Origin of the sequence: Salmonella enterica subsp. diarizonae (genome assembly GCF_008692785.1) — a bacterium.
Taxonomy (GTDB): Bacteria; Pseudomonadota; Gammaproteobacteria; order Enterobacterales; family Enterobacteriaceae; genus Salmonella; species Salmonella diarizonae.
In genome coordinates this window covers 633,962-690,942 of sequence record NZ_VXJV01000001.1, presented here as the reverse complement: position 1 = coordinate 690,942, position 56,981 = coordinate 633,962, and the positions used below count along the sequence as shown (strand labels likewise).

57 protein-coding genes, 1 other RNA gene and 1 pseudogene (2 of these 59 running past the window's edge) are annotated in these 56,981 nt (G+C 51.0%); 31 read left to right on the top strand and 28 right to left on the bottom strand.

The features are described from left to right. The 5 genes from pnp to mtr form a co-directional block, all read left to right on the top strand. Window positions 1-119 carry the final stretch of a polyribonucleotide nucleotidyltransferase gene (gene pnp / locus F4V72_RS03350; RefSeq protein WP_023246641.1) on the top strand. It extends 2,017 nt beyond the left edge of the window, so 119 of the gene's 2,136 nt are visible here — the last part of the coding sequence; the start codon falls outside the window, past its left edge; its stop codon occupies window positions 117-119. Window positions 120-228: 109 nt separating this feature from the next. Next, window positions 229-1,113, top strand: coding sequence for a lipoprotein NlpI (nlpI, locus tag F4V72_RS03345; RefSeq protein ID WP_023246640.1), 885 nt, complete (start codon window positions 229-231; stop codon window positions 1,111-1,113). Between the two features lie 105 nt (window positions 1,114-1,218). After that, entirely contained in the window at window positions 1,219-1,299 is an 81-nt protein-coding gene (yrbN, locus tag F4V72_RS03340) for a protein YrbN (RefSeq protein WP_010723222.1), read from the top strand. Further along, entirely contained in the window at window positions 1,292-3,181 is a 1,890-nt protein-coding gene (deaD, locus tag F4V72_RS03335; protein WP_053508275.1) for an ATP-dependent RNA helicase DeaD, read from the top strand. The genes yrbN and deaD overlap by 8 nt, the downstream gene beginning before the upstream one ends. A 153-nt stretch (window positions 3,182-3,334) precedes the next feature. After that, complete coding sequence (mtr, locus tag F4V72_RS03330; RefSeq protein WP_136057985.1) at window positions 3,335-4,579, top strand: tryptophan permease; 1,245 nt, start codon at window positions 3,335-3,337, stop codon at window positions 4,577-4,579. Window positions 4,580-4,666: 87 nt separating this feature from the next. On the opposite strand, the gene F4V72_RS03325 is transcribed toward mtr, so the two are convergent. The 3 genes from F4V72_RS03325 to ubiU all read right to left on the bottom strand — a co-directional run bounded on the left by F4V72_RS03325 (window position 4,667) and on the right by ubiU (window position 7,710). Beyond that, window positions 4,667-5,674 carry a luciferase-like monooxygenase gene (locus tag F4V72_RS03325; RefSeq protein ID WP_080070499.1) on the bottom strand — a complete coding sequence of 336 codons (1,008 nt, stop codon included), beginning with the start codon at window positions 5,672-5,674 and terminating at the stop codon, window positions 4,667-4,669. 153 nt (window positions 5,675-5,827) lie between these two features. Then, complete coding sequence (locus F4V72_RS03320; RefSeq protein WP_023246636.1) at window positions 5,828-6,706, bottom strand: U32 family peptidase; 879 nt, start codon at window positions 6,704-6,706, stop codon at window positions 5,828-5,830. Window positions 6,707-6,714: 8 nt separating this feature from the next. Continuing rightward, complete coding sequence (gene ubiU / locus F4V72_RS03315) at window positions 6,715-7,710, bottom strand: ubiquinone anaerobic biosynthesis protein UbiU (RefSeq protein WP_053508271.1); 996 nt, start codon at window positions 7,708-7,710, stop codon at window positions 6,715-6,717. 216 nt (window positions 7,711-7,926) lie between these two features. On the opposite strand from ubiU, the gene ubiT reads away from it, so the two are divergent. Together ubiT and F4V72_RS03305 are read left to right on the top strand one after the other, a co-directional pair. After that, window positions 7,927-8,451, top strand: a complete 525-nt coding sequence (gene ubiT, locus F4V72_RS03310) for a ubiquinone anaerobic biosynthesis accessory factor UbiT (RefSeq protein WP_000884721.1) — start codon at window positions 7,927-7,929, stop codon at window positions 8,449-8,451. Further along, window positions 8,445-8,948, top strand: a complete 504-nt coding sequence (locus F4V72_RS03305; RefSeq protein WP_000908562.1) for a GNAT family N-acetyltransferase — start codon at window positions 8,445-8,447, stop codon at window positions 8,946-8,948. The genes ubiT and F4V72_RS03305 overlap by 7 nt, the downstream gene beginning before the upstream one ends. On the opposite strand, the gene F4V72_RS03300 is transcribed toward F4V72_RS03305, so the two are convergent. Beyond that, the gene (locus F4V72_RS03300) at window positions 8,935-9,252 is read right to left on the bottom strand and encodes a GIY-YIG nuclease family protein (RefSeq protein ID WP_072158667.1); all 318 of its coding nucleotides are present in this window, start codon (window positions 9,250-9,252) and stop codon (window positions 8,935-8,937) included. The genes F4V72_RS03305 and F4V72_RS03300 overlap by 14 nt on opposite strands. A gap of 37 nt (window positions 9,253-9,289) precedes the next feature. On the opposite strand from F4V72_RS03300, the gene F4V72_RS03295 reads away from it, so the two are divergent. After that, window positions 9,290-9,733, top strand: a complete 444-nt coding sequence (locus F4V72_RS03295; protein ID WP_114048455.1) for a YhbP family protein — start codon at window positions 9,290-9,292, stop codon at window positions 9,731-9,733. Here the strand turns inward: F4V72_RS03295 and yhbO are convergent. Beyond that, on the bottom strand, window positions 9,713-10,231 hold the full coding sequence (gene yhbO / locus F4V72_RS03290) for a protein/nucleic acid deglycase (protein WP_000037597.1): 519 nt from the start codon (window positions 10,229-10,231) through the stop codon (window positions 9,713-9,715). The genes F4V72_RS03295 and yhbO overlap by 21 nt on opposite strands. A gap of 130 nt (window positions 10,232-10,361) precedes the next feature. Between yhbO and F4V72_RS03285 the strand changes: the two genes are divergently transcribed. Beyond that, window positions 10,362-10,997 carry an NAD(P)H-binding protein gene (locus F4V72_RS03285; RefSeq protein ID WP_001664614.1) on the top strand — a complete coding sequence of 212 codons (636 nt, stop codon included), beginning with the start codon at window positions 10,362-10,364 and terminating at the stop codon, window positions 10,995-10,997. Between the two features lie 66 nt (window positions 10,998-11,063). On the opposite strand, the gene dolP is transcribed toward F4V72_RS03285, so the two are convergent. From dolP to F4V72_RS03265, 4 genes are read right to left on the bottom strand one after another with little or no spacing between them, the layout of a single operon-like run. Next, window positions 11,064-11,639 (bottom strand): division/outer membrane stress-associated lipid-binding lipoprotein, encoded by a 576-nt coding sequence (gene dolP / locus F4V72_RS03280; protein ID WP_000643280.1) that lies wholly within the window; start codon window positions 11,637-11,639, stop codon window positions 11,064-11,066. A gap of 9 nt (window positions 11,640-11,648) precedes the next feature. Next, window positions 11,649-12,239: a DnaA initiator-associating protein DiaA gene (diaA, locus tag F4V72_RS03275; protein WP_023246631.1), complete on the bottom strand. Its 591-nt coding sequence runs from the start codon at window positions 12,237-12,239 to the stop codon at window positions 11,649-11,651. A gap of 21 nt (window positions 12,240-12,260) precedes the next feature. Further along, a complete protein-coding gene (locus F4V72_RS03270) occupies window positions 12,261-12,656 on the bottom strand; it encodes a YraN family protein (RefSeq protein ID WP_023246630.1) in 396 nt (131 codons plus the stop codon). Beyond that, window positions 12,614-14,665 (bottom strand): penicillin-binding protein activator, encoded by a 2,052-nt coding sequence (locus tag F4V72_RS03265; RefSeq protein WP_136057986.1) that lies wholly within the window; start codon window positions 14,663-14,665, stop codon window positions 12,614-12,616. The genes F4V72_RS03270 and F4V72_RS03265 overlap by 43 nt, the downstream gene beginning before the upstream one ends. Window positions 14,666-14,728: 63 nt before the next feature. Between F4V72_RS03265 and rsmI the strand changes: the two genes are divergently transcribed. Then, window positions 14,729-15,592 carry a 16S rRNA (cytidine(1402)-2'-O)-methyltransferase gene (rsmI, locus tag F4V72_RS03260; RefSeq protein WP_136057987.1) on the top strand — a complete coding sequence of 288 codons (864 nt, stop codon included), beginning with the start codon at window positions 14,729-14,731 and terminating at the stop codon, window positions 15,590-15,592. A 392-nt stretch (window positions 15,593-15,984) separates the two neighbouring features. Here the strand turns inward: rsmI and kbaY are convergent, their stop codons facing one another. The 4 genes from kbaY to kbaZ form a co-directional block, all read right to left on the bottom strand. After that, the gene (kbaY, locus tag F4V72_RS03255) at window positions 15,985-16,857 is read right to left on the bottom strand and encodes a tagatose-bisphosphate aldolase subunit KbaY (protein WP_023246627.1); all 873 of its coding nucleotides are present in this window, start codon (window positions 16,855-16,857) and stop codon (window positions 15,985-15,987) included. 12 nt (window positions 16,858-16,869) lie between these two features. Further along, complete coding sequence (locus tag F4V72_RS03250; RefSeq protein WP_023246626.1) at window positions 16,870-18,024, bottom strand: SIS domain-containing protein; 1,155 nt, start codon at window positions 18,022-18,024, stop codon at window positions 16,870-16,872. A 299-nt stretch (window positions 18,025-18,323) separates the two neighbouring features. After that, window positions 18,324-19,457, bottom strand: a complete 1,134-nt coding sequence (nagA, locus tag F4V72_RS03245; RefSeq protein WP_053508264.1) for an N-acetylglucosamine-6-phosphate deacetylase — start codon at window positions 19,455-19,457, stop codon at window positions 18,324-18,326. A gap of 85 nt (window positions 19,458-19,542) precedes the next feature. Next, window positions 19,543-20,820, bottom strand: a complete 1,278-nt coding sequence (kbaZ, locus tag F4V72_RS03240; RefSeq protein ID WP_044136104.1) for a tagatose-bisphosphate aldolase subunit KbaZ — start codon at window positions 20,818-20,820, stop codon at window positions 19,543-19,545. 263 nt (window positions 20,821-21,083) lie between these two features. On the opposite strand from kbaZ, the gene F4V72_RS03235 reads away from it, so the two are divergent. Further along, the gene (locus F4V72_RS03235) at window positions 21,084-21,893 is read left to right on the top strand and encodes a DeoR family transcriptional regulator (RefSeq protein WP_023246623.1); all 810 of its coding nucleotides are present in this window, start codon (window positions 21,084-21,086) and stop codon (window positions 21,891-21,893) included. 110 nt (window positions 21,894-22,003) lie between these two features. Here the strand turns inward: F4V72_RS03235 and garD are convergent, their stop codons facing one another. Further along, window positions 22,004-23,575 carry a galactarate dehydratase gene (gene garD, locus F4V72_RS03230; protein WP_079813174.1) on the bottom strand — a complete coding sequence of 524 codons (1,572 nt, stop codon included), beginning with the start codon at window positions 23,573-23,575 and terminating at the stop codon, window positions 22,004-22,006. Between the two features lie 532 nt (window positions 23,576-24,107). On the opposite strand from garD, the gene garL reads away from it, so the two are divergent. From garL to F4V72_RS03200, 6 genes and pseudogenes are all read left to right on the top strand, one after another. Next, window positions 24,108-24,878 (top strand): 2-dehydro-3-deoxyglucarate aldolase, encoded by a 771-nt coding sequence (gene garL, locus F4V72_RS03225; protein ID WP_053529422.1) that lies wholly within the window; start codon window positions 24,108-24,110, stop codon window positions 24,876-24,878. 7 nt (window positions 24,879-24,885) lie between these two features. Continuing rightward, window positions 24,886-25,794 (top strand): 2-hydroxy-3-oxopropionate reductase, encoded by a 909-nt coding sequence (garR, locus tag F4V72_RS03220; RefSeq protein WP_227005396.1) that lies wholly within the window; start codon window positions 24,886-24,888, stop codon window positions 25,792-25,794. Between the two features lies 1 nt (window position 25,795). Beyond that, a pseudogene (locus F4V72_RS03215) lies at window positions 25,796-25,928 on the top strand (glycerate 2-kinase); the annotation flags it as partial. A 32-nt stretch (window positions 25,929-25,960) separates the two neighbouring features. After that, an RNA gene (gene rnpB, locus F4V72_RS03210) (RNase P RNA component class A) lies at window positions 25,961-26,335 on the top strand. Between the two features lie 385 nt (window positions 26,336-26,720). Next, entirely contained in the window at window positions 26,721-27,485 is a 765-nt protein-coding gene (locus F4V72_RS03205; protein ID WP_170245740.1) for a winged helix-turn-helix domain-containing protein, read from the top strand. Next, the gene (locus F4V72_RS03200; RefSeq protein ID WP_023246618.1) at window positions 27,478-27,960 is read left to right on the top strand and encodes a hypothetical protein; all 483 of its coding nucleotides are present in this window, start codon (window positions 27,478-27,480) and stop codon (window positions 27,958-27,960) included. Before F4V72_RS03205 ends, F4V72_RS03200 begins: the two co-directional genes overlap by 8 nt. A 56-nt stretch (window positions 27,961-28,016) precedes the next feature. Here F4V72_RS03200 and F4V72_RS03195 read toward each other — a convergent pair whose 3' ends face one another. Next, a complete protein-coding gene (locus tag F4V72_RS03195) occupies window positions 28,017-28,547 on the bottom strand; it encodes a hypothetical protein (protein ID WP_079813173.1) in 531 nt (176 codons plus the stop codon). Between the two features lie 1,015 nt (window positions 28,548-29,562). Between F4V72_RS03195 and F4V72_RS03190 the strand changes: the two genes are divergently transcribed. The 12 genes from F4V72_RS03190 to F4V72_RS03135 all read left to right on the top strand — a co-directional run bounded on the left by F4V72_RS03190 (window position 29,563) and on the right by F4V72_RS03135 (window position 46,978). Beyond that, the gene (locus F4V72_RS03190) at window positions 29,563-30,108 is read left to right on the top strand and encodes a fimbrial protein (protein ID WP_023246616.1); all 546 of its coding nucleotides are present in this window, start codon (window positions 29,563-29,565) and stop codon (window positions 30,106-30,108) included. 66 nt (window positions 30,109-30,174) lie between these two features. Next, window positions 30,175-30,876: a fimbrial biogenesis chaperone gene (locus F4V72_RS03185; RefSeq protein ID WP_023246615.1), complete on the top strand. Its 702-nt coding sequence runs from the start codon at window positions 30,175-30,177 to the stop codon at window positions 30,874-30,876. A gap of 75 nt (window positions 30,877-30,951) precedes the next feature. Further along, entirely contained in the window at window positions 30,952-33,513 is a 2,562-nt protein-coding gene (locus F4V72_RS03180) for a fimbria/pilus outer membrane usher protein (RefSeq protein WP_232081662.1), read from the top strand. Window positions 33,514-33,589: 76 nt separating this feature from the next. Beyond that, entirely contained in the window at window positions 33,590-34,795 is a 1,206-nt protein-coding gene (locus F4V72_RS03175; RefSeq protein ID WP_170245739.1) for a fimbrial protein, read from the top strand. Between the two features lie 784 nt (window positions 34,796-35,579). Further along, complete coding sequence (tdcA, locus tag F4V72_RS03170; protein WP_023246612.1) at window positions 35,580-36,518, top strand: transcriptional regulator TdcA; 939 nt, start codon at window positions 35,580-35,582, stop codon at window positions 36,516-36,518. Window positions 36,519-36,615: 97 nt separating this feature from the next. After that, on the top strand, window positions 36,616-37,605 hold the full coding sequence (gene tdcB / locus F4V72_RS03165) for a bifunctional threonine ammonia-lyase/L-serine ammonia-lyase TdcB (RefSeq protein ID WP_000548368.1): 990 nt from the start codon (window positions 36,616-36,618) through the stop codon (window positions 37,603-37,605). 20 nt (window positions 37,606-37,625) lie between these two features. After that, on the top strand, window positions 37,626-38,957 hold the full coding sequence (gene tdcC / locus F4V72_RS03160; protein ID WP_023246611.1) for a threonine/serine transporter TdcC: 1,332 nt from the start codon (window positions 37,626-37,628) through the stop codon (window positions 38,955-38,957). 66 nt (window positions 38,958-39,023) lie between these two features. Then, window positions 39,024-40,232, top strand: coding sequence for a propionate kinase (gene tdcD / locus F4V72_RS03155; protein ID WP_053529415.1), 1,209 nt, complete (start codon window positions 39,024-39,026; stop codon window positions 40,230-40,232). 33 nt (window positions 40,233-40,265) lie between these two features. After that, window positions 40,266-42,560: a formate C-acetyltransferase gene (gene pflB / locus F4V72_RS03150; RefSeq protein ID WP_053529414.1), complete on the top strand. Its 2,295-nt coding sequence runs from the start codon at window positions 40,266-40,268 to the stop codon at window positions 42,558-42,560. Between the two features lie 69 nt (window positions 42,561-42,629). Next, window positions 42,630-43,994: an L-serine ammonia-lyase gene (gene tdcG / locus F4V72_RS03145; protein ID WP_079836363.1), complete on the top strand. Its 1,365-nt coding sequence runs from the start codon at window positions 42,630-42,632 to the stop codon at window positions 43,992-43,994. 316 nt (window positions 43,995-44,310) lie between these two features. Next, a complete protein-coding gene (locus tag F4V72_RS03140) occupies window positions 44,311-45,642 on the top strand; it encodes an amino acid permease (protein ID WP_023246607.1) in 1,332 nt (443 codons plus the stop codon). Between the two features lie 25 nt (window positions 45,643-45,667). After that, window positions 45,668-46,978 carry a serine dehydratase subunit alpha family protein gene (locus F4V72_RS03135; RefSeq protein WP_070801686.1) on the top strand — a complete coding sequence of 437 codons (1,311 nt, stop codon included), beginning with the start codon at window positions 45,668-45,670 and terminating at the stop codon, window positions 46,976-46,978. A gap of 112 nt (window positions 46,979-47,090) precedes the next feature. On the opposite strand, the gene F4V72_RS03130 is transcribed toward F4V72_RS03135, so the two are convergent. Both F4V72_RS03130 and F4V72_RS03125 read right to left on the bottom strand, forming a co-directional pair. Beyond that, window positions 47,091-47,255 carry a hypothetical protein gene (locus F4V72_RS03130; RefSeq protein ID WP_023246606.1) on the bottom strand — a complete coding sequence of 55 codons (165 nt, stop codon included), beginning with the start codon at window positions 47,253-47,255 and terminating at the stop codon, window positions 47,091-47,093. Window positions 47,256-47,278: 23 nt separating this feature from the next. Continuing rightward, complete coding sequence (locus tag F4V72_RS03125) at window positions 47,279-47,980, bottom strand: pirin family protein (RefSeq protein ID WP_023246605.1); 702 nt, start codon at window positions 47,978-47,980, stop codon at window positions 47,279-47,281. 104 nt (window positions 47,981-48,084) lie between these two features. Between F4V72_RS03125 and yhaJ the strand changes: the two genes are divergently transcribed. Continuing rightward, window positions 48,085-48,981, top strand: a complete 897-nt coding sequence (yhaJ, locus tag F4V72_RS03120; RefSeq protein ID WP_079813170.1) for a DNA-binding transcriptional regulator YhaJ — start codon at window positions 48,085-48,087, stop codon at window positions 48,979-48,981. Window positions 48,982-49,019: 38 nt separating this feature from the next. Here the strand turns inward: yhaJ and F4V72_RS03115 are convergent, their stop codons facing one another. The 11 genes from F4V72_RS03115 to F4V72_RS03065 all read right to left on the bottom strand — a co-directional run bounded on the left by F4V72_RS03115 (window position 49,020) and on the right by F4V72_RS03065 (window position 56,425). Further along, window positions 49,020-49,385 carry a DUF805 domain-containing protein gene (locus F4V72_RS03115; protein WP_023246603.1) on the bottom strand — a complete coding sequence of 122 codons (366 nt, stop codon included), beginning with the start codon at window positions 49,383-49,385 and terminating at the stop codon, window positions 49,020-49,022. Window positions 49,386-49,508: 123 nt separating this feature from the next. Then, window positions 49,509-50,495 carry a glutathione S-transferase family protein gene (locus F4V72_RS03110; protein ID WP_023246602.1) on the bottom strand — a complete coding sequence of 329 codons (987 nt, stop codon included), beginning with the start codon at window positions 50,493-50,495 and terminating at the stop codon, window positions 49,509-49,511. A 67-nt stretch (window positions 50,496-50,562) separates the two neighbouring features. After that, complete coding sequence (locus F4V72_RS03105) at window positions 50,563-50,955, bottom strand: DoxX family protein (RefSeq protein ID WP_023246601.1); 393 nt, start codon at window positions 50,953-50,955, stop codon at window positions 50,563-50,565. Between the two features lie 247 nt (window positions 50,956-51,202). Further along, window positions 51,203-51,502, bottom strand: a complete 300-nt coding sequence (locus F4V72_RS03100) for a YqjK-like family protein (RefSeq protein ID WP_000095496.1) — start codon at window positions 51,500-51,502, stop codon at window positions 51,203-51,205. Continuing rightward, on the bottom strand, window positions 51,499-51,897 hold the full coding sequence (locus F4V72_RS03095; protein ID WP_000785626.1) for a phage holin family protein: 399 nt from the start codon (window positions 51,895-51,897) through the stop codon (window positions 51,499-51,501). Before F4V72_RS03095 ends, F4V72_RS03100 begins: the two co-directional genes overlap by 4 nt. 2 nt (window positions 51,898-51,899) lie before the next feature. Next, the gene (locus F4V72_RS03090; RefSeq protein WP_000031219.1) at window positions 51,900-52,205 is read right to left on the bottom strand and encodes a DUF883 family protein; all 306 of its coding nucleotides are present in this window, start codon (window positions 52,203-52,205) and stop codon (window positions 51,900-51,902) included. A 41-nt stretch (window positions 52,206-52,246) separates the two neighbouring features. Further along, a complete protein-coding gene (locus F4V72_RS03085) occupies window positions 52,247-52,615 on the bottom strand; it encodes a DUF1090 domain-containing protein (protein WP_023246600.1) in 369 nt (122 codons plus the stop codon). A gap of 144 nt (window positions 52,616-52,759) precedes the next feature. Beyond that, window positions 52,760-53,143, bottom strand: a complete 384-nt coding sequence (gene mzrA / locus F4V72_RS03080; RefSeq protein WP_053508244.1) for an EnvZ/OmpR regulon moderator MzrA — start codon at window positions 53,141-53,143, stop codon at window positions 52,760-52,762. A gap of 3 nt (window positions 53,144-53,146) precedes the next feature. Next, complete coding sequence (gene yqjA, locus F4V72_RS03075; RefSeq protein WP_023246598.1) at window positions 53,147-53,809, bottom strand: DedA family general envelope maintenance protein YqjA; 663 nt, start codon at window positions 53,807-53,809, stop codon at window positions 53,147-53,149. Window positions 53,810-54,156: 347 nt separating this feature from the next. Further along, entirely contained in the window at window positions 54,157-54,933 is a 777-nt protein-coding gene (exuR, locus tag F4V72_RS03070) for a transcriptional regulator ExuR (RefSeq protein ID WP_023246597.1), read from the bottom strand. Between the two features lie 193 nt (window positions 54,934-55,126). After that, a complete protein-coding gene (locus F4V72_RS03065; RefSeq protein ID WP_063390842.1) occupies window positions 55,127-56,425 on the bottom strand; it encodes an MFS transporter in 1,299 nt (432 codons plus the stop codon). Window positions 56,426-56,899: 474 nt separating this feature from the next. Between F4V72_RS03065 and uxaC the strand changes: the two genes are divergently transcribed. Beyond that, window positions 56,900-56,981, top strand: partial view of a glucuronate isomerase gene (gene uxaC, locus F4V72_RS03060; RefSeq protein ID WP_053508243.1) — the 5' end (the start) only. 1,331 nt of this gene lie beyond the right edge of the window; the window shows 82 of its 1,413 coding nt (coding positions 1-82); the start codon lies at window positions 56,900-56,902; its stop codon lies off the right edge, out of view.

The window sequence follows — 56,981 nt, the reverse complement described above, 5'->3', positions numbered from 1 at the left end:
CGGTTAAGGTTCTGGAAGTTGACCGCCAGGGCCGTGTACGTCTGAGCATTAAAGAAGCAACCGAGCAGTCTCAACCTGCGGCTGCGCCGGAAGCTCCGGCGAGCGAACAGGGCGAGTAAGGTTGCCTTTTGCCCTCCGCATTGCGGAGGGCTTTAGACCTGGCTGGACGCCTTGTTGAGCCACCGGGGAACAGGACGTTCATTCAATCGTTGTCTTCGGGAGTGGGAAATGAAGCCTTTTTTGCGCTGGTGTTTCGTTGCGACAGCACTCACGCTGGCAGGATGCAGTAATTCCGCCTGGCGTAAAAGTGAAGTCCTCGCAGTACCATTGCAACCGACTTTACAGCAGGAAGTGATTCTGGCGCGTATGGAACAGATTCTTGCCAGTCGGGCTTTAACCGATGACGAACGCGCACAGCTTTTATATGAGCGCGGAGTGTTGTATGATAGTCTTGGTTTGAGGGCATTAGCGCGAAATGATTTTTCACAAGCGCTGGCAATCAGACCGGATATGCCTGAAGTATTCAATTACTTAGGCATTTATTTAACGCAGGCAGGCAATTTTGATGCTGCCTATGAAGCGTTTGATTCTGTACTAGAGCTTGATCCAACTTACAACTACGCGCACTTAAACCGCGGTATCGCATTGTATTACGGCGGCCGTGATAAGTTAGCGCAAGATGATCTGCTGGCGTTTTATCAAGACGATCCCAATGATCCTTACCGCAGCCTGTGGCTGTATCTTGTTGAGCAGAAGCTCAATGAGAAGCAGGCGAAAGAAGCGTTAAAAGCACGCTTCGAAAAATCGGATAAAGAGCAATGGGGATGGAACATTGTCGAGTTCTACCTGGGCGACATTAGCGAAGCAACGCTGATGGACAGGCTCAAGGCGGACGCAACGGATAACACCTCGCTCGCTGAGCATCTCAGTGAAACCAACTTCTATTTAGGTAAGTACTACCTAAGTCTGGGGGATTTGGACAGCGCCACGGCTCTGTTCAAACTGGCGGTGGCCAACAACGTTCATAACTTTGTTGAGCACCGATACGCATTGTTGGAATTATCGCTCCTGGGCCAGGACCAAGATGACCTGGCAGAATCGGACCAGCAATAGCTGACGAACATATCAGCCCGTAATCTTTTTGATTGCCATCACCTTCGCGGGTGAGGGCGTTGTTGTTCGTTAATACACCTACTTTGAGCCGGTTCACACTTTTCAATGAAAATTGCAGATCAATTTCATGATGAGTTATGTAGACTGGCCGCCATTAATTTTGAGGCACACGTACTACATGGCTGAATTCGAAACCACTTTTGCAGATCTGGGGCTGAAGGCTCCTATCCTTGAAGCCCTTACCGATCTGGGTTACGAAAAACCATCTCCAATCCAGGCAGAGTGCATTCCGCATCTGCTGGGCGGTCGCGACGTGCTGGGCATGGCCCAGACCGGTAGCGGCAAAACTGCAGCGTTCTCTTTACCGCTGCTCAACAATCTTGATCCTGAGCTGAAGGCACCTCAGATTCTGGTGCTGGCGCCAACCCGCGAACTGGCGGTACAGGTTGCCGAAGCCATGACAGATTTCTCTAAACACATGCGCGGCGTAAACGTGGTTGCTCTGTACGGCGGTCAGCGTTATGACGTGCAGTTACGCGCCCTGCGTCAGGGGCCGCAGATCGTTGTCGGTACGCCCGGACGTCTGCTTGATCACTTAAAACGCGGCACCCTCGACCTCTCTAAACTGAGCGGTCTGGTGCTGGATGAAGCCGACGAAATGCTGCGTATGGGCTTCATCGAAGACGTTGAAACTATTATGGCGCAGATCCCGGAAGGTCATCAGACTGCTCTGTTCTCCGCCACCATGCCGGAAGCGATTCGTCGCATTACCCGCCGCTTTATGAAAGAGCCGCAGGAAGTGCGCATTCAGTCCAGCGTGACGACCCGTCCTGACATCAGCCAGAGCTACTGGACGGTGTGGGGCATGCGTAAAAACGAAGCGCTGGTGCGTTTCCTGGAAGCGGAAGACTTTGATGCGGCGATTATCTTCGTGCGTACCAAAAACGCGACTCTGGAAGTAGCGGAAGCGCTGGAACGTAGCGGCTACAACAGCGCCGCGTTGAATGGCGATATGAACCAGGCGCTGCGTGAGCAGACTCTGGAACGTCTGAAAGATGGTCGTCTGGACATCCTGATCGCCACCGACGTTGCGGCCCGTGGTCTGGACGTTGAGCGCATCAGCCTGGTAGTGAACTACGACATCCCGATGGACTCCGAGTCTTACGTTCACCGTATTGGCCGTACTGGTCGTGCAGGTCGCGCTGGCCGCGCGCTGCTGTTCGTTGAGAACCGCGAGCGTCGTCTGCTGCGTAACATCGAACGCACCATGAAGCTGACCATTCCGGAAGTGGAACTGCCGAACGCAGAACTGCTGGGCAAACGTCGTCTGGAAAAATTCGCCGCGAAAGTTCAGCAGCAGTTGGAAAGCAGCGATCTGGATCAGTACCGTGCGCTGCTGGCGAAAATCCAGCCGTCTGCTGAAGGGGAAGAGCTGGACCTCGAAACGCTGGCCGCCGCGCTGCTGAAAATGGCGCAGGGCGAGCGTCCGCTGATTCTGCCGCCGGATGCGCCGATGCGTCCTAAGCGTGAATTCCGCGACCGTGATGACCGTAGTCCGCGCGATCGTAACGACCGTAGCCCGCGTGGCGACCGTGAAGATCGTCCGCGTCGTGAACGTCGTGACGTTGGCGATATGCAGTTGTACCGCATTGAAGTGGGCCGCGATGATGGCGTTGAAGTTCGCCATATCGTGGGCGCGATCGCTAACGAAGGCGACATCAGCAGCCGTTACATTGGTAACATTAAGCTGTTCGCGTCTCACTCCACCATCGAGCTGCCGAAAGGTATGCCGGGTGAAGTGCTTCAGCACTTCACGCGTACCCGCATTCTGAACAAGCCGATGAATATGCAGTTGCTGGGTGATGCTCAGCCGCATACCGGTGGTGAGCGTCGTGGCGGTGGTCGTAGCTTTAGCGGCGAACGTCGTGAAGGCGGTCGTAATTTTAGCGGTGAACGTCGTGAAGGCGGCCGTAGCGAAGGTCGCCGTTTCAGCGGCGAGCGTCGTGAAAGCCGTGGTCCGCGTCGCGATGACTCCACCGGTCGTCGTCGTTTCGGCGGTGATGCGTAACTCACGCTGACCTGCGCGTTCACAGCGTAAAGTAAAATATACAGCCCCGATCGTAACAATCGGGGCTTTTTTTATTTCTTTTGTACTCATGTACTGGTACAGCGCAGCGTATTGATAGATAGTCACACTATAAATGACTGGAGAGAGAGCTGAATGGCAACACTTACCACCACCCAAACGTCACCTTCGCTGCTTGGCGGCGTAGTGATTATCGGCGGTACCATCATTGGCGCGGGGATGTTCTCTCTGCCGGTGGTCATGTCCGGGGCGTGGTTCTTCTGGTCGATGGCGGCACTGGTCTTTACCTGGTTTTGTATGCTGCACTCCGGGCTGATGATCCTTGAGGCTAACCTTAACTACCGCATTGGTTCGAGTTTCGACACCATTACCAAAGATCTATTGGGGAAAGGCTGGAACATTGTCAACGGCATTTCTATTGCCTTTGTGCTCTACATCCTGACTTATGCTTATATCTCGGCGAGCGGTTCGATTTTGCATCATACCTTTGCTGAGATGTCGCTGAACGTTCCGGCGCGAGCGGCAGGTTTTGCCTTTGCGCTGCTGGTGGCGTTTGTAGTGTGGCTGAGTACGAAGGCGGTCAGTCGGATGACGGCGATTGTTCTGGGCGCGAAAGTGATTACTTTCTTCCTGACCTTCGGCAGTCTGTTGGGGCACGTCACGCCGACCACGTTGTTTAACGTGGCTGAAAGCAACGCGTCATATACGCCGTACTTGCTGATGACGCTGCCATTTTGTCTGGCCTCTTTTGGTTATCACGGTAACGTGCCGAGCCTGATGAAATATTACGGCAAAGATCCGCGCACCATCGTGAAGTGCCTGATTTATGGGACGTTACTGGCGCTGGCGCTCTATTCTGTCTGGCTGCTGGGGACGATGGGCAACATCCCGCGTCCGGAATTTATCGGCATTGCGCAGAAAGGCGGCAATATTGATGTGCTGGTACAGGCATTGAGCGGCGTGCTGAACAGCCGCAGCCTGGATCTGCTGCTGGTGGTGTTCTCTAACTTTGCTGTCGCGAGCTCATTCCTTGGGGTTACGCTGGGGCTGTTTGACTACCTGGCGGATCTGTTTGGCTTTGATGACTCGGCGATGGGACGTTTGAAGACCGCGCTGCTGACTTTCCTGCCGCCGATGATCGGTGGCCTGTTGTACCCGAACGGCTTCCTGTACGCCATTGGTTATGCAGGACTGGCAGCGACGATCTGGGCGGCCATTGTGCCGGCATTATTGGCGCGTAAATCTCGCCAGCGCTTTGGTAGCCCGAAATTTCGCGTCTGGGGCGGCACGCCGATGATTGTGCTGATTCTGCTGTTTGGCGTCGGTAACGCTTTGGTGCATATCTTGTTGAGCTTTAATCTGTTGCCGGTGTATCAGTAAAATAATGGCCCGGTGGCGCTACGCTTACCGGGCCTACGTTCTTATGTAGGCCGGATCAGGCGAAGCCGCCATCCGGCACAAGGCGTACTATCCCAACAATTCTTGCTTCACATCCATCGCCAGTTCAAACGAATGTAGCCGCGCCTGATGATCGAAAATCTGGCCGTTGACCATAATTTCATCCGCCTGAGTTTCCCGCAGGATAGATTCCAGCCCGTGGCGGACCTTCGCTTTATCACCGACCAGCGACATGCTCAACGCCTGCTGCACGCCATACTGCTCGGATGGCGACCAGAAGGTATCCATGTTCTCGATCGGCGGCGGCAGTTGGCCGGTCTCCCCACGGCGTAGCTTCACAAAGGCCTGCTGCATGGAGGTAAACAGGAACTCCGCGTCGCGATTGCTATCGGCAGCAATAATGTTAATGCACACCATCGCGTACGGTTTTTCCAGCCGCGCTGAAGGTTTGAACTGGGTGCGGTACAGATGCAGCGCCTGAAACAACATATCCGGCGCGAAATGCGAAGCAAAGGCGAACGGCAGGCCAAGCTGGGCCGCCAACTGCGCGCTATACAGGCTGGAGCCCAGCAGCCAGACCGGGATCTTCTCGCCGTAGCCGGGCACCGGGCGCACCAGCGGGCTGGGATCGCGGGCGTCGAACCAGTCCACCAGCTCTGCGACATCGCGTGGAAAGTTATCGATATCGCCGCTCATATGACGACGTAGCGCGCGCATCGTCGGCTGATCGCTACCCGGCGCGCGTCCCAGCCCTAAGTCGATACGTCCAGGATAGAGGGTATTCAGCGTGCCAAACTGCTCGGCAATCACCAGCGGTGAATGGTTAGGCAGCATCACGCCGCCGGAGCCAAGACGTAATGTTGTGGTATTGGCCGCCAGATAGCCAATCAATACCGAGGTCGCCGCGCTGGCGATGCCGGTCATGTTGTGATGTTCCGCCAGCCAGTAGCGATTAACACCACGTTTTTCAGCGAGGCGAGCAAGATCCAGCGAATGTGCGAAGGCCTCTTTCGCGCAGGAACCTTCCGGGATTGGCGCCAGGTCGAGTACCGAGAATGGGACAGAGTTGTTAGTCATAACCGCTCACTTTGTTATCCGTTAATCTTGTCATACTGCATTAAAGATTAGCGAATGTTGTTAACAAAGTGAGCTTTATAAGACAGGTCGCGAATATAACATGCCTGATGGCACTACGCTTATCAGGCCTACGCCAGGCACCATCCGGCAAATTTACGCCTGTAGCTCCAGCCCGGCCAGACGTTTCCAGTAGCCGTTACAGTCGCTATGCGCGGCAAGTGCTAATGGCGCGCCGCCGTTTTCGTTAGCGCGAAAGGCATCAAGCATGGCCAATGTCTCCGTACCCAACGGCGATAGCCGCACGATATCCACCAATCCCTGCATCGACGTCAGTTCGTTGCCAAGGTTATAGACATAGCCGCTCATGGTCTGAATACCGTTAAGCACAAACACCTGCTGATTCTCCTGCGAGAGCACGTCACGACCGTTTGGATACTTGATACAGCAGGTTTCACATTCATCTTTTGGACGGTCTTCCGAACGGGCGGTAAAGCAGCGAGCGGAGTAGGCCAGCGGCAGATGCCCATAGCTCAACACTTCCACTTCAAACTGATTGCGGATGCCCAGTTCATCGCACTGATTAAGCAAATTCACCAGCCAGTCGCGGGACAGCTCCACCGGCATACACCAGCGCACCATGCCTTCTTTCAGCAACCGACGCAGCGTGACCGCGTTGTAACAGTTCAGCGCATGGCCGGCGACAAATGGCAGTTTGCGCTCGGCGCACAGATTCACCACGCCAAGATCGCTGGCTTCCAGCAGAAAATCGCCGTTGTCCACATAGCGTTTCAGCTCGCTTAATTCAGATGACGCCTGTACCAGCGCCAGGGTGGAGAGCGCCACCTGCTTACCGCTGGCGGCGAGGGATTTCGCCATTTCCAACCAGTCGCCGACTTTGGTAGCGCGACGCTTGCTACACACCGCTTCGCCCAGATAAATGACGTCAGCACTGCTTTTTGCGGCCTGCTGATAAAAATCTTCCAGCGTCTCTTTCGGCCAGTAATAAAGCACCGGTCCTAAGGAATATTTCATAGCTCCTCTCACTGCCATTTACGGTGATATGCGCCAAGCGTGGTTTGGGTGCCTTCGGACATCGCGCCGAGCGTCTCCATCCAGTCGCGCTGTGGAACGAAGTTTTGCGGGGCGGCTTTGCAGCGATCGATCGCCTGGCGCCACACTTTCGCCACCTGGCTGACATAGGCCGGGCTGCGCTGGCGGCCTTCGATCTTCACCGAGGCGATATTCGCCGCCATGAGCTCCGGCAGCAGCTCCAGCGTGTTCAGGCTGGTTGGCTCCTCCAGCGCGTGATAGCGCTCGCCGTCTACTAAATAGCGGCCTTTACATAGCGTTGGGTAGCCCGCGTTTTCGCCATCCTGGTAACGGTCGATCAGGACATCATTCAGGCGCGATTCCAGCCCCTGCGGGGTTTGCTGCCAACGAACAAAGCGGGCGGGGGAGCAGGCGCCGACGGTATTGGGCGATTCCCCCGTCAGGTAAGAAGAAAGATAGCAGCGACCTTCCGCCATAATGCACAGGCTGCCGAACGCGAATACCTCCAGCGGCACCGGCGTGACGCGGGCCAGTTGTTTTACCTGGTGAATCGACAGTACACGCGGCAGTACCACGCGGTGGACATCAAAGTGGCGGTGATAAAAGCGAATCGCCTCTTCGTTGGTTGCCGAGGCCTGAACGGAAACATGACGCTCAATATGTGGGTAACGCTCTGCGGCATATTCCAGCATAGCGAGGTCGGCGAGAATCAACGCGTCGGCGCCAAGCTGCGCCGCCATATCCACGGCGCGCTGCCAGCGGACATAGCCGTCCGGATGCGCAAAAGTATTAATGGCGATGTGTAATTTGCGGCGATGCTGGTGAACAAAGCTCACCGCTTCCTGCAATTTTTTTTCGGTGAAGTTAAGGCCGGCAAAGTGACGGGCATTGGTATCGTCTTTTAACCCGATATAAACGGCGTCAGCGCCGTTCTCGATGGCCGCCTTCAGCGCCGGGAGATTTCCGGCAGGGCAGAGCAGCTCCATAATTTATCCTGAGGATTACGTCTGAGACGCAAAATTGTTAACGAACAGGGATTTTAGTTAACCTTGCTGCGACAATTTTTGATTTAAGGCAGTTAAAGGCGTATTGGTAACACCAATAATGGGGTAGAAAATCAGACACAATTGTTGATTTACGCCGCCATGTGATTTATTGGATATGGCAAAATAACAGGACTATTGAAACAGGGAGTAAAGCTCGTGTTAGATAAACTGCGTTCACGCTTAGTCCATGCTGGCCCGTCTCTGATGAGTGTACCGGTTAAACTGACGCCCTTTGCGCTAAAGCGCCAGGTTCTGGAACAGGTTCTGAGCTGGCAGTTTCGTCAGGCGCTGGCCGATGGAGAGCTGGAATTCCTCGAAGGTCGTTGGTTAAGCATTCATGTGCGTGACATTGACTTAAAATGGTATACCACGGTTGAAAATGAAAAGCTGATCGTTAGCCAGCAGGCGGATGCCGACGTCAGTTTTAGCGCCGACGCCAGCGATCTGCTAATGATAGCTGCCCGTAAACAGGACCCGGATACGCTCTTTTTCCAGCGTCGACTGGTCATTGAAGGCGATACTGAGTTAGGGTTATATGTGAAGAATCTGATGGACGCCATCGAACTGGAGCAGATGCCGAAAGCGTTACGCGTTATGCTGCTGCAACTGGCGGATTTTGTTGAGGCGGGCATGAAAAACTCGCCGGAAACCAAACAGACCTCGGTAGGTGAACCATGCTAATTCGAGTAGAAATCCCCATTGATGCGCCTGGTATTGATGCGCTGTTACGCCGTTCATTCGAAAGCGATGCGGAAGCGAAGCTGGTTCACGATTTGCGTGAAGATGGCTTTCTGACGCTCGGTCTGGTGGCCACGGATGATGAAGGTCAGGTGGTGGGCTATGTGGCCTTCAGCCCGGTTGATGTGCAGGGCGAGGATTTACAGTGGGTCGGTATGGCGCCGCTGGCGGTGGATGAAAAATATCGCGGGCAAGGGCTGGCGCGCCAGTTAGTGTATGAAGGGCTGGATTCGCTCAATGAGTTCGGCTACGCGGCGGTCGTGACGCTGGGTGACCCGGCGTTATATAGCCGCTTCGGTTTTGAACTGGCCGCTCATTACGATCTTCACTGCCGTTGGCCCGGTACGGAAAGCGCTTTCCAGGTACACCGTTTGGCTGAGGATGCGCTGGAGGGCGTGACGGGGCTGGTGGAGTATCACGACCACTTCAATCGTTTTTAAGCACCGGCGTTTGCAGGCTGGACAATAGCGCTTCAAATACCTCGCGTTCCGTCACAAGGTGCTCCTTCTGGCGCTTTGTGAGCTGTTTGATGCGATACTCTATGCGCAGGGCCAGCGAGCGATCGCCGACCTGCGCCGCAAACGCCAGCGTTAATTCACCTTTCCCCCGTAATGCTTTTGCGCCTTTTCCCGTTTGATGCTGCCTGTAACGACGCGCCACATCGGTGGTGATCCCGGTGTAAAGCGCATTGTCTGCCGTACGAATCAGATACAGATACCAGGGTGTCATTGTCGCCATCAGCATGATAATTTTCAGGTTCCCAGTATAAGCGAGAATAAAGATGGACACACTTACCGCTATTGGCCGTTGGCTGGCGAAACAACATGTGGTGACCTGGTGCGTACACCATGAGGGAGAGCTGTGGTGCGCCAACGCGTTTTATTTGTTCGATGCGCAAAACGTCGCGTTGTATCTGTTAACGCAGGATAAAACCCGCCATGCGCAAATGTCCGGCGCGCGCGCGCCAGTTGCGGGAACGGTCAACGGACAGCCGAAAACGGTGGCGCGCATTCGCGGCGTGCAGTTTAAAGGGGAAATTCGCCGTCTGGAGGGGCAGGAGAGCGACGCCGCGCGTAAAGCTTACCTTCGTCGCTTCCCGGTCGCCAGAGTGCTGCCAGCGCCGGTATGGGAAATCCGGCTGGATGAAATTAAATTCACCGACAATACGCTGGGGTTTGGTAAAAAACTGCACTGGTTACGCGATTCACGCGCCCAGCAGGCGTAGCGCCTCGCGGTTAAATGCCGGCAGGTCGTCAGGCGTGCGGCTGGTCACCAGCTGATCTTTATCGACGACGACTTCCTGATCGTAAAATTCCGCGCCCGCGTTCTTCACATCGATAATAATCGGTTTCACCGCCGTGAGTTTGCGGCCACGAATGACATCAGCGCTGATCAACAACTGCGGGCCGTGGCAAATGGCAAAGACCGGTTTACCGCTGTTAACAAAATCGCGGGTAAAATCCACGAAACGGCTGTCGCCGCGCAGGTGGTCCGGCGAATGACCTCCCGGCAATAGCAAGGCGTCGAACTCGTCGGGACGAACATCATCAATCGCCTTATCAATGGTGACGCTGGCCTCGCCTTTTTTTCCTTTCACCGTTTTACCCGCCTCTTTTTCGATGGTGATGACCTCATGTCCGGCCTGACGGAATTCTGCTGCCGGCGAGGTAAATTCTGAATCTTCAAATTCATCGGTAATCAAAACGGCTATTTTCTTACTCATGCGTTTCCTCCGCGGTGTTGGCTTCTGGTAAGGCAAATTTCCCACAATGATGGATACTTACCTCGTAGACTATTAAGCCTGGTCGATAGGGCCGAGAGTGCAAGGTGGACAAATCTGTAAAGGAGCGAGGATGAGTCAGGTACTGATTACCGGCGCGACCGGACTGGTCGGCGGACATCTGCTGAGAATGTTAATCAACACGCCGCAGGTGAGCGCTATCGCCGCGCCGACGCGTCGTCCGCTGACGGATATTGTCGGCGTGTATAACCCTCACGATCCGCAGCTTACCGATGCGTTAGCTCAGGTGACCGACCCGGTGGATATTGTTTTTTGCTGCCTGGGCACGACCCGGCGTGAAGCGGGAAGTAAAGCGGCGTTTATTCATGCGGATTATACGCTGGTGGTTGATACCGCACTGACCGGGCGTCGGCTGGGCGCGCAGCACATGTTGGTGGTCAGCTCAATGGGAGCAAACGCGCACTCTCCGTTTTTCTATAATCGGGTGAAAGGAGAAATGGAGGAGGCGTTAATCGCGCAAAAATGGCCTCGTTTGACGATTGCCCGGCCTTCTATGCTGCTCGGCGACAGAACAACGCGGCGGGTGAATGAAACGCTTTTCGCTCCGCTATTCCGGCTGCTGCCCGGCAACTGGAAATCGATTGATGCGCGGGATGTGGCGCGCGCCATGCTGGCGGAAGCGCTGGCACCAGCACAAGAAGGCGTGACGATTCTGACCTCATCGCAACTGCGGGAAAAAGCGGGGTAGCGAAGCCGGAGGATTTGCCGGATGGCGATGCGGTTTACACATTCTTATCGCCACCCGGCACACCGGTTACTTAATATACGTAAAGGCGGTGGTCACGCGTTTCACGCCGCTCACCCGGCTGGCGATATCCGCTGCCGCTTTACCTTCACGTTCAGTCACCAGGCCCAGCAGGAACACTTCGCCATTTTCAGTGGTGACTTTTACGTTTGACGATTTTACCTGATCGCTGGTCAGTAGCTGTGAGCGAACTTTCGTGGTGATCCAGGTATCGTTAGAGGCGGTCCCCAGGCCGATAGGCTGACCCTGGCGAATCTCGTTATAAACCTCGGTGGTGCCTTCAACGCCCATCGCTATCTGTTTAGCGCGTGCGGAGAGTTCGCTGTTTGGCGACTGGCCCACTAACAAAACTTTGCCCTGATAAGCCGTGACGTTGATGCGCGTCTCTTTTTTGATTTGCTCATCTTTCGACAGCGCGCTACTGACGCGCAGTTCCAGCGTTCCGTCATCCACCTGGGTGCCCACGCTACGCGGGTCGGTTGCGGCTTTGGTACCGACGGCCGCCGTACCCACTACCGCGGCGGCGACGCAGCCTTGCAATAGCAACGCAGAAATAAGGACTGCGAGCGGCGAAAATGCCTTCATGTGTACTCCTTAATCATCCTGGTGAGGAAAAAGCGTGTTATCAATCAAATCGCACAGGCAGTTTACCGTCAGCATATGCATTTCCTGAATGCGCGCGCTGTGGTGTGAAGGGATACGAATTTCAACATCCTGCGGCCCTAGTAGTCCGGCCAGCTCGCCCCCGTCATACCCGGTTAGCGCCACAATGGTCATGTCACGCGTGACGGCTGCTTCAACGGCTTTTACGATATCGCGACTATTACCACGCGTAGAGATCGCCAATAAAACATCGCCTGCATGTCCCAGCGCCCGGACTTGTTTTGCATAAACTTCATCGTGCAGGCGATCGTTAGCGATCGCTGTTAAGACCACATTATCGGTATTTAGTGCAATGGCGGGTAAACTGGGTCGCTCCGTTTCAAAGCGGTTAATCATGCTGGCAGCAAAATGCTGTGCGTTGGCCGCGGACGTTCCGTTTCCACAACAGAGGATTTTGTTGCCGTTAAGCAGGGAATGAACCAGCGTCATGGCGGCGCGGGAAATGGCATCCGGAAGCGCTTCCGCCGCAGCAATTTGAGTTTGAATGCTTTCTGTAAAGCAGACTTTGATTCTATCGAGCACGCTAATCCTTAAAATCTTCAATTATGAGTGGTCGTTAAACGCATCCCGAAACCACTCAATCTCATTTCCGGTGAAGGCTAACACATCGAACCGACAATCCACAGTATCAAAACTCCCATTCTGGCGGGCGAGCCACAAGCGGGCAGTATGTAATAATTTGTGTTGTTTGCTGCGGGTCACACTGGCCGCCGCGCCGCCATAAAGCCCAGATCGCCGATAGCGAACCTCAACAAAAACCGTGGTTTTTCCGTCGCGCATGATCAGATCGATTTCGCCGCCGCGCTCGCGCACGTTGGCGGCGACAAACCGCAGTCCTTTGCTTTCCAGCCAGCGACGCGCGGCAGCTTCCCACACGTCACCGGCCTGTTTACGCGTTAGCTGGCGGGAACAATCTCCCCTTGCTGGTATTTGAGCCATGATAACTTCCTGTTAATCACACAATCCGGGCTGGCGGTTAATGCGCCGGTATTGCCATTGATCTCAAATCCCGGCACCTGACGCATCTGCGAAAAGTGGTTCGCCAGCGTCCAGGCGTCCACGCCCATGGCATACATCCGCGCCAGAGAATAATCGTTATGTACGGTACTCAGCGCCTGCTGCATCAACGGCATATTGCCGCCTGCCAGCATGGGAACTTCACTGTACTGCAAGCCATCCATCTCCAGACGGAAGTCGGGGCCGGAGGTGCCTTGCGCGCTGCGGGAGCTGGCATACAGCGTCGCGCCGCTCTGGGTGCCGTTACGCATGGCGATCATTGGTTTGATAAAGCCAATCTCCTCCGGCGTAGCCAGAATATAGACCGCGTCTACGCGTCCACCGCCGGTGATTTGCGCGTCGGTCGGCGGCGCAGGGATGGTCAGACCACCAATGGTGACGCCCGGCTGCGAAGGCACGCTACCGGCGACCGGGCTGCCCGTCAATGCGATACCCGCGCCGCCGTTCACGCCCATTTTCAGCTCGGCTACGGAGCCGAATTTTTGCTGTAACACGATGCCGCCGCCCAGTTTTTGCCACTCCTGGGTGAAGGCATTCGCCACGCGATCGCCAAGCGCGCTGCGTGGGATCAACAGCAGCGGCGACTGCTTGCCCTGGTCATAAATATGATGCGCTGCGTCACGGGCTTCATCTTCCGGAGAGAGCGCGAAATAGCAGATGTTAGGGAAGCTACGTACCGTTTCCGGCTGGTTGAGCGCCAGTACGTTGAGCGGCGTGTTGCTTTTCATCAGCGCTTCCACATTGTTTTTCAACAACGGCCCGACGACGATACTGGCGCCGTCTTGCTGAACCTGGGCAAGCACCTGATCCAACGGCTGGGAAGAGGTATCGTAGATTTTTAATTCAGCGGAAGGATTTGCCGGCGCGCTTGCCGTAGCAGGCTGTGCAGGGGGAGTTTGTGGCGCGCTGACTGGCGTAGCGGACTGGGATGGAGCGTCATCAGTCAGATCGCTCACCGAGGCCTGTGACGGACTGGCGACGCCATCGGTGATTTGTGGTTGCGTCTCCTCCACGCCAGGTTCGACCGGCGCGTCAGGCGCGGCGGCAGGCTGCATCTCCACCGCCTGGGTGCCGAGGTTTTTCGCGGCTTCAAAACCTTGCTGGATGGTACGGCCAAACACGGCGGCCTGACCGCTCAGCGGCAGCAGCAGAGCGATTTTGCTGGTGGAAGCCGGTTTAAAACGTTGTACATTGACGAGCTGTGTCGGCAGCATTTTCGCCCCCGGATTTTGCGGGTAGCGTTTTTGCCAGTCGGCGATCCCGGCTTTCAGCATGTCTGGATCGTTGCGGTTGTCAAACCAGACGCGTTGCAGATCCAGCCAGCCCTGAAGCACATTTTCATCGGCGTTGATAACCAGCGTCCTGGCCTGATCCTGCGTCATGGCGGGGAGCGCCTGCCAGGTGGCGTCGATATTTTTTTGTTTATCTTTCGCTGCCAGTAGCGGTTCCTGAGCGATTAACGCCCGTAATAGGGTAAGTGACGGGCGTCCCTGGCTGGCATCGATCTGCGCCTGCCAGTAACGCGCTTGCTGAGTTGGCGCAAAGTCGGCGGGCTTTAGCTTATCCAGCAAGGCCTGCGCGCCTGCCACATCTTTCTGCGCCAGTTTGATCTCGACGGCCAGCAGCGACTGCTCGCGGCGTTGCGTATCGTTCAGATTCTGCGGGAGTTGGTTGAACAGGTCGACGGCCTGCTGGCTTTTACCTTCTTTCAGCAGTGCATGAATGGCGAGTAATTGCCAGTTGGTCTTGCTATCATCTGCGCTTTGCTGCATCTGATGCAGGTAAAAGGCGGAGTCAGCTTGCGCTGAGCCCTGCATATAGGCTGCGCTTTGATCCGGCGCCTGGGTGCCGCAACCGGCGAAAAGCAGTGCCGCCAGGACGACAGGCAGCGCGCGCGCGGCGTTCAAACGAGAAAATGTTGAGGGTACCATACTGTATCCAGTGATATTTTTTTACGCAATGCTCAATATTAAATCGGCAATACGGACGACACAATGAAACAAAACGAATCGGCGGATAATTCTCAGGGCCAACTCTTTATTGTACCTACTCCTATCGGGAATTTGGCTGATATTACCCAACGTGCGCTGGAAGTTTTACAAGCCGTTGATTTAATTGCTGCTGAAGACACCCGACATACCGGTTTATTACTGCAGCATTTCGCGATTAACGCCCGGCTGTTCGCGTTGCATGACCATAACGAACAACAAAAAGCGGAAACGCTGGTCGCGAAGCTGAAAGAAGGGCAAAACATTGCGCTGGTTTCCGATGCCGGTACGCCGCTAATTAACGATCCGGGTTACCATCTGGTGCGTACTTGTCGCGAAGCGGACATCCGTGTGGTGCCGCTACCGGGGCCGTGTGCGGCTATTGCCGCCCTGAGCGCCGCTGGCCTGCCATCCGACCGTTTCTGCTATGAAGGCTTTTTACCGGCGAAATCCAAAGGTCGCCGCGATGCGCTGAAGGCGGTTGAAGCGGAGCTGCGAACGCTGATTTTTTATGAGTCCACCCATCGTCTGCTGGATAGCCTGGAAGATATGGTGGCCGTGTGGGGCGAATCCCGCTACGTGGTGCTGGCGCGTGAGCTGACCAAAACCTGGGAGACGATTCACGGCGCGCCGGTCGGCGAGCTGCTGACGTGGGTGAAAGAGGATGAAAACCGCCGTAAAGGCGAGATGGTGCTGATTGTCGAAGGGCATAAAGCGCAAGAAGACGACCTGCCCGCCGACGCGCTGCGCACGCTGGCGCTGCTACAGGCCGAATTGCCGCTGAAAAAAGCGGCGGCGCTGGCGGCGGAAATTCATGGCGTGAAGAAGAATGCGCTGTATAAATATGCGCTGGCGCAGCAGGATTCATAAATTTATTAACGCGTTTGATACCCGTAGGCCGGATAAGACGCTCAGGCGTCGCCATCCGGCAGAATGGGATTTCAGTTATCAGCCCTGTTTTCGCATCCGTTCTATTGCTTGTTCCTGCCAATATCTTTGCGTGCCGAAGTCGATTCGGCAAAAAGCGTTCACTGCCCAGAACATAGTGGCTTTCGTCTTCAATAATCACCCCGCTGGTGTGGGCAATGCTTTGAAATAATGGCCATACTTATGGTTTGAAAGACTTTTCCTGGGGTGTGCAGAATACTCCATTATTGACAATAAGATACTATGAAGATCATGAGGTGCTCATCATGACCTTCATAAATTGAGAACTAAGTAGTGATAGTGATTAATTTATTTATCTAACCCAGAAAAATATATTAATACTGTAGAGTAGGTAGTAATTTTTCGTGTGAATTACAAACGGTTATCTTACTTCTTACCACTTCTTTCATCGCATTCATACCAACACGCATATAATAACGTGGGTCGTTGCCATCCGGGTTTTCAATAAACCATTTTTTGACCGCAGCGGCAAAAGCAATTTTTAATTCGGTTGCTACATTCACTTTACATACACCTAATTCAATAGTGCGTCGTACATATTCGTCAGGTACATCGCTTGCGCCGTGCAGCACCAGCGGTATATCAACCACTTCACGAATTTCTGCCAGACGTTGGAAATCGATTTTGGGTTTTTTAGTGTAGAGGCCATGCGCCGTACCGATAGCAACAGCAAGGCTATCTACGCCCGTCAGTTCGACAAAGCGTTTGGCTTCCTGCGGATCGGTCAGAAAAGCATTTTCCGCATCAACGCTCATGTCGTCTTCGACTCCGCCCAGGCGCCCTAGCTCTGCCTCTACGCTGCAATCACGTGAGTGGCAAAAGTCCACGACTGATTTCACCAGCTTTACGTTATCTTCAAATGGGAAGTGGCTACCATCGATCATGGCGCTACGCACACCCGCATTCACCTTATGGCGAATATCATCCAGCGATTCGTGGTGATCGAGGTGCAGTGCCAGTGGTATACCGAAACTGGTAGAGTATGCGCTGCATAGCGCATAGATCTCTTCCAGCGCAATATGCTTAAAAGTACCCGGCGTCCCGGCGAGGATCACGGGGGATTTCATTTCGCTGCACACTTCAAGGATCGCCTGGATCGTCTCGGCATTATGAATGTTGAAAGCCGGTACCGCATAACCTTTTGCCTGCGCATCCTGCAGGAGATATTTTGTGGAAATAATGCTCATGATCGGAACCTCTTAATCCTGCCAGGGATGAATAACGACGCCCTGTACCACACGGTTGACTGTGCCGCTGGCGGAAGGGGTATCTGGAGTATTACCAACACTGATTGATTGTGTGAGCGCGAATACCTGGGCGTACATCAGGAAGCAGAAAGCCTGCTCAATATCGTTAAAGAAGCGTGAAGGCGGCAGCAGGATGTGCGGGCCAGCGTCAATAACGGCATCACTTTCAGCAGCAATGGCTACGACGCGCATGGCCTGTCGATCGCGACGCAATTCAGCCAACAGATCGAGATCATATTGGCGTGTATAAGGGTGGCTGGAGATGTACACCACGATCAACGTTTCGCTATCGACCAGTGATTTTGGACCGTGGCGGAAACCGGTCGGCGAGTCATAGAATGCTGCCAGTTTACCCGCTGTCAGCTCCAGCACTTTCAGCGATGACTCACGTGCGGCACCCTGCAGCCCACCGCTACCGAGGTAAACGATTCGTTTCCAGGGCTCACTACCAAACACGCCGTGGTTGAAATCACCGAGTGAGTTCAGAATCGCCTGACAACGATCGGCCACGTCACGGAAGGTCCGACTATTAATCATTTCCGGAACGAAGACGGCCAGGCAACTGGCCATCATGGTGGTGATACTGCTGGTCATCGCAAAGCCGCGATCGTGTGTTTCAGCGGGCATTAACAATGCAAAAGCATTGTCGTTTCCAACAGCGTTTTGATACAGGCTGCCTGCCTCGTTACAGGTGATCGAAAGATGGTAACACTCTGGAACGAAGTGATTTGCCAGTTCAACGGCGGCGACACTCTCCGGACTGTTACCGGAACGGGCGAAGGAGACCAACAGTAATGGGTGCGCCGGGTTCAGATAGTCCATCGGATTGGTGACCAGATCGGTTGTCGGTATGGCACAGATATTTTTTCCGGTCTGGCTGGCAAGCCAGGGAGCGATGATTTCGCCGATAAATGCTGAAGTACCCGCCCCGGTGAGGACTATCCTGAGGTCGTTTTTATGCAGCAATGGTGTAAGAAAGCTGTCGATCGCGGAGCGAATAGTATCGATATGATTCAGTGAGCGAAGCCAACTGGCGGGCTGCTGACGAATCTCTTTTTCTGTCCAGGTTCCGGTTGTCGCGGCTGCTGAGGTATAGGTTTCTGGCATAACGTAAGTCCTTAGTCTTGTGAATTCCACATCAGACGTTAGCAAAGTGTTGCTATCTTTCGTTTCGTTTCACTTATTCACATAATCGTTTGCTGTAATTTATAGGAAAGGAATCGAAAGTTCAATGTGGGCAAATGAAATAAAACGAAATTTATATCCAGTAAAATGAAGGCTGTGTTTATCTTGTTGATTTATAATAAATAGATTTAAATATGCAGGGTTGAATTTTTATGAATCGAAAGGAAAAGAAAGGCCTTGCGGGAGATAACCGAAGGCCATAATAACGTACAATGAAAGGGTTATAAGGGAAATGCTCGACCCTGAATCCAGATCTGTTGTAAATACAGCCTGTTATCTAGCGCAATGATATTGGCGCGTTTGCCTGTTTTTAACGATCCCAAATGATGATCGATTCCTAACAAGCGGGCCGGATGTAGCGAAGCCATATGGATAGCTTCCCCTGTGGCGATCCCCGTCAACTCGACCATATTGCGAACCGCTGCATCAACTGATAGGGTGCTGCCCGCCAGACCGCCGGAAGCGGTCCGCACGATACCGCCGTGCATTTCCACCTCTTCACCGCAGAGTGTATAGCGCCCGTCGGACTGGCCTGCAGCCTGCATGGCATCGGTGATCAGTACCACCCGATCTTTGGCGCAACAGCAGCACAGTTTCATTGCCGCCGGATGGACGTGGTGGCCGTCGGCGATAAGCTCCAGCCAGGCACGGGGGTCCGTTAACCCTGCGCCGACCATTCCCGGTTCCCGGTGATGCAGACCGGTCATGCCGTTATAGCAGTGCACCAGCCCGTTCGCGCCTGCATCAAAAGCGGCGTGGGTTTGCTTCCAGGTGGCTGCGCTGTGTCCTAGCATCACCCGAACCCCCTGCTGCTTCAGATGGGCAATTGCTTCTAATGCTCCGGTTTTTTCCGGCGCCAGCGCGACCACGCGTAAGGTATGCCGGGAGATTGCTATCAGTTCATTTAATTCGACGAGATTCAGTTCCCGGAACAGCTCCGGGGGATGCGCTCCTTTATTCTGCGGCGTGAAGTAGGGGCCTTCCAGGTAGCTCCCCAACACCTGTGCGCCCGGGCCGCCCGAATGGCAGCGTAGCGCTATACGTTTCAGAGCGCTGTGAATCGCCTTTAGCGGCGCTGTAACGGTAGTGGGTAGCCAACTGGCTACCCCTTCACGTGCTTTATGGATTGCCAGTTTATCGAGTGCGTCCGGCGCTTCATCCATCACGTCGACTCCCGCGCCGCCGTGAACATGGGTATCAATATAAGCAGGGCACAGCAACTCGGCATCACGCAATGTTATGCCTGCCGGAATGGGTTCTAGCGCGGTGATAATGCCCTCTTCAATACGCAACTGGTGATCGTCCAGCCAGCCTTGCTCTGTCAGTAGGCGCCTGGCGCGCAAAATTTGCGTCATATTCCTTCCTCAAGCAGTTTTCCTTCGCGGCACCGACCCGGTTCGTCGACCAGTACCAGATTTGCCATAACGTTTTTCCTTTTTGTTATTCGTTATGGAACATCGTGCCATAACAAGCGGCGTGGTACTGTTGCAAGATGTCCTGAATATGACTGATGATGAGTTCTTTCGGCGTAGCGTTGATATCTCCCGCGCGGACTTTTACGTACTGCAACGGTAAATACTGACTGATGAGCGGCAGTGGAATAGGTTCGTCTGCGAGGTTGCGTACCAGCCGCTCGAAGGCGTTATCAATCTGGCTGTCCGGCCAGTAGTAGCGAACGCGGTCAGAATAGCTGTAGCCACGCGCCAGACGTCGAGCGTGACCATCTCCGTGATAGTGGCTCTGCCAGTATTCCGGGCGATCGAGCATCACGCTTTCAAGTACATGACGTAGTCCGGAGCTGGTTTTAGCTGGAAGCAACTCTTCTTCAATGGCCGCCAGCGAGAAGAGCGCTTCGCGTAGGGCGAAAGTCAGGGCCGGACCGACTTTCAGGATGGCGAAGTGATCTTTCACTAGCTGGCGCAGCGACTGCGGCGTCTGGTAATCCGTGGAGTGCGCTTCGAATACCAGCGTGTCATACGCTTCCACCATTTTGCTCAGAGCGATAGCTTTTTGTGGCTGGTAATCGATGATATGCGTGTGGTCAAACTCGACGCCGGGCTGTACAACCAGTCCAATGATGCGTGGCCAGATAGCATCCAGTCCTGCCTTTTCAAACGCATGACGGTGGGCTTCCAGCGTGGCGCGTGCTGCTTCCGGCGTGGTTACTTCCAGCTCTGTTAATGTTTCATGCGCCCCGCCGGGAACCGGAACTTCCGTCCCGATGACATAGACCAGGTCGGATTCACCAAAATGCTGCTGACAGGTTTCTTCTGCTACTTTCGCCAGGCGAGCCGCCCGCTCCGCTACGATTTCATCGGTTAGCGGCACCGGGTCATCGGCGCAGGACATACTGCAATCCAGGTGGATCTTTTTAAATCCGGCTGCTACATAACTTTTAATCAGGTCATCGGCATTAACCATCGCCTGTGCAGCGGGCAGGTTTTGCCAACGATTGGGACCGAGATGGTCTCCGCCCAGGATTAATTCTGATTGAGGAAATCCCAGTGAATCGGCGAGCTGGCAGACAAAATCGCGAAAATCGGCAGGGGTCATGCCTGTGTAGCCGCCAAACTGGTCAACCTGGTTAGAGGTTGCTTCGATCAGCAAGGGGGTGTGGTTAGCGTGGGCGTAGCGTATCGCGGATTCCAGTACCAGTGGATGCGCGGAACAAACGGCGTAAATCCCGTTTGCTTTCTCGCGTTTATGCTGCTCCACCATTTTAGTTAAATGTTTCACTTTCTTCTCCAGTTCAGGTGATTACGTCCATCTTCTTTCGTTGTATTTCATTTTATACTGTATCATGGTCTTTTGAAAAGAAAATGAAAGTTAATGGTTTTCCGATCTGTTTCACAAAAGAAACATAATGAAAGATTTAGGTGGAGGGATCTGGGTATTACCGGAGGGAGGCTTGCTTTCCCCTATAAGAAAAGCGTTAATAGTCAAAACGAAATAAAACGAAAGATTTAATTAAAGGATGTTTTATGGGCCATACCGACTCTTCCGCAGATAAACGCGTAACGGGTACCAGTGAAAGACGTGAGCTGATTATTCAGCGGCTGCGACAGCAGGGAAGCGTACAAGTGAGCGATCTTTCCGTACTGTTTGGCGTATCTACGGTGACAATTCGTAACGACCTGGCTTTCCTTGAAAAGCAGGGTATTGCAGTAAGAGCCTACGGCGGCGCGCTAATCTGTGACAGTAATACCTCAGGTATTGAGCCTTCTGTGGAAGATAAAAGTTCTCTTAATACGGCATTGAAACGCAGTATTGCCAGAGCTGCGGTCGAGCTGATTAAACCGGGTCATCGTGTGATTCTTGACTCGGGTACGACGACTTATGAAATTGCTCGTCTGATGCGCAAGCACACTGATGTGATTGCTATGACCAATGGTATGAACGTTGCTAATGCCTTACTGGAAGCCGAGGGCGTCGAATTACTAATGACTGGTGGACATCTCCGCCGCCAGTCTCTGTCTTTTTATGGCGATCAGGCGGAGCACTCCTTACAGAATTACCATTTCGATATGTTGTTCCTTGGCGTTGATGCTATTGATTTAGAGCGTGGTATTAGTACTCATAATGAAGATGAAGCCAGGCTTAACCGTCGGATGTGTGAGGTGGCGGAGAGGATTATTGTTGTTACTGACTCCAGCAAATTCGATCGTTCCAGCCTGCATAAGATCATTGATACGCAACGGATCGATATGATTATTGTTGATGAGGGCATTCCCGTGGAAAGTCTGGAAGGGCTACGTAAGAGCGGAATTGATGTGATACTGGTGAAAATATAATTGCATGATACGTAAAAATACCGGGCGGCGCTGGCGCTTACCCGGTTTACAGATTATACGGTTATACCCAGGCTGGATAACGGCTACTTTTTTATCCGGCATCGTCTGGATCAGGTCACTGGCGCCGGGTTAAATACCGCCAGTTGGTTATGTAAGCCCCATTGATCCGAAAAAGTCTTTTTCCGACCACTGGCGACATCGAGAATAAAGTGAAACAGCTTCCAGCCCACATCTTCGATTGTCTCTTCACCCGTGGCGATGGTGCCTGCATTGATATCCATTAAGTCATACCAGCGGTTCGCCAGCTCGGTACGCGTCGCCATTTTAATCACCGGCACTGCCATCAGCCCGTACGGCGTGCCGCGTCCGGTGGTAAAGACCTGTACGGTAATGCCGGAAGCGACCTGCTGCGTGCCGCAGACGAAATCGCTGGCGGGCGTCGCGGCGTAAATCAGGCCGTGTTTGGTGGGGCGCTGGCCTGGCGACAATACCTCCACAATGGCGCTCTGACCGGATTTAGCGATAGAGCCCAGCGCTTTTTCCACCACATTCGCCAGGCCACCTTTTTTGTTGCCAGGGGACGGGTTAGCGCTGCGATCGGTTTTCCCCATATCAAGGTAATTATCGTACCAGACCATCTCATCCAGCAGACGTTTACCCACGGCTTCGTTGATGGCGCGCGGCGTCAGAAGATGAATGGCATCGCGCACTTCGGTAACCTCTGAGAACATGACGGTCGCGCCGCAGCGTACCAGCAGATCGGAAGCGTAACCCACCGCCGGGTTTGCCGTGACGCCGGAAAACGCATCGCTGCCGCCGCACTGCATTCCGACGACCAGCTCGGAAGCCGGGCAGGTTTCGCGCTGGCGTTGGTTCAGTCTCGTCAGATGGCGTTCGGCGACCTGCAAAATATCATCGACCATTGCTTTAAAGCCGACATGCTGTTCGTCCTGTAAACGCACAATACTGGCGCTTTCGACGGCGATGGCGGGGACATCCTCGGTGCCTTCCAGCAGTCGTTCCGGTTGCAGTTTTTCGCAACCGAGGCCAATCAGCATCACTTCGCCGCCAAAATTGGGGTTGAGCGCGATATTATGAATCGTGCGAATCGGCACGACCGCCGCCGGCGCGTTGATTGCCACGCCGCAGCCGTACAGATGGTTTAGCCCTACAACGCCATCGACATTCGGGTATTTGGGCAGGAGATCGCGCTCAATCACTTTCACCACATACTCGACCACGCCCGCCACACAGTGCACGCTGGTGGTAATGCCAAGCAGATTTTTGGTGCCGACGCTGCCATCGGCGTTACGATAGCCCTCAAACGTGTAACCTTCCAGCAGCGGCAGTGGTTCTGGCACTTTGGTCGCCAGCGGCAGCGTATTCAGCGACGGCGCTTTTGGCAGTTCAACCAGCGACTCGTCGATCCAGCTTCCGCGTGGGATGTCACGTACCGCATACCCGATGACTTCGCCGTAACGGACGATTTCGTCGTGAGCGGGGATATCCGTCAGAGCGACTTTATGGCCTTGCGGAATATGTTCAGTCAGTTCCAGTCCATCCGAAAAACGTGTTCCGGCTTTAAGACCGTGGTGATTAACAATAATTGCGACATTATCGGTTTCGTGTACTTTTATATAAAACGCCGATGACGATTCCTGGCGAATTTCGATATTGGCCATTGTTCAGCATTCTCCAGCCTGGATGATAGAAAAAGGATTATCTATTTTGGTTATGGTTTAATCGTTAAATCTCAATATAAGAAATAAAGTTCATGCCTAATGAAATAAGAATGACAGGAGTATAAATATAAGAATGTGATCCAGGTCACCGCAAATTATGAAATTTTTTATGTAGGCCAGGGAAAGCGTAAATGTGTGCATTAGCGCCCAGTATCATGGGCGTATGCTCAAAAATAAGCGTTAAGCGCCCCCTTCTTAATGAGCATTTGCACAATGATTATCCGCCATATGCTGTTTATACTGAATAGCGAATTCAGTGTATCTGACGAGTTATTTGAAAATGCCATGATAATAATAAAAAACGATAAAGATATTGGGGCGGTATATTGTGCTACAGGATGTGTTACCACACTAGAAATAGAATGTGGAGACTCATTCTTATTTTCAGATAAGCATTTTTATTGTCGCTGCTATAAGTCATGGCGGCGACATCATAGGTAGAGAATTAAAGAAATAAGCGAAGGTATAAGCGATGAATAACGCTATTTTCCCGAATAAGTTTAAAGCGGCGCTGGCGTCGCAACAGGTGCAGATTGGCTGCTGGTCTGCACTGGCAAACCCAATCACCACCGAAGTTCTCGGTCTGGTGGGATTTGACTGGCTGGTGCTGGATGGCGAACATGCGCCGAACGATGTGACCACCTTAATTCCGCAGTTAATGGCATTGAAAGGCAGCGCCAGCGCGCCTGTGGTACGTGTGCCGACCAATGAACCGGTCATTATCAAACGGATGCTGGATATCGGGTTTTATAACTTCCTGCTCCCCTTTGTTGAAACGCAAGAGGAAGCGGCTCGCGCCGTCGCCTCGACGCGCTACCCGCCGGAAGGCATTCGCGGCGTCTCTGTTTCTCACCGCGCCAACATGTTCGGCACGGTGCCTGATTACTTTGCGCAGTCGAACAAAAACATCACCATTATTGTTCAAATCGAAAGCCAGTTGGGTGTCGACAACGTTGATGCCATCGCCGCAACGGAAGGCGTTGATGGCATTTTTGTCGGCCCCAGCGATCTGGCCGCCGCGCTGGGTCATCTCGGCAATGCCTCTCACCCTGACGTGCAACAGACGATTCAGCATATTTTTGCCCGCGCCAAAGCGCACGGTAAACCGTGCGGCATTCTGGCGCCGGTAGAGGCGGATGCCCGCCGTTATCTGGAATGGGGCGCGACCTTTGTCGCTGTTGGCAGCGATTTAGGCGTATTCCGCGCCGGCACGCAGAAGCTTGCCGACACCTTTAAAAAATAATCCCGGTATGGAAAGAGAGAACGTTATGACGATGAAAGTTGGCTTTATTGGCTTAGGCATCATGGGTAAGCCCATGAGCAAAAACTTGTTGAAAGCAGGGTACTCGCTGGTGGTGTCCGATCGTAATCCTGAAGCGATTGCCGACGTAATCGCCGCAGGCGCGGAAACAGCTTCTACGGCGAAGGCGACCGCTGAACAGTGCGACGTCATCATCACGATGCTGCCTAACTCTCCGCATGTGAAAGAGGTTGCGCTGGGCGAGAACGGTATCATCGAAGGCGCGAAGCCGGGAGCCGTATTGATTGATATGAGTTCTATCGCGCCGCTGGCAAGCCGTGAGATCAGCGAAGCCCTGAAAGCAAAAGGCATTGCAATGCTGGATGCGCCGGTCAGCGGCGGGGAACCCAAAGCCATCGACGGCACGCTGTCCGTCATGGTCGGCGGCGACAAAGCGATTTTCGACAAATACTACGACCTGATGAAAGCGATGGCCGGTTCCGTGGTGCATACCGGCGATATCGGCGCAGGCAACGTCACGAAACTGGCTAACCAGGTGATTGTGGCGCTGAATATCGCCGCCATGTCTGAAGCGCTGACGCTGGCGACTAAAGCTGGTGTCAATCCGGATCTGGTCTATCAGGCGATTCGTGGCGGTTTGGCTGGCAGTACGGTACTGGATGCGAAAACGCCGATGGTCATGGACAGAAACTTTACACCGGGTTTCCGTATCGATCTGCACATTAAAGATCTGGCGAATGCGCTGGATACCTCCCACGGCGTTGGCGCGCAGCTACCGCTGACCGCCGCCGTTATGAAGATGATGCAGGCGTTACGCGCGGATGGACACGGTAATGACGACCATAGCGCTTTGGTGTGCTACTACGAAAAACTGGCAAAAGTGGAAGTCACTCGCTAAAGATGCGGTCTTTAGCATACTCACGCGCATTGTGATGCTGGAGGAGGTTTTTCGGGGGGGATTTTAACAATATTTATCGGGCCTCCAGAAATGTTGCTGCTGCTCTGGCGATAGGAATGCGCAGCGCAGGGTGACAAAGTTGCGCGAACCCTCTATACTTCGCGCCGAAGCTGACCAGACAGTCGCCGCTTCGTCGTCGTCCTTTCGGGGAGACGGGCGGAGGGGAGGAAAGTCCGGGCTCCATAGGGCAGGGTGCCAGGTAACGCCTGGGGGGGAAACCCACGACCAGTGCAACAGAGAGCAAACCGCCGATGGCCCACGCAAGTGGGATCAGGTAAGGGTGAAAGGGTGCGGTAAGAGCGCACCGCGCGGCTGGTAACAGTCCGTGGCACGGTAAACTCCACCCGGAGCAAGGCCAAATAGGGGTTCATAAGGTACGGCCCGTACTGAACCCGGGTAGGCTGCTTGAGCCAGTGAGCGATTGCTGGCCTAGATGAATGACTGTCCACGACAGAACCCGGCTTATCGGTCAGTTTCACCTCTTCATAAAACCCGCTTCGGCGGGTTTTTGCTTATCAGGCCTGTGGAGTCAGGCATGTAGGTTTGATAAGACGTTAGTGTCGCCATCCGGCAGGGAAGTAAAACACGGTAACCAGTATTATCACGTTAATATTTCCCGAAAATTGATTAATATTTTTGTTAAACAATTGTTGTGTAAGAAATAACTTAAATTTATTTTAATTATTGTTTTCCGCTTCCTCCATTTAACGTTAGAATCTTTCTCCCCTATTTAATGAGGCCCGGTAAGATTTTCGGGACGCTTGCACGTAACAAATGAAAGTATGCATTGGATTATAAATCGGTATATTGTTTTCTTACCCGACAATAAAAAATTAGTTTCCCTGAATAATCAGGATGTTGAGGTTGTGCTTACGGCACCCGCCTGCCGTTGTTTGTTACTTTTGCTTGAGTCTCATCCAGACATTGTCACTCAGCGACAATTTTATAAAACCGTTTGGGAGGACGATGGAATCATTGTTCCGGCAAATACACTTTATCAGAATATTTCTATTGTCCGCCGAGGGTTACGTAATGTCGGTCAGACGGAGGCTCCCGTCGTCAATACAATACCGCGAAAAGGATTTCAAATTGATAAAGACGTTGAGATTACATGTGTAGATAGTGAGTTCAGGATAATTGATGCCAGCCAAAGTACATCTGATGTTACCCATCCCGATATCGAAAACGAAACGGATTTGAGTTCGACAGCAAAATGCCCTGTGGTGAAAACGCAGCCTGAAAAGCAAGAAAAATATAATTTTTTAACAAGTTACGATGTCCGAACTATCTGTTTTATTTTGCTGGCATTTTGGGTTGGTGCGGCAGGAGGATACTATTTATGGAATGCCGATAGTACAAAAAGTTTTTATGCAGATTATAAATTAGTAGATAAAGATAAAGGCTATAATTTTTTTATAAAAGATGAAACTCATAACGAGCAAAGCGAATTTAAGCATTTTAAAAGACTACTTCTTAGCTCAGGGGTAAGCTATAAAAAATATCCATGGATCTATTTTCCGCTCTCAACCACATCGCCGGGTTTGTCAATGCTTGCATGCTCTAAAAAATATACTAACACATCCCCTATGCAATGCGTTACTCTTTCTTTTCGCGAGACAAACAATGAATAATAAAAAACGTGTTACTTTCAGTATTGCTTCTCTGCTTACCGGGGTGTTAGTGTACGCATCATATAGTTATTATACGACAAAGATTCTGGACAAAGAAGAATGCCGTTCCTCACTGATCGTTTTCTATAATCAATCACGCTCAGATATTCAACTCAATTTTATTTATTCACTGGAAGATAAAAAGGGGATTGTAGCTGTTAGCGGTAACTATTATGAGAATGATAAATTAAAAGGGAAAATCAGGCGAGATATTGAATATAGTTGGAGAGAAAATCACGATATTTATCAATTGATATCTACAAAGGTTAATAAGTACCGTATCCTGGAAACGTTACCCTCAGATACAATGGCGAAGATTTTGCCAGATTTCTACGTTTTTCCTGATAAAAGTGTCAACTATTCTATTCAAAATCAAGGAGCTGGTGGTTTTATTTTTTCTACCGGGGGGAGGCCACTTTTTTACTGTGCAAAATAAATGCTGGTATACACATTTCCCTCGATAAAATGTGTATACCAGCAACCATTAATATCTTAGTTGAAAATTTCTTGTATCAGCAAAAGGTCGTGAATTTTTTTTCCACCCAGCCTTTTGCACGCCCGACTGCGATAATCATATACTCTCTTTGGCGGTAATTTTAAAATATGCGCAATGGCATTAACGCTTTTCCCTGCAAGAGCATAATTGAGTATAATATTTTCAATACGACTGAGCAATGGACCATCATTAATTTTACTTTTGATGGTTTTTAATAAATTAAGCGTTGCCTGTTTTAGATTAGATAACGAATCTTTTGCATTAATGATGTGATCGGCATGGCAACATAATAGATTCATCGATGTTTGTACCACCATTAACTTCGTTAATCGATTTAGTGAGGAAATAATTCTTGCGTAGTTTTTACTGTCGGGGCTAAGGTGAAGAATAATAATATCCTCAAAGCTGAGAAGATCAAAAGGTAAATCATGTATGCCTGCCTTTATCACTTTAGTACCTGTGCTACGAATCAACGCAGTCATACCTTCTTGTAAATAAAGGTTATTGCTCACAACGTATACTGCCATGTCGATCAATTCCTTTCCCGGAGTTTCTGTTTTAATATAAAATAGGAACCGCCATTTATCGGTTTATCGGGATGGCGCATTATGCCATACGTATACCCAATGAGAGGCTATTTTAGCCGGTGCCTTAATACCCATTCTTTTCCACTATAGCGATAACCTGGCGGAGCTACCGACAAATAGTTTTCGGTATTTATACGTGGCCATCAAGTGAAATGAGCTTAACCTTAAATTTAGATTAATATGCTAAATTTTATTGGTTTTTGGGGTGAACTGTCTAAGTTATTCCGGTTAAGTAGGGTAATGCTCGTCTTAACTGGCTGATACCATCCCTTAATAAGACGCCGATCAATATAAATGGCAGGCAAAGGCATTCCAGCGACGTAATGCGTGATGTCAGCGATGTAAAGAGAAGTAACGGCTTAGGCTTCTTCTAAAATCATTTGTGAAATAATTTATCGGAAGGTGTAATCTACCGAAAATTCTTACCTTTTATATATACAACCGCACTATTGTGGAGATTATGCACTCACCGCTAAAGCGGAAAAATGATAAACCATGCTGGTACGGAGTCTTATATCGTCTTAAATAACATATGATATGACAGCAGTTTTGTGAAATGGCATGGCGTTTATCGTTAAGAAATAGAGAGATATTCTGAAAAAGCAAATTTTCATGCCTGTATATGATGCTTGTAGCTACTCTTATATTATTTTGTAATGGGTTTTTTCTTAAATTTATATTTAAGCAAACCATGATTTATTTTTGTGTTTGGTGTTATTAGTATGTATCAAAATGGTTTGCGCATGAGTTTGACGGCGATGTACAACATGCATTCACCGCTACGCTTTAATAGGTGGTTTATAACCGAGAGAAGTAAGTTTTATTTTCTATGCTCGTTGAAGGAAATATTTTTTAGTAAACCTAACCATATTAATGATCTGTTGATAACGAATGCGCCATTTTAAGTCGGGAGAATTAGAATGGCTTTATTAAAAAGCAATAAGAAGGAAAAAAGATGAAAAACCTAAATCGCATTATATCGCTGACAAGCCTTTTTTGCATGACAGGATTAGTACAGGCGGCCTCCACAGGAACTATTACCTTTAGTGGTGAGCTGACAGCAAATACCTGTGATGTCTCTGTGGATGGGCAGGGGGCGGATGCAACCGTTGTTTTACCTACCGTGAGTACCAGCCAACTGGATGCCGCCACGAAAACAGCGGGTGAAACAGGCTTTGTTATGGCGTTGAATAACTGTGCCAATACCCTGCAAACCGCCTCTGCGTTTTTCGAATCAGGTACATCTGTCGATCTGGTTAATGGTCGGCTGAAGAACATGACGGGAAATGCAACGAACGTCAGCCTCCAGTTATTGGACGCTTCCAGTTCATCTCAGTCCGTAATCCACGTTGGTAATACGAACCAGACGACGGGCAATACATACGTTAATGTCAGCAGCGGCACGGCTAATTTACCCTATACCGTCCGCTATTATGCGGAGGATGAAACTACTGCCGGTACTGTTGGCAGTAACGTAGTTTATTCCATTCAGTATCAATGAACCGTTTAACGTTGCGCTAAGAAGAGGGGGAAAATTTCCCCCTATTATTCAACGCCAGGAGAATCCATGAAATTTTCGGCGCGTGTATTTATTCATAGTGTTGTATTTATAGTACTGACAATTTTTAGTGAAAATGCGTTAGCTAGTGCAGTAATTAGCGGTACGCGTATTATCTATCCATCTGACAATAATGAAATTAGCGTTAAGATCATGAATAACGGTTCGGCGCCGATCTTACTGCAAAGCTGGATTGATAGTGGCGATCAGAATGCACGCCCGTCGGCGATTAAAGTCCCTTTTGTTTTGACGCCACCCATAAATCGAGTTGATGCCGGAAAAGGCCAGACGCTACGGATTAGCTATACCGGTGTCAGTCTTCCTGTAGACAGAGAGTCTGTCTTCTGGCTAAACGTACTGGAAATACCGGGTATAAATCAGGCAAAAGCAGACCAGAATACGCTACAGGTAGCCTTTCGTAGTCGTATTAAGCTGTTCTTTCGTCCGGCAGGATTGCAGGGAAGCGCTAATGACGCAGTGAAATCCATTATCTGGCAGGCGAAAGGCACTCATCTGGAAGCGACGAACCCGACACCCTTTTATGTAAGCTTTGCCAGACTGGTAGTGAACAATAATAAAATTGCAGGTGTGATGGTTCCCCCACGCCGTTCAATCATGGTGAATATTCCTGGAAATGCGGGTAGTAAAATTAGCGGTGCATTTGTCAATGATTATGGTGCTGTGAATGCATTCTCTGCTGATATTAAATGATCCGGATATTACGCTTCCCTGATTAAATTAATGCTTATTTTATTACTGCTTATAAAATCAGCAAAAAGGCTTTTTATGTCTAAATATATTCAGTTAGGCTTTCGGAAAAAATATCCGCCGTTGGCAATAGCGATATTTTCAACATCTATTCTGGGGATTCTACGGGCTGAAGACTCAAACGCAGCGATAAGCCAGACCATGAAAACGGTAGCGTTTGATCCTACTTTCCTGAATACCGATGATGAAAAAAAAGTCGATCTAAGTCGTTTTGCTTATGGTTCGTCCGGAATACCTGGCGTTTATAAAACAGCGATGTATGTAAATGATCAGTTCATCAATAAAAAAGATATTGAGCTTCGAGCCAGAAATGACAAATCTATTTACCCCTGTTTGTCTACAGAGGTACTGAAAAGCATTACCTTTAATTATGACAAACTACCGGACAATTTTTTTAACCAGAGTAACGTCGAAGGCTGTATTGATCTTCAACAATATCTGCCAGAAGCGAAAGTTAATTATGATAGTAATGAGCAACGGCTGGATATTGTCATTCCACAGCTCTATATGTTGAAGGTAGCCAGAGGAACGGTGAGTCCGCAATTATGGGATAGCGGTATACCCGCGCTGTTACTGGGATATAACATAAATGGATATCACAGTGAAATGAAAAATCAGCAATTTAATTCATTATATGCCGGTATAAACGCGGGGCTAAATATTGGCTCATGGTATCTGCGTCACAATGGCTCATACAGCAGTACAAATAATGGACCAGACAGCTACGGTACTATCAATACCTATCTTCAGCATGATGTTCCGCTCTTAAAAGCCCGAATGTTGATTGGTCAATCTAATACCAATGGGGATCTGTTCGATACGCTACCTTTTTCTGGCGTGCAGATGGTTACGGATGAACGCATGTTGCCAGAGTCGCTACGTGGCTATGCCCCGGAGATTCAGGGGATTGCGCGTACTAACGCCAGAGTGACCGTTCGTCAGGGAGAGCTGGTTTTGTACGAGACCACGGTGACGCCCGGGGTATTTTTAATTAATGATCTCTACCCAACCGGTTATGGCGGCGATCTTAACGTCACTGTGCGTGAGGCAGACGGTACGGAACAACGGTTTAACGTGCCTTACGCTTCAGTTGCCCAATTACTACGCCCTGGATCTTCACGTTATGCCATCACCGCCGGAAAGTTGCGTAACGATAATGTCCGGGAGAAGCCGATGGTGTATCAGGCGACGTGGCAGCATGGTCTGACGAACGCCTTAACGGGCTATGGAGGAGCGCAATTTAGCCAGAATTATTATGCAGTTCAGCTTGGAGCGGCAGTTGGTACGCCTGTTGGTGCCGTATCGTTTGATATTACCCAGGCCCATGCCCGACTGGGGGAAGAGGAGTGGCGTAATAACACCCGCAGTGGACAAAGCTACCAGGTTAGCTACAGCAAGCTTATTCGGGAAATTAACAGCAACATTTCACTGGCGGCCTATCGCTTTTCAACCGATGGCTATATGGATTTTATGACGGCCATGCAGACACGCGATGCTCTGCAACGCGGTTTTTCTTCAAATGCGATATGGCGTGCCAAAAACCGAATGACATTGACGTACGGGCAGGGCTTACCCGAACGGTGGGGGCAATTGTATCTGAACGGTTCTGTTCAGAACTACTGGAACAAAGCGGGAACGGATGAACAATTTCAGTTAGGTTACAACAATCAATACAAACAACTGACATGGGGGATCAGCGCGGCGAGAAGTTTCTCAAGCCTGGGAGCGCAGCAGACCAATTACCTGGTGAGCTTCAGCCTGCCGTTAGGACGTGATGACCGAGTGGCTACGCCGCGATTGAGAGCCGATTTGACGCATGATACCAGTGGTAGAACAGGCCAGCAGGTCACCCTTTCCGGGGTGAGTGGCGAGGAGAGCCAGTTCAGCTACGGCGTAACCGCAATGCATGTTAATCAGAATGTTGGAACGAGCGGCACGCTCAGCGGCAACTACCGTAGTGTAAGTAGTTCGCTGATGGCGTCAGCCAGCACCGGCAAAAGCTACCGGAGCGCCTCTGCCGGGATGAGCGGTACGGTCGTGGGTCATTCCGGCGGGTTAACATTCACGCCTTATACCTCAGACACATTTGCGCTGGTAGAGGCAAAAGGCGCGGAAGGCGCGAAAGTTTCTTCTTATCCGGGAGTACGAATCGATTCTCACGGTTATGCGGTAGTACCTTATCTTAACCCTTACCAGATGAATGATATCAGTATCGATCCAAAAGGGATCCCGGCACAGACAGAACTGGAGAGCACTAATCAGAAAAGCGCTCCCTATTCAGGTGCGGTAGTAAAAATGAAATACGACACCCGGCAAGGTACTGCTGTACTTATTAACGTCACCTGGAAAGGCGAACCGGTTCCCTTCGGCGCCGAGGTATTGGATAGCCAGGGAAATAGGGTTGGCAGTACGGGACAAGGCGGACAGATATATACCCGTGTTACCCGCGACCACGATCGGCTACAGGTGAAATGGACAGAGACGCAGCCCATTCAGTGCCAGGTAAGTTACCAATTAATGCCAGTTGCGGCAGGGCGAACTGCCCCCTTACTTCAACAATTCAACAGGTTGTGTGAGTAGTTCGGCAGAAACTGGTGTGGTAGGCAGGTCGGAACCGCATATTATGCGAATGTCACTATTTAAGCAGAAAATGGCGATGGATATTAAAGAGAAATTAAAAAGGAAATTTCGTATTTCCTTATGGAAGGCTTACAGCAGTCTGCAATGGATTGTCTTTTTCGTATTAATTCTTGGTAGTGGCGTAGTACAGGCGCAAGTGACCTGCGCGCCTTATGATGCGTCCTTACCAAGAAGAGATACCATACCATTAGCGCCTATTAATATTTCGGCGGGTATTGATATTCCGGTCGGCAGCATTATCTATCGGGGAGCCTGGTATGGTGGAGATCCAGGGATGTATCATCTCCTTTGTACCAGTACAAGACCACCGGAAACCGTTAACTATACTTATAATCTGGGCATTCAGTCCGCGCCTATGACATTAGCTAACACCGCGCAATATGATGGTAAAGTCTATAATACGACGATCCCCGGTATCGGCGTTATTATTTCCGATGGTGCTAATGCGGTTAGCCAAAGCGCACCTTATGCGAACGGTGGGATACGCCAGCTTACGATGAACAGTAGGTATATGAGTCATATGATTTATGGTAGCACTCGATACCTCTCTTTAATAAAGATCGGGCCGATTTATCCCGGTAGCTATGCTTTAAATGCATCCAGCCTTCCGACCGCAATGATCTACTATGATAATGCCTCTGGTTATCCAGCAATACCCGGTCTTCCTGTCGTTTCAAATATTCTGGAATTTAGCGGCAGTATAAATATCACAGCACAAACATGTACTACGCCGGATATTATCGTTCCGATGGGAAGCTATGATGCTAATCAGGATTTTGATGGCGTAGGTTCAACAACGGGATGGATAAAAACAAATCTGGAGTTAAAAAACTGCCCTGCTTTTTACGGCTTTTATGATGCATCGAACACGGCGCAGCTATTTAACTGGGATCAGGGAGGGGCAAGTCATATCCCTGCGCCGACCAGTAATACTATTGGCGCTTACTTTTCGCCGAATACCGCCATCGTTGATAGCGCAAATGGCATAATGAGTATCGATACCTCGGCTCCTTCATCGGCTTCCGGCGTGGGTATTCAACTGGGATGGGGAGATGGTGCGCCGGTACCGTTTAATTTAAGTGTGGCGCAAATATTAACACTACCCCGGGACGGGCGAAGTAACGTTAGCGTTCCCTTGTATGCACGTTACATCCAGACGGATGGTATCATTACGCCCGGACGTGCTGATGGAAAAGTGACTTTTACTATTTCTTATTATTGATAAATCATCTCCCAACATAATAGAGACTGGGGAAATAGAAGTCTCCTTTCTCCAGATCATCATTATTCATTTTTTTCCTTAAAGCCGGTTTTTTGCCCACTGTAGGTGAAAAACCGAGCGCTTTAAGCTTCAGGTGTTACACGTTACGCTCGTTTTCTTCTTGCACTTACTCGTTACCGACCAAAAGCAATTTCCTGTTCTGTGATGTGAAGCACAAAAGACTTCTGCTGGTTATTTTTTCAAGATAAATAAAAAGCAATCGATTTCTTTCACAAAATTACACGCTGAAAAACAGTAGAAAATCAGTGTAAATGATTTGTTGTAAATGAAAATTAAATGTATGAAATATTTTGGTTAAATTTTCATTAAATGTTTATTTGAAAACAACTAAGGTAAAAAAATGTGATACGTAACGCTTTTTAAGCGCATTTACTCCTGATTTATACTTAAATTTGATAAATTGTGCTTTAAATTTAACACTGAAATTGCCTATAAAATGTCCCGTAATTGATTGAAATATCGTCTTCATGGGATGCTGAAAATAGGGAGGGGGAATTGGTTGGTTATCGCCATAATATATTGTTATCCCGGCCATATTTTTTGATTGAAATCAGACTAAACTACTGGTTTGTTTTTGTAACTTATTGAAATAAGAAGTTTTATTTATTTTATGAAGACCTTATAAAGATTGTGGTAAGTTAATTTGTGAGTAGTCGCACATAACCTTTAAGATTTAATTTGCTACACTTCCTGCCGTTCACAATGTTATTTCAGAGCGGTAGATATGAATACTCTTGTTCTCCCTAAAACACAGCATTTGGTGGTCTTTCAGGAAGTCATTAGAAGTGGTTCTATCGGGTCTGCCGCAAAATCGTTAGGGTTAACCCAGCCCGCCGTCAGTAAAATCATTAGCGACGTTGAGGCCTATTTTGGCGTTGAGTTAATTGTACGTAAAAATACCGGCGTTACGTTGACCGAAGCGGGACAGGTGCTGCTTTCCTGGTCTGAATCTATCACCCGCGAAATGAAAAACATGATCAACGAGATGAACAGTATGACGTGCAATACCGTCGTTGACGTCTCGTTTGGCTTTCCTTCGCTGATTGGCTTTACCTTCATGTCCGATATGATTCATAAGTTCAAAGAGGTATTTCCAAAAGCGCAGGTATCCATGTACGAAGCCCAACTCTCTTCATTCCTGCCGGCCCTGCGCGACGGGCGGCTGGACTTTGCTATCGGTACGCTCAGTAATGAAATGCAGCTACAGGATCTGCATGTCGAGCCGCTGTTTGAGTCAGAGTTTGTCCTGGTAGCCAGCAAGTCCCGAACATGCATCGGCACCATCACACTGGAATCGTTAAAAGACGAACAGTGGGTGTTGCCGCAAACGAATATGGGCTACTACAGCGAATTACTCACCACTCTACAACGAAATGGCATCAGCATCGAAAACATTGTTAAAACAGATTCCGTCGTCACGATATATAATCTTGTTCTCAATGCTGATTTCTTAACTGTTATTCCCTGCGATATGACCACGCCTTTTGGCTCTAATCAATTTATCACCATACCAATAAAAGACACGTTACCCGTCGCACGTTATGCGGCAGTATGGTCTAAAAATTATCGTATAAAAAAAGCCGCTTCAGTATTAGTGGAATTGGCTAAGCAATATTCATCATATAATGGATACAGGCGCAGGCAGTTAATAGAAATTGAATGATATGGAATAAACATATTTAGCGAAATTGACGCCACCTGTCTTTTTTGAACAGTGGGCAACAGTAACTTATTTTTAATACCCAGGTTAAGAGGTTATAATGCACATTACATACGATCTCCCGGTTGCAATTGAAGATATCCTCGAAGCGAAAAAAAGACTAGCGGGGAAGATATATAAAACGGGAATGCCTCGCTCTAACTATTTTAGTGAACGCTGCAAAGGCGAAATATTTCTCAAGTTTGAAAATATGCAGCGTACGGGTTCATTTAAAATTCGTGGCGCTTTTAACAAACTTAGCTCGTTAACGGAGGCTGAAAAACGTAAAGGCGTCGTGGCCTGTTCCGCAGGTAATCATGCACAGGGCGTTTCTCTTTCTTGTGCAATGCTTGGTATTGACGGCAAAGTCGTGATGCCGAAGGGCGCGCCAAAGTCTAAAGTGGCGGCCACCTGTGATTATTCGGCGGAAGTGGTGCTCCACGGCGACAACTTCAATGACACCATTGCTAAGGTGAGTGAAATTGTCGAAACCGAAGGCCGCATTTTTATTCCGCCTTACGACGATCCAAAAGTCATTGCCGGACAGGGCACTATTGGTCTGGAAATTATGGAAGATCTGTACGATGTCGATAATGTCATCGTGCCTATTGGCGGTGGCGGTTTAATTGCAGGTATTGCCATTGCGATTAAATCGATTAACCCCACCATTAAAGTTATCGGCGTGCAGGCCGAAAATGTTCACGGTATGGCGGCGTCTTATTACGCTGGCGAAATAACCACGCACCGAACGACCGGCACCCTGGCGGATGGTTGTGATGTCTCCCGCCCGGGTAATTTAACCTATGAAATCGTACGTGAATTAGTCGATGACATTGTCCTGGTTAGCGAAGATGAAATTCGTAACAGTATGATCGCTTTAATTCAGCGCAATAAGGTTATTACTGAAGGCGCTGGCGCTCTGGCTTGCGCAGCATTATTAAGCGGAAAGTTAGATAGCCATATTCAGAACAGAAAAACGGTCAGTATTATTTCTGGCGGTAATATCGATCTTTCTCGTGTATCACAAATTACGGGTTTAGTTGACGCTTAATCTTTTCGTGAGGATAGGATATGAGTACTACTGATAGCATTGTATCCAGCCAGACAAAACAGTCGTCATGGCGTAAATCGGACACTACGTGGACACTGGGTTTATTTGGTACCGCCATTGGCGCCGGGGTGCTGTTTTTCCCTATCCGCGCCGGGTTTGGCGGGCTTATCCCCATTCTGCTGATGCTGGTTTTAGCTTACCCCATTGCGTTCTATTGTCACCGGGCGCTGGCGCGTCTGTGTTTATCCGGGTCTAATCCGTCCGGCAATATTACGGAAACGGTCGAAGAGCACTTTGGTAAAACGGGCGGGGTAGTTATCACGTTCCTTTACTTCTTTGCGATTTGTCCGCTGCTGTGGATTTATGGCGTCACCATTACTAACACGTTCATGACGTTTTGGGAAAACCAGTTGCAGATGCCAGCGTTGAACCGCGGCTTCGTGGCGCTGTTCTTGCTGCTGCTGATGGCTTTTGTGATCTGGTTTGGTAAAGATCTGATGGTTAAGGTGATGAGTTACCTGGTATGGCCGTTTATCGCCAGCCTGGTGCTAATCTCATTATCGCTGATTCCTTACTGGAACTCGGCGGTTATCGATCAGGTTAATCTCAGCAATATCGCGTTGACCGGGCACGATGGCATACTGGTTACGGTGTGGCTGGGAATTTCTATCATGGTGTTCTCCTTTAACTTCTCGCCCATCGTCTCTTCGTTCGTGGTGTCTAAGCGTGAAGAGTATGAGAAAGAGTTTGGTCGCGACTTTACCGAACGTAAATGTTCACAGATCATCTCTCGCGCCAGTATGCTGATGGTCGCCGTGGTGATGTTCTTCGCCTTTAGCTGCCTGTTTACGCTCTCCCCGCAGAACATGGCGGATGCGAAAGCGCAGAACATTCCAGTGCTTTCCTACCTGGCCAACCATTTCGCCTCTTTGTCGGGGACAAAATCCACTTTTGCAACGGTGCTGGAGTATGGCGCGTCTATCATTGCGCTGGTTGCTATCTTCAAATCTTTCTTCGGTCACTATTTGGGGACGCTGGAAGGGTTGAACGGCCTGGTGCTGAAGTTCGGTTATAAAGGCGATAAAACCAAAGTCTCCATGGGCAAGCTTAACACCATCAGCATGATCTTCATTATGGGGTCTACCTGGGTTGTGGCTTATGCAAACCCGAACATTCTGGATCTGATTGAAGCGATGGGCGCGCCGATTATCGCCTCACTGTTATGTCTGCTGCCGATGTACGCCATTCGTAAAGCGCCGTCGCTGGCGAAGTACCGTGGTCGTCTGGATAACGTGTTCGTCACCCTGATTGGTCTGCTGACCATCCTGAATATCGTCTACAAATTGTTCTAATCCTCTCGTTCAGCCTGCGTTCCGCCATAGGGCGTGGACGCAGGTTGACATCGACGGAGTCACTACATGAATGAATTTCCGGTCGTTCTGGTCATTAATTGCGGATCATCTTCTATTAAATTCTCTGTACTGGATGTCGCTACCTGTGATGTTTTAATGGCGGGAATAGCAGATGGAATTAATACTGAAAACGCCTTTTTATCTATTAATGGCGATAAGCCGATAAACCTCGCGCACCCTAATTATGAGGACGCGTTAAAAGCCATTGCCTTTGAGCTGGAAAAACGTGATTTAACGGATAGCGTGGCATTAATTGGCCACCGTATCGCGCACGGTGGAGAGCTATTTACACAGTCCGTAATTATTACCGATGAGGTTATCGATAATATTCGTCGGGTATCGCCTTTAGCGCCGCTGCATAATTACGCTAATTTAAGCGGTATTGACGCGGCGCGGCACCTTTTCCCGGGCGTGCGACAGGTGGCGGTATTTGATACCAGTTTCCACCAGACGCTGGCGCCGGAAGCCTATTTGTACGGATTACCGTGGGAATATTTTTCCAGCCTGGGCGTGCGGCGCTACGGCTTTCACGGTACGTCGCATCGCTATGTTTCGCGGCGCGCCTATGAACTACTTGACCTCGATGAAAAAAACTCGGGTCTGATTGTCGCGCATTTGGGCAATGGGGCGTCTATCTGCGCGGTACGCAATGGTCAGAGCGTGGATACCTCAATGGGGATGACGCCGCTGGAGGGGCTGATGATGGGCACTCGCAGCGGCGACGTTGATTTCGGCGCGATGGCGTGGATAGCCAAAGAAACCGGGCAGACGTTGAGCGATCTGGAGCGAGTGGTGAATAAAGAGTCCGGTTTGCTCGGCATATCCGGTTTGTCATCCGACCTTAGAATCCTGGAAAAAGCCTGGCACGAAGGACATGAGCGCGCCCGGTTAGCGATAAAAACGTTTGTCCACCGTATCGCCCGTCATATTGCCGGACACGCGGCATCGTTACATCGGCTGGATGGCATTATTTTTACCGGCGGTATTGGTGAAAATTCAGTATTAATTCGCCAGTTGGTGATTGAACATCTGCGCGTACTGGGGCTTACGTTAGACGTTGAAATGAATAAGCAGCCGAATTATCACGGCGAGCGTATTATTTCCGGTAACCCTTCTCAGGTTATTTGCGCTGTTATTCCCACAAATGAAGAGAAAATGATTGCCCTTGATGCCATTCATTTAGGCAACGTGAAAGCACCAGTGGAATTTGCATAACTTAACAGTTGTTCTGTAGAGAGATTATTTTTCATGAAGGTAAATATCGATACCAGCGATATGCTGTATGCCGAAGCATGGCGTGATTTTAAAGGTACGGACTGGAAAGAAGAAATTAATGTCCGTGATTTTATTCAGCATAACTATACGCCTTATGAGGGGGATGAGTCTTTTCTCGCCGATGCGACGCCAGCGACCACGGCGTTGTGGGAAAAGGTGATGGCGGGAATACGTATCGAGAACGCGACCCATGCACCGGTGGATTTCGATACCAACATCGCGACGACAATTACCGCCCACGATGCGGGATATATTGAAAAAGAGCTGGAAAAAATCGTCGGTTTACAAACGGATAAGCCGCTTAAACGCGCTTTGCATCCGTTTGGCGGCGTTAATATGATCAAAAGTTCATTCCATGCCTATGACCGCGAAATGGACGCCGATTTTGAATATACCTTTACCGACCTGCGGAAAACCCATAATCAGGGCGTATTCGATGTTTACTCGCCGGATATGCTGCGCTGCCGTAAATCCGGTGTATTAACCGGTTTGCCGGATGGTTATGGTCGCGGGCGCATTATTGGCGATTATCGCCGCGTCGCGCTGTATGGCATCCGTTATCTGGTGCGCGAACGCGAGCTGCAATTCGCCGACCTGCAGTCGAATCTGGAGTGGGGACAGAATCTTGAGGCGACGATTCGCCTGCGTGAGGAGCTGGCGGAGCACCGTCGCGCGTTGCTGCAAATGCAGGAGATGGCGGCGAAATACGGCTACGATATCTCCCGTCCGGCGCGAAACGCGCAGGAAGCGGTACAGTGGCTCTACTTTGCCTATCTGGCGGCGGTAAAATCGCAAAATGGCGGTGCAATGTCGTTGGGGCGAACCGCGTCGTTCCTTGATATCTACATTGAGCGCGATTTCAATGCGGGCCTCCTGACAGAGCAGCAGGCGCAGGAGCTGATCGACCATTTCATCATGAAGATCCGTATGGTGCGCTTCCTGCGCACGCCGGAATTTGACTCGCTCTTTTCCGGCGATCCGATCTGGGCCACCGAAGTTATTGGCGGGATGGGGCTTGATGGCCGCACGCTGGTGACGAAGAACGCCTTCCGTTATCTGCATACCCTGCACACGATGGGGCCAGCGCCGGAGCCGAACCTGACCATACTGTGGTCTGAAGCGCTACCGGTGGCATTCAAAAAATATGCTGCGCAGGTCTCCATCGTGACCTCATCTTTGCAGTATGAAAACGACGATTTAATGCGTACCGACTTTAACAGCGACGATTACGCCATCGCTTGTTGCGTCAGTCCGATGGTCATCGGTAAGCAGATGCAGTTCTTCGGCGCGCGCGCCAACCTTGCCAAAACGTTGCTGTACGCTATCAATGGCGGCGTTGACGAGAAACTGAAAATCCAGGTTGGGCCGAAAACCGCGCCGTTAATGGATGAGGTGCTGAATTACGACACGGTAATGGAGAGCCTCGACCATTTTATGGACTGGCTGGCGGTGCAGTACATCAGCGCGCTGAACATCATTCACTACATGCACGATAAGTATAGCTATGAAGCCTCGCTGATGGCGCTGCACGACCGCGATGTGTATCGGACGATGGCGTGCGGCATCGCCGGACTGTCGGTGGCGGCGGATTCCCTGTCCGCCATCAGGTATGCTCAGGTGAAGCCGATTCGCGATGAAAACGGCCTTGCCATCGACTTCGCTATTGAAGGCGAGTATCCGCAGTATGGTAATAACGATGAGCGCGTGGACAGCATTGCCTGCGACCTGGTGAAACGCTTTATGCAAAAAATTAGCGTGTTGCCGACGTATCGCAATGCGGTGCCGACGCAGTCCATTTTGACCATCACCTCGAACGTCGTGTACGGGCAGAAGACCGGCAATACGCCGGATGGACGTCGCGCCGGAACGCCGTTCGCGCCGGGGGCGAACCCGATGCACGGTCGTGACCGTAAAGGGGCGGTGGCCTCGCTGACGTCGGTGGCGAAACTGCCGTTTACCTACGCCAAAGACGGTATTTCATACACCTTCTCGATTGTGCCTGCGGCGCTCGGGAAAGAAGATGCGGTGCGGAAAACCAATCTGGTCGGCCTGCTGGACGGCTATTTCCATCATGAAGCACAGGTGGAAGGCGGGCAGCATCTGAACGTCAATGTAATGAACCGTGACATGTTGCTGGATGCGATTGAACATCCGGAAAACTATCCGAACCTGACGATCCGCGTTTCTGGCTATGCCGTGCGTTTCAATGCGCTGACTCGTGAGCAGCAACAGGACGTTATTTCGCGCACCTTTACTCAGGCGATGTAACGTGAGCGGGGCGATCGTGTGGATCGCCCCGCGACGGATCTTCACTGAACGGTAATCTTAGGGGGAGATATGATTAGCGCATTTGATATTTTTAAGATCGGCATTGGACCTTCAAGCTCCCATACCGTAGGGCCAATGAATGCAGGAAAATGTTTTATCGATCGGCTGACCGACAGCGGCGACCTGCCGCGAACAACGCGCATCACGGTTGATCTTTACGGATCGCTGTCGCTGACTGGCAAAGGCCATGCGACCGATACCGCCATCATTATGGGCCTGGCGGGCAATACGCCGCAGGATGTCAATATTGATAGCATTCCGGCATTTATCCAGGAGGTTGCCCGCAGCAGCCGTTTATCGGTTGCGGGGGGCGCGCATGTGGTGGATTTTCCCGTTGCCGACAGTATTCTCTTTCACGCTGAAACCCTGGCACGCCATGAAAACGGTATGCGTATTACCGCCTGGAACGGACAAAAGCTGCTTTTACGTAAAACGTATTACTCTATCGGCGGCGGCTTTATTGTCGAAGAGGAACGCTTTGGTCAGTCGCACGACGTAGAAAAATCGGTGCCGTATGATTTTCATTCCGCCAGCGAACTGTTGACGCTGTGTGAAAGACAGGGTCTCTCGGTTTCCGGCCTGATGATGCAAAATGAACTGGCGTTGCGTAGCAAAGAGCAGATTGACGCTGGCTTTGCCCGCATCTGGCAGGTAATGGCGGCCGGGATTGAGCGTGGTATGAATACTGAGGGCGTGCTGCCGGGGCCGCTGAACGTTCCACGCCGCGCGGTAGCGTTACGGCGTCTGTTGGTCTCCAGCGATAATCTCTCCCGCGATCCGATGAACGTCATCGACTGGATTAACATGTTCGCCCTGGCCGTGAGCGAAGAGAACGCGGTGGGGGGGCGGGTTGTCACCGCGCCGACCAACGGCGCGTGCGGGATTATTCCCGCGGTGCTGGCCTATTACGACAAATTCCGTCGTCCGGTCAATGCCAACTCTATCGCCCGTTATCTGCTGGCGGCGGGGGCGATTGGTGCGCTGTACAAGATGAACGCCTCGATATCCGGCGCGGAAGTGGGGTGTCAGGGCGAGGTTGGCGTAGCGTGTTCGATGGCGGCGGCGGGGCTGACAGAACTACTGGGCGGCAGCCCGGCGCAGGTCTGCATTGCGGCGGAAATCGCGATGGAGCATAACCTTGGCCTCACCTGTGACCCGGTGGCGGGTCAGGTGCAAATCCCTTGTATTGAACGTAATGCGATTAACGCCGTTAAAGCGGTAAATGCGGCGCGAATGGCGCTACGCCGTACCTCCGAACCGCGGGTTTCGCTCGATAAAGTGATCGAAACCATGTACGAAACCGGTAAAGACATGAACGACAAATATCGTGAGACGTCGCGCGGTGGCCTGGCGATTAAAGTCGTTTGTAGATAGGCCCGATAGGCGCAGAGTTATCAGGCTATGGGATAACGCAGAAGACAGAAGCATGAAAAAAAGGGCGCACTTTAGTGCGTCCTTTTTTGTTGTGATCCGCTTCAAATAGAGAAAATAACAATATTAAACGAATAGTAAATAGAAAATAATTCTTAACCCACAGGAAATATAGGTGTTTGATTGGTAAGTTTTTCTCTTATCGTGCGCGTATGATTTTCTTATTACAAGAAAGTACCTGCACCTCACGTTCTGCACATCGCCTTGCTGCGGCACGAAAAATAAAAAAACCTCTACCTACACATTGAGCGAGAATTCTATGGAATCGGCAAGTAATACCAGCGTAATCCTCGACGCATCAGCCCCGGCGCGTCGGGCAGGGATGACAGAAAGCGAATGGCGTGAGGCCATCAAATTTGATAGTACCGACACCGGTTGGGTCATTATGAGTATCGGGATGGCGATCGGCGCAGGGATCGTTTTCCTTCCTGTCCAGGTCGGCCTGATGGGACTTTGGGTCTTTTTACTCTCTTCTATTATTGGTTATCCGGCCATGTACTTGTTCCAGCGGTTGTTTATTAATACGCTGGCGGAATCCCCGGAATGTAAAGACTACCCCAGCGTGATCAGCGGCTATCTGGGCAAAAACTGGGGTATTTTATTAGGCGCGCTGTACTTTGTGATGCTCGTCATCTGGATGTTCGTCTATTCTACGGCGATTACTAACGACAGCGCCTCTTATCTGCATACTTTCGGCGTAACGGAAGGATTACTTTCCGATAGCCCGTTTTATGGTCTGGTGCTGATTTGCATCCTGGTGGCGATTTCCTCACGCGGTGAAAAATTACTGTTCAAAATTTCCACGGGTATGGTACTGACCAAACTACTGGTTGTTGCGGCGCTGGGCGTATCCATGGTTGGTATGTGGCACCTGTATAACATTGGCGCGCTGCCGCCGATGGCCCTGCTGATTAAAAACGCCATTATTACCCTGCCGTTTACGCTGACCTCAATTTTATTCATCCAGACGTTAAGCCCAATGGTGATCTCTTACCGTTCACGCGAAAAATCTATTGAGGTCGCACGTCATAAAGCGTTGCGCGCCATGAATATCGCGTTTGGCGTCCTGTTCGTTACCGTCTTTTTCTATGCGGTTTCCTTCACCCTGGCGATGGGGCATGACGAAGCGGTGAAAGCCTATGAGCAGAATATTTCCGCCCTGGCGATCGCCGCGCAATTTATTAGCGGCGATGGTGCTGGCTGGGTCAAAGTGGTCAGCGTGATTCTGAACATCTTTGCCGTAATGACCGCCTTCTTTGGCGTTTACTTAGGATTCCGCGAAGCGACGCAAGGCATTGTGATGAATATCCTGCGCCGCAAAATACCCGCAGAGAAGATCAATGAAAATCTGGTACAGCGCGGCATTATGCTTTTCGCTATTTTGCTGGCCTGGAGTGCCATTGTGCTCAACGCGCCGGTACTGAGCTTCACCTCTATTTGTAGCCCTATCTTCGGTATGGTGGGCTGTTTAATTCCGGCATGGTTGGTCTACAAGGTTCCCGCATTGCACAAATATAAAGGCGCCTCGTTGTACCTGATTATTATTACCGGTCTGCTGTTATGCGTTTCTCCGTTCTTGGCATTCTCTTGATATACCTGAGATTAAGGTTGTTGTTATGTTTGAATCTAAAATAAATCCATTGTGGCAAAGTTTTATCCTGGCCGTACAGGAAGAAGTAAAACCGGCGCTGGGGTGTACTGAGCCAATTTCACTGGCGCTGGCGGCAGCGGCAGCGGCGGCTGAACTTGACGGCACAGTTGAACGCATTGACGCGTGGGTTTCGCCCAATCTGATGAAAAATGGTATGGGCGTTACTGTTCCAGGAACGGGAATGGTAGGGCTACCGATCGCCGCGGCGCTTGGCGCGTTGGGCGGTGATGCAAAAGCCGGGTTGGAGGTGTTAAAAGACGCTTCCGCTAAAGCGGTTGCCGATGCAAAAGCGATGCTGGCCGCCGGACATGTCGCGGTGATGTTGCAGGAGCCATGTAATGATATCCTGTTTTCACGGGCGAAAGTTTATAGCGGCGATAGCTGGGCATGTGTCACGATCGTTGGCGATCATACAAACATCGTGCGGATAGAAACCGACAAGGGTGTAGTGTTTACCCAGGCCGATAATGCGCAGGGAGAAGAAAAAACCTCGCCACTGGAAGTGCTGTCTCATACCTCGCTGGAAGAGATTCTGGCGTTTGTGAATGCGGTGCCCTTTGACGCTATCCGCTTTATTCTGGATGCGGCCAGGCTAAACGGCGCGTTGTCGCAGGAGGGACTGCGTGGTTCCTGGGGGCTGCATATCGGTTCGACGCTGGCCAAACAGTGCGATCGCGGTCTGCTGGCGAAAGATCTCTCCACGGCGATTTTGATCCGTACCAGCGCGGCGTCAGATGCCCGAATGGGCGGCGCAACGTTGCCCGCGATGAGCAACTCCGGTTCCGGCAACCAGGGGATTACCGCCACAGTGCCGGTCATGGTGGTTGCTGAACATGTCGGCGCCGATGATGAGCGTCTGGCGCGCGCGCTAATGTTATCGCATTTGAGCGCTATCTATATTCACCATCAGCTTCCGCGTTTGTCGGCGCTGTGCGCGGCAACTACGGCGGCGATGGGCGCGGCGGCGGGTATGGCGTGGCTGATAGATGGTCATTATGACACTATCGCAATGGCTATCAGCAGTATGATTGGCGATGTCAGCGGGATGATTTGCGATGGCGCGTCGAATAGCTGCGCGATGAAAGTCTCCACCAGCGCGTCGGCGGCATGGAAAGCCGTGCTGATGGCATTGGACGATACGGCGGTGACCGGAAACGAAGGGATTGTGGCACACAATGTCGAACAATCTATTTCGAATTTATGTTCGCTGGCGTGTCGCTCAATGCAGCAGACAGACAAGCAGATCATCGAGATTATGGCCAGTAAAGCGCATTAATAATAACGCCCCGGCATGACGTCGGGGCGTTATGTTGCCCGATGATGCTGCGCTTATCGGGCCTACCCGCTGTAGGCCGGATCAGGCGCTTGCGCTGCCATCCGGCATGATTTCAGGCTGCGGCCTCTTCTTCTGCCAGCCGGACTTCGGCGTCCGCCACGATTGCTTCCAGTTCGGTTAGCATCTCTTCATAGCCCAGCGGCACAGTGGCGCTCATCGCCTCCTGTACGGCAGGTTTTACCACGGGCTGACGTTTCTTCGCCGATTTTTTGCTCATCTTACGACTCCTTTTCTGGCTGGCTACACCGGTAAATCTACCAGTAATGCGCGCAGCGGCGTATCGGCAACCAGCGTAATGTTAGGTTCATCACGAATAAATGCGCCATCTCCGCAGGTTAACGCCTCGCGTTCTTCATTGGGCGTCACCGCGTGGAACGTACCGTGAATCGACTGCAAATAGGCGCGCGGCCCGTGAAGCTGGAAATTAAGCGATTCGCCTTTCTCCAGCGTAATATGATGTACCCAGACCTGTTGGCGCAGTTGTAAGCTGTTTTGCTCACCGTCGGGCGACGCAAGAAGCTGTTGTTGCGCCGCCGAGAGTGGGATTTTTTGTACCAGCGCGTTTTCCCGTTCAGGACAGGCGTCAAGCCACAGTTGCATTCGGGTTAACGGCTTAACTTTGCTGAGATTATGTTCGCTGTAGCTAATGTCCGGCTGCGCGGCGAGCAGTAACGCTTCGCCCGCTTTAGCCTGTACATGGTTGCCGTCGCTGTCGCGATATTCTGCTTCGCCGTCCAGAACCAGGTTTAAAATATCCACCTTTGGATAAGTTCGAGGCTGAAAAGAGGCGCCCGGCGCCAGTACTTCCTGGTTCAGCACGCGCAGCGAAGCGTAGCCCAGCAGTGTAGGGTCGAAATAGTGTCCAAAGGAGAAGGTGTAGCGGGCCTGCAACCATCCATAGTCTGCCTGTCCACATTGTTTGGCGGTTCGGGTCGTAATCATCGTTATTAACCTCTCTTTACTCCCTTTTATGTTAAGGGGCTGGACGCTGTATTGTTAGCCAGATATTCTGCCCGGTATGTTCAAATTTCCTGAATGAGAACGCTATGGCTAAAGAGAGAGCGCTGACGCTTGAAGCATTGCGTGTGATGGACGCCATTGACCGCCGGGGCAGTTTTGCCGCAGCAGCAGATGAGCTGGGACGGGTACCCTCCGCGCTGAGTTACACCATGCAGAAGCTGGAAGAAGAGTTGGACGTTGTACTGTTTGATCGCTCCGGCCATCGTACAAAATTCACCAACGTCGGTCGTATGCTGCTGGAACGCGGGCGGGTATTGCTGGAAGCGGCAGACAAGTTAACGACGGATGCCGAAGCGTTGGCCCGTGGTTGGGAAACGCATCTGACGCTGGTCACTGAAGCTCTGGTACCGACGTCTGCTTTTTTTCCGCTGATCGACCGGCTGGCCGCCAAAGCCAATACGCAGCTTTCCTTGATTACCGAAGTACTGGCTGGCGCATGGGAGCGGCTTGAGCAGGGACGGGCGGATATCGTCATTGCCCCGGATATGCATTTTCGATCGTCGTCGGAAATTAACTCCCGTAAGTTGTATACGTTAATGAATGTGTATGTCGCCGCGCCTGACCACCCCATTCATCAGGAGCCGGAGCCGCTTTCGGAAGTGACGCGGGTTAAATACCGCGGCGTAGCGGTAGCGGATACCGCGCGCGAGCGGCCGGTATTAACGGTGCAACTGCTGGATAAGCAGCCACGTCTGACGGTAAGCACGATTGAAGATAAACGTCAGGCGCTGCTGGCCGGGCTTGGCGTCGCGACCATGCCGTATTCGATGGTGGAACAGGATATTGCTGAAGGGCGGCTACGCGTGGTCAGCCCGGAATCGACCAGCGAAATCGATATTATTATGGCCTGGCGGCGCGACAGTATGGGCGAGGCAAAAGCCTGGTGTCTGCGGGAAATACCTAAGCTATTCGCCGGAAAATAAATAGCGCGCGGCGCTTTAAAAGCGGCGCCGCGCCGCCATCAGGAAAAACGTTTCGGATCGGGGCCGAAGCGGTTGTCGCCCGGCGTACCATTCTGGCAGTTGAACGCGATGATGATAAGCCAGCCGATAATGGGGATAAGTAGCAACAGTAGCCACCATGCGGAGCGGTCAGTGTCATGCAGACGACGGAACTGCACGGCCCACCACGGTAAAAAGATCAGAACGCCGTAAATGGTGGTCAGAATGCCTTCACCCCCGGCGCGTTGCCAGCCGAGCATGGCGTCCAACAGGCCCAACACAAAGGTAAAGATGATATTGACCAGAATAAACATCCAGTACTCTTTGCGTCGCGCGCGGCCACCAAATCCCAGATAATTTTTTAAAACGTTTAAATACCAATCCATTTTCGCCTCAATAATCGTTCAATCACTTGTTTTTAAAGTAATCAAACTAAGAATAGCCGCGAATGAAATGCTGGTAAATATTTGTGATATTAATTAATAAGGCGTCCTGGAGGACGCCTGAAATTAGCCAAAGCGCACGTCGCGCCCGTGAGGTTCGAGCAGATCCTGCCACGGTCCGATAGAAATGATACCTGTGGGGTTAATCGTTTTATGGCTACGGAAATAGTGGTGACGAATATGGTCAAAATTAACGGTCTCAGCAATGCCCGGTATTTGATAGATATCGCGTAGGAAACCATACAGATTCAGGTAGTCGCTGATTCGGTATTTGTCGCATTTGAAATGAGTCACGTAAACCGGATCAAAGCGTACCAGGGTCGTCCATAAGCGGATATCCGCCTCGGTCAACTGGTTGCCCGTCAGATAGCGATGCTGTCCGAGAATCTGCTCCAGGCGCGCCAGCGCAGTAAACACCTTTTCTACCGCTTCATCATACGCTTGCTGGCTGGTGGCGAAGCCTGCTTTATAAACGCCGTTATTAACGCTGTCATAAATCCAGGCGTTTAACTCGTCAATTTTGCTTTGTAGCGCGGGTGGATAGTAATCTCCGGCTTTAGCGCCCAGCCCATCGAAGGCGGAGTTAAACATACGAATGATTTCGGCGGACTCGTTGCTGACGATAGTATGATTCTTTTTATCCCATAAGACCGGCACGGTGACGCGGCCGCTGTAGTGCGGATCGGCGTGCAGATACAACTGGTAGAGAAATTCATGCTGATAGAGTGTATCGCCGGTGGCCGCCGGAAAATCATCATCAAACGTCCAGCCGTTTTCCAGCATCAATGGATTCACGACGGAAACCGGAATAAACGGCTCCAGGCCTTTCAGTTTACGGAAAATGAGCGTGCGGTGCGCCCAGGGACAGGCAAGGGAAACGTACAGATGGTAACGATCTTTTTCTGCGGCGAATCCGCCTTCGCCGGAAGGTCCGGGCGCGCCGTCAGCGGTAAGCCAGTTGCGGAAAGCCGACGCTGAACGCTGAAATTTCCCCCCGGAAGATTTGGTGTCATACCAGGTGTCGTGCCAGACGCCATCGATCAGTTGTCCCATGTCTCTCTCCTTCAGATGACAAAAGCGAGGCGCTATTCCCTCGCTTTTTTAATTGAGTATAGATTGCTTACCACTTTTTATTCAGCAGACGGTCAAGGCTGAACGTGCCAGGCCCGGTTAACGCCAGTAATAAGAATCCGCCGGCAATGGTCAGGTTTTTCATAAACATCAGCGAGTTTACGCCTTCTGCAAAATTGCTATGGAAGATCAATGCCGTCAGCAACGTAAAACCAGCGGTAAAAAGCGCAGTGGTTCGGGTGAGGAACCCCAGCAGAATCGCCAGACCGCCGCCGAACTCAAGCAGTATGGTGAGCGGCAGCAGGAATCCCGGTACGCCCATCGCTTCCATATACTGTTGTGTGCCCGCATAGCCATTAATTTTTCCCCATCCTGCGGTAATAAACAGAACTGGCATTAAAATACGCGCTATCAGTACACCAACATCTTCTAATTTTTTCATTTTATTCTCCAGGAGGCCGATTCGGCTGCTGCTGCTATTTTCATGAGCAATGGCGCGGTGTAGAGCGTCATTGTTATCGCTGGAGAGAATCATAAACGTGGCGTACAGGAATTGTTAGCAAGGAAAACTGCCAAATTTTTTCAAAAAATTTGAGTGATTACTGAAGAGACGAGGTGTCTGAAAGTATCGCGCCATCAGGAGTAAGCGGGTGATAACCTGATGGCGCGATGCTATAAAAGAAAAGACATTAACCGCGGAGCTGTTGTTGACGGAGGGTAGTTTTTACCAGGCGCCATGCGCTCCAGATCCCCAGGCCGCGTTTCGCCCAGCGTACCAACATATTAGGATGACGGATGGTCCAGATGGCCATTACGCTGCTACCGACCAGCGCCCAGGAGCGCAGGCTTAACACGGTATTCCAGCCGCGATCGTAAGCGCCGGTGGTCTCCAGCCAGTCGCGACGGCTGGCCGATAGATCCAACCGTTGCTGCTGGATCTGACTGAGAAGCAGCGCTTTACGTTTTTCGCGTTCGCCTTTGCTGCTCACGACTGATCGTCCTCCAGAATTTGCCGATCGTTAGCCAGTTCGTGCCGTGTATGGCGCAATAGCGTGGACTGACGCGCTTTGCGTAACGTCCAGATGCCGCCGATTAGCGCAAGCACTAACAGCACAACGGTGGTCGCGATCATCGCGTTCAAACGGTACTGAGGATCAATAGCCCAGATGACCAGGACCATCAGGCTCATTAAGCCAAACGCAGCGAAGAGCATGGTAAGACCTACCATCAGCAAAAGCTGAAAGAGGTTCGCTTTCTCTTCTTCCAGTTCTACTACCGCCAGTCGCAGCCGGGTTTCCACCATCTCAACGATAATGGTGACAATCCGCTGCCCGATACCCAGTACGCTTTTGCCTGGTCCTTGTGCCTGTCGAGAGTCCGCCATAATTAACGACGCGTCAGCAGTACGCCCAACACCAGACCGACAGCGGCGCCAATGCCTACGCCTGTCCAGGGATTTTCGCGCACATAATCATCGGCGCGGGCGGCGGCGACGCGAGTCTGTTTGGCAATCACATCACCCGTTTCGCCCAGGCGGTAACGGCTCTCTTTCAGCGCGCGCTCGGCTTTGCTACGAATCTTACTCAACTCTTCTTTCGACTTTTCGCCCGAAGAGCTCAGCACTTCTTCAAGCGTATCAGTCAGGGATTTCAACTCAGCGCGCAGATGTTCCGTAGTGTTATCTTTCGACATAGTTTTCTCCAGGTGAGTGAGTATTTACATTTGGCGTTAATTTAGTAGTCTCTGGCCTCAAGTTTTTTTAGCTCATCCTGAGCCTCGGCCAGCTTACGTTCACGTTTGTCTATTTTATCCACATCGCCTTTTGCTTTTGCCTCGGCTAAATCACGTTGGCGTTCGGCTATCTCCTCTTTTTGCTCAGCGATCTTTTTCTGATGCTCGGCGCGTAGCTTGCTGTCAGTACAATTGGCGCGTACTTCGCTGAGCGCCTTGTTCAGACCCTCAATACGGCGCTGATTGTTGTGCTTTTCAGCGTAGCTAATTTCCTTTTGTATATCCTGCTCTTTTTCCTGACAAAGCGTATTAGCGTAGCTGCCGGCGCTAAGCGTAAAAAGCGTGATAGCCAAAGCGATGTGGTATTTCATTCCTGAACTTTCCCTTATGTTCGGACCCGTTGTCCGGGGCGGTAATCCCGATAATAACGCAGTGGGTTAAACACCGCTTTATTAATCATAGTCATTAAACAATGAAATCACCAAAGTGAGTGATATGATTCGGATTCCTGGAGATTAGCCAAAGCGGTGTGAGCTTTCCCGTAAGCGGGACAGCCACTGTACCGTTTCGTTGTCATCGTCCTGCTGAGCGACGACATAACCGTGTGGAAGCGTTTGATCAAGCACCGCTTTTGCTGCGGCGCTTTGCGCAGGGGAATCGAAGGTAATGAGCAGCATGTCATTTTTAGGCGTAATGCTTTTAAAATGAATGCCGTTCGCATCCAGATGATGCAGAACTGAAAAGCCGTCAGGCATACTGGCGCCGTGGTTAACCGCGCGAATGGCTAGCGTCGACTCTTGCTGACGCAGCGTTGACCACGCCACCATGAGTACGGTCAGCATCAGTAGAAAAGCGCTGATCCAAATGAGTTGTCGGGCAGTTATGCGTGTTTTAAGCATAAGTTATCCCCGGCTCCCATACTTCTTTTTCCACAGCATGACCAGCGAACCCGCCAGGCCAAAAAAGAGCAGCACCACGGGCAACAGCATCAGGCATGACATTAACTGATCTTCATATTTCATAAAGACGGGCGTTTTGCCCAGCAGATAGCCCAGCGACGTCAGGATAAGCACCCACAACAAGCCGCTTATCCAGTTGAAGAACTGAAAGCGCGCGTTATTCAGGCCGGATATGCCGGCAATAGTGGGCAGCAGTGTTCTGACAAACGCGATAAAACGGCCTATCAATAATGCCGACAGACCGTGTTTATGGAAAAGGTGGTGGGCACGTTGATGATAATGTGCGGGGAGATGAGAGAGCCAGTTTTGCACGGTGCGGGTATTCCCCAGCCAGCGGCCCTGAATATAGCTAACCCAGCAGCCCAGGCTGGCCGCGACGGTAAGCAGCAAAATGGTTTGTGGAAAACCCATTGCGCCTTTGGCGATCAGCACGCCGACCAGGATTAACAGGCTGTCGCCAGGTAAAAAGGCGGCAGGGAGCAGCCCATTTTCCAGGAACAAAATCATAAATAACACAAAATACAACATGCCAATCATGGAAGGATTGGCCAGAGTTTCAAAGTCCTGAGCCCACAGGGCATTCAGCAATTGAGTCAGTAGTTCCATTCAGTATTCCTGGAGAATCGGTTAACGTCACGCCGGTGATCTAAGCTTTGCACTACCGCAACAGAGTTGGAGTTTTTATCAGCGTTGCGGAAACGGCAAATTCGCGGCCTGAACTATTCCTTGTTAAGTTGTGAAGTAAGCAAGCACTAACACACAAAAATTCAAAATGCATCTAATTGTAACAAAGGTCAACGAAGTCCGTTAAAGAAATTACGCGTCGTTGAGCTTTGATTTTGCTTATCGCAAAGGAGGGTGGCGAGAGGATTTACACAGGCTGACACTTTATACTTTACGCTGACCAAGCGCCGCGGCAGACGCCATCTACACGCCTGCTGCGGTAAAAACGGTTATTTTGCGCCGCCAGAGACGGTATCAAGGTGTACAACCGGATTTTCGGCAAACAGATAGCGATCGGCATTAAATTCGAAATCATCGCTGGTTTCATTAAATAACATCTGTTTCGTGTTCTCCAGATGCTGCCACATCGCCACTTTGGCGGCGTGAGGATCTTTACGAATCAGCGCGCGCAGGATCTGGTCGTGATCGTCGCACCAGTTGTCAACCGTGCGCAAGTCAATGTGATCATGCAATTTTTTCCAGTAAGGGTTGTGTACGCGTTGTGTCCACATCTTATCGACAATGGCAGCCAACGCGGAGTTTTGCGTGGCTAACGCTACCTGAACATGGAATTGCAAATCCCATTCGGAGTCGCGAAAACATTTTTCATTACGCGCTTTTTCCTGGATTTCCATCAGCTTCATGATGTCTTGCTTCGTGACTTGCGTCGCGGCGAACTCGGCGATATTGCTCTCTATCAATTGTCGTGCCTGAAGCAGTTCGAAAGGGCCATAATTGGCGAATTCCAGCTTTTCATCCGGAACGATATAGTGTCTGGGCTGGTTGGAAATAACATGAATGCCGGAACCTTTACGGACTTCGACATATCCTTCCACCTCCAGCATGATGATCGCTTCACGAACCACGGTACGGCTGACGTTTTTTTCCTCGGCAATAAATCGTTCTGCGGGCAGTTTATCGCCAGGGTGGTAAAGACCCTGTTCAATACGCGCCTTCAGATCGGCGGCAAGCTGTTGATATAAACGTCGTGGTTCGGTGATTTCCATATGCGCTCCAGGCATGATACGGCAGATTCCATTTGTTATACCACTTTCGTAAAGGCGCCACCACTCGCAACCATACGAAAAAGCCATCGGACCTGGTGAATCGGATGCCTGTTTGAATCCTTTGCCACTTTTTTGCCGGGTGGGATAATTCCCACCGACTTGCTATATCAACAGGTTATCACGCTGTCGGGAATCAGCTTTGTGTTGCAGGAACATGTATCTGACTGGCGGTAGTTTCACTGGCGGGTTTATTTTGCAAAACCGTCCAGATAACTAACGCGCCGAGCAGATCGAACACCGCCAGTACAGCAAACAGCGGGCTAAAGCCGATAGTATCCGCCAGAGCGCCGACGACCAGGGCGAACAGGGTACTTGCCAGCCAGGCGGACATCCCGGTCAGGCCGTTCGCTGTCGCGACTTCATTACGCCCGAAAACGTCAGAGGAGAGCGTAATCAGCGCGCCGGAGAGCGCCTGGTGCGCAAAACCGCCGATACACAGTAACATAATGGCAATGTACGGACTGGTGAACAGGCCAATCATCCCTGGGCCTATCATCAGCAGAGCGCCAAGCGTGACGACCATCTTACGGGAAACAATCAGGTTTACGCCGAACCAACGCTGGAATAACGGCGGCAGATAACCGCCAATAACGCAGCCAAGATCGGCAAACAGCATCGGCATCCAGGCGAACATCGCAATTTCTTTCAGGTTAAAGCCATAGACTTTAAACATGAATAACGGAATCCACGCGTTAAAGGTTCCCCATGCCGGTTCAGCCAGAAAACGCGGCAGAGCGATGCCCCAGAACTGGCGGTTACGCAGAATTTGTAAGGCAGACATTTTTTTCGCATTGTCGGTCTGATGTTGCGCTTCCTGACCAGTAATAATGTAATCGCGCTCTTCATCGGTCAGCTTTTTCTGGTTGCGAGGATGCTTATAAAAGAGCAGCCATGACATCGCCCAGATGAAACTCAATACGCCGGAGATAATGAACGCCATCTGCCAACTGTGCATGACAATTGCCCAGACCACCAGCGGTGGCGCAATCATCGCGCCAATAGAGGAACCGACGTTAAAATAGCCCACGGCGATAGAACGTTCTTTCGCCGGAAACCACTCGGAGCTGGCTTTCAGGCCCGCAGGGATCATCGCCGCTTCCGCCGCGCCTACCGCCCCGCGCGCCAACGCCAGGCCACCCCAGCTTCCCGCCAGCGCGGTGGCGCCGCAGAATACGGCCCATGCGATAGCGAAGAAAGCGTAACCGATTTTTGTCCCCAGAATATCTAATACATAGCCTGCGACAGGCTGCATAACGGTATAGGCAGCAGAATAAGCAGCGATGATATAAGAATACTGTTGGGTGGAGATGTGTAACTCTTCCATCAGCGTCGGCGCTGCTGCCGCCACCGTGTTTCGTGTCAGGTAGCCCAGCACGGTACCCACCGTCACCAGTGCTATCATATACCAACGTAACCCTTTAATTTTACGCATCTAAAACCTCATCGTTTTGTCATTTCCGCAAGGAACACGGCCATCTTCCTGCTCGCGGCGGGGGATGTTCATTCAGGAAGGGGAATCGGAAAAAAATCCGGTACGCCCCGACTCTGCCATCAAACCACTGTGTTCATTCGGTTTCCGTACCGGTCAATTCGATGGTGACGCCATCGATAACTGCGCATTCCGTCGGCTTATATATCGCGCCGGCAGAAAGATAACTTGTCATACATCTTAAAAAGGTGAATGACATCACAAATGCGTGAATCTTAGTGTGGTCATTATTTGGTTTCAGCCATGCCAGTTCTGGCGCGCCTTTCCGGGAAGTTTATTTCTTTTACGGGGATTTATTTGTTGATGTTTATTGATCTATCTCATGAAAAGTTGTTCAGTATATGGAAATTGGTGTGATAACTTTGACAACATCAAGACATAAGCAATCTGCTGCTCTTGTTGATGAGGATGATGACCATGACGCCGTTTATGACCGAAGATTTTTTACTGGATACTGAGTTTGCCCGCCGTCTGTACCATGATTATGCGAAAGACCAGC

Bases quoted from the DNA above. Each gene is read 5' to 3' on its own strand.
- F4V72_RS03065 (WP_063390842.1), bottom strand. From the start codon at position 56,425: ATGCGTAAAATTAAAGGGTTACGTTGGTATATGATAGCACTGGTGACG.
- F4V72_RS03195 (WP_079813173.1), bottom strand. From the start codon at position 28,547: ATGGCAGTATACGTTGTGAGCAATAACCTTTATTTACAAGAAGGTATG.
- garD (WP_079813174.1), bottom strand. From the start codon at position 23,575: ATGGCCAATATCGAAATTCGCCAGGAATCGTCATCGGCGTTTTATATA.
- kbaZ (WP_044136104.1), bottom strand. From the start codon at position 20,820: ATGGTGGAGCAGCATAAACGCGAGAAAGCAAACGGGATTTACGCCGTT.
- yhaJ (WP_079813170.1), top strand. From the start codon at position 48,085: ATGGCTAAAGAGAGAGCGCTGACGCTTGAAGCATTGCGTGTGATGGAC.
- yhbO (WP_000037597.1), bottom strand. From the start codon at position 10,231: ATGAGTAAGAAAATAGCCGTTTTGATTACCGATGAATTTGAAGATTCA.
- F4V72_RS03325 (WP_080070499.1), bottom strand. From the start codon at position 5,674: ATGACTAACAACTCTGTCCCATTCTCGGTACTCGACCTGGCGCCAATC.
- tdcD (WP_053529415.1), top strand. From the start codon at position 39,024: ATGAATGAATTTCCGGTCGTTCTGGTCATTAATTGCGGATCATCTTCT.
- F4V72_RS03085 (WP_023246600.1), bottom strand. From the start codon at position 52,615: ATGAAATACCACATCGCTTTGGCTATCACGCTTTTTACGCTTAGCGCC.
- tdcG (WP_079836363.1), top strand. From the start codon at position 42,630: ATGATTAGCGCATTTGATATTTTTAAGATCGGCATTGGACCTTCAAGC.
- F4V72_RS03185 (WP_023246615.1), top strand. From the start codon at position 30,175: ATGAAATTTTCGGCGCGTGTATTTATTCATAGTGTTGTATTTATAGTA.
- exuR (WP_023246597.1), bottom strand. From the start codon at position 54,933: ATGGAAATCACCGAACCACGACGTTTATATCAACAGCTTGCCGCCGAT.
- garR (WP_227005396.1), top strand. From the start codon at position 24,886: ATGGAAAGAGAGAACGTTATGACGATGAAAGTTGGCTTTATTGGCTTA.
- tdcC (WP_023246611.1), top strand. From the start codon at position 37,626: ATGAGTACTACTGATAGCATTGTATCCAGCCAGACAAAACAGTCGTCA.
- F4V72_RS03130 (WP_023246606.1), bottom strand. From the start codon at position 47,255: ATGAGCAAAAAATCGGCGAAGAAACGTCAGCCCGTGGTAAAACCTGCC.
- F4V72_RS03105 (WP_023246601.1), bottom strand. From the start codon at position 50,955: ATGAAAAAATTAGAAGATGTTGGTGTACTGATAGCGCGTATTTTAATG.
- deaD (WP_053508275.1), top strand. From the start codon at position 1,292: ATGGCTGAATTCGAAACCACTTTTGCAGATCTGGGGCTGAAGGCTCCT.
- kbaY (WP_023246627.1), bottom strand. From the start codon at position 16,857: ATGAGCATTATTTCCACAAAATATCTCCTGCAGGATGCGCAGGCAAAA.
- F4V72_RS03115 (WP_023246603.1), bottom strand. From the start codon at position 49,385: ATGGATTGGTATTTAAACGTTTTAAAAAATTATCTGGGATTTGGTGGC.
- tdcA (WP_023246612.1), top strand. From the start codon at position 35,580: ATGAATACTCTTGTTCTCCCTAAAACACAGCATTTGGTGGTCTTTCAG.
- F4V72_RS03140 (WP_023246607.1), top strand. From the start codon at position 44,311: ATGGAATCGGCAAGTAATACCAGCGTAATCCTCGACGCATCAGCCCCG.
- F4V72_RS03200 (WP_023246618.1), top strand. From the start codon at position 27,478: ATGAATAATAAAAAACGTGTTACTTTCAGTATTGCTTCTCTGCTTACC.
- ubiU (WP_053508271.1), bottom strand. From the start codon at position 7,710: ATGGAGCTGCTCTGCCCTGCCGGAAATCTCCCGGCGCTGAAGGCGGCC.
- dolP (WP_000643280.1), bottom strand. From the start codon at position 11,639: ATGAAGGCATTTTCGCCGCTCGCAGTCCTTATTTCTGCGTTGCTATTG.
- F4V72_RS03320 (WP_023246636.1), bottom strand. From the start codon at position 6,706: ATGAAATATTCCTTAGGACCGGTGCTTTATTACTGGCCGAAAGAGACG.
- yrbN (WP_010723222.1), top strand. From the start codon at position 1,219: ATGAAAATTGCAGATCAATTTCATGATGAGTTATGTAGACTGGCCGCC.
- F4V72_RS03190 (WP_023246616.1), top strand. From the start codon at position 29,563: ATGAAAAACCTAAATCGCATTATATCGCTGACAAGCCTTTTTTGCATG.
- F4V72_RS03110 (WP_023246602.1), bottom strand. From the start codon at position 50,495: ATGGGACAACTGATCGATGGCGTCTGGCACGACACCTGGTATGACACC.
- pflB (WP_053529414.1), top strand. From the start codon at position 40,266: ATGAAGGTAAATATCGATACCAGCGATATGCTGTATGCCGAAGCATGG.
- nlpI (WP_023246640.1), top strand. From the start codon at position 229: ATGAAGCCTTTTTTGCGCTGGTGTTTCGTTGCGACAGCACTCACGCTG.
- F4V72_RS03300 (WP_072158667.1), bottom strand. From the start codon at position 9,252: ATGCTGATGGCGACAATGACACCCTGGTATCTGTATCTGATTCGTACG.
- rsmI (WP_136057987.1), top strand. From the start codon at position 14,729: ATGAAACAAAACGAATCGGCGGATAATTCTCAGGGCCAACTCTTTATT.
- F4V72_RS03270 (WP_023246630.1), bottom strand. From the start codon at position 12,656: ATGGCTCAAATACCAGCAAGGGGAGATTGTTCCCGCCAGCTAACGCGT.
- F4V72_RS03095 (WP_000785626.1), bottom strand. From the start codon at position 51,897: ATGGCGGACTCTCGACAGGCACAAGGACCAGGCAAAAGCGTACTGGGT.
- F4V72_RS03180 (WP_232081662.1), top strand. From the start codon at position 30,952: ATGTCTAAATATATTCAGTTAGGCTTTCGGAAAAAATATCCGCCGTTG.
- yqjA (WP_023246598.1), bottom strand. From the start codon at position 53,809: ATGGAACTACTGACTCAATTGCTGAATGCCCTGTGGGCTCAGGACTTT.
- F4V72_RS03265 (WP_136057986.1), bottom strand. From the start codon at position 14,665: ATGGTACCCTCAACATTTTCTCGTTTGAACGCCGCGCGCGCGCTGCCT.
- F4V72_RS03235 (WP_023246623.1), top strand. From the start codon at position 21,084: ATGGGCCATACCGACTCTTCCGCAGATAAACGCGTAACGGGTACCAGT.
- F4V72_RS03090 (WP_000031219.1), bottom strand. From the start codon at position 52,205: ATGTCGAAAGATAACACTACGGAACATCTGCGCGCTGAGTTGAAATCC.
- tdcB (WP_000548368.1), top strand. From the start codon at position 36,616: ATGCACATTACATACGATCTCCCGGTTGCAATTGAAGATATCCTCGAA.
- F4V72_RS03135 (WP_070801686.1), top strand. From the start codon at position 45,668: ATGTTTGAATCTAAAATAAATCCATTGTGGCAAAGTTTTATCCTGGCC.
- F4V72_RS03125 (WP_023246605.1), bottom strand. From the start codon at position 47,980: ATGATTACGACCCGAACCGCCAAACAATGTGGACAGGCAGACTATGGA.
- nagA (WP_053508264.1), bottom strand. From the start codon at position 19,457: ATGACGCAAATTTTGCGCGCCAGGCGCCTACTGACAGAGCAAGGCTGG.
- F4V72_RS03250 (WP_023246626.1), bottom strand. From the start codon at position 18,024: ATGCCAGAAACCTATACCTCAGCAGCCGCGACAACCGGAACCTGGACA.
- mzrA (WP_053508244.1), bottom strand. From the start codon at position 53,143: ATGCTTAAAACACGCATAACTGCCCGACAACTCATTTGGATCAGCGCT.
- F4V72_RS03295 (WP_114048455.1), top strand. From the start codon at position 9,290: ATGGACACACTTACCGCTATTGGCCGTTGGCTGGCGAAACAACATGTG.
- F4V72_RS03285 (WP_001664614.1), top strand. From the start codon at position 10,362: ATGAGTCAGGTACTGATTACCGGCGCGACCGGACTGGTCGGCGGACAT.
- mtr (WP_136057985.1), top strand. From the start codon at position 3,335: ATGGCAACACTTACCACCACCCAAACGTCACCTTCGCTGCTTGGCGGC.
- garL (WP_053529422.1), top strand. From the start codon at position 24,108: ATGAATAACGCTATTTTCCCGAATAAGTTTAAAGCGGCGCTGGCGTCG.
- F4V72_RS03175 (WP_170245739.1), top strand. From the start codon at position 33,590: ATGGATATTAAAGAGAAATTAAAAAGGAAATTTCGTATTTCCTTATGG.
- F4V72_RS03305 (WP_000908562.1), top strand. From the start codon at position 8,445: ATGCTAATTCGAGTAGAAATCCCCATTGATGCGCCTGGTATTGATGCG.